At 71.4% G+C, this 57,029-nt stretch carries 47 protein-coding genes (1 of these 47 running past the window's edge); 26 read left to right on the forward strand and 21 right to left on the reverse strand.

What is annotated here, in order from left to right; all coding sequences use genetic code 11:
• The first annotated feature begins 88 nt into the window (after positions 1–88).
• A complete protein-coding gene (locus K8638_RS19570; RefSeq protein WP_225937434.1) occupies positions 89–409 on the forward strand; it encodes an alpha-glucosidase C-terminal domain-containing protein in 321 nt (106 codons plus the stop codon).
• 32 nt (positions 410–441) lie between these two features.
• Here K8638_RS19570 and K8638_RS19575 read toward each other — a convergent pair whose 3' ends face one another.
• Positions 442–1,137: a hypothetical protein gene (locus K8638_RS19575; RefSeq protein WP_223756077.1), complete on the reverse strand. Its 696-nt coding sequence runs from the start codon at positions 1,135–1,137 to the stop codon at positions 442–444.
• Positions 1,138–1,250: 113 nt separating this feature from the next.
• Positions 1,251–2,828 carry a PAS domain-containing sensor histidine kinase gene (locus K8638_RS19580; RefSeq protein ID WP_223756078.1) on the reverse strand — a complete coding sequence of 526 codons (1,578 nt, stop codon included), beginning with the start codon at positions 2,826–2,828 and terminating at the stop codon, positions 1,251–1,253.
• A 249-nt stretch (positions 2,829–3,077) separates the two neighbouring features.
• Here K8638_RS19580 and K8638_RS19585 point away from each other — a divergent pair, with 249 nt between their 5' ends.
• Complete coding sequence (locus K8638_RS19585) at positions 3,078–3,683, forward strand: hypothetical protein (RefSeq protein ID WP_223756079.1); 606 nt, start codon at positions 3,078–3,080, stop codon at positions 3,681–3,683.
• 71 nt (positions 3,684–3,754) lie between these two features.
• On the opposite strand, the gene K8638_RS19590 is transcribed toward K8638_RS19585, so the two are convergent.
• The 6 genes from K8638_RS19590 to K8638_RS19615 all read right to left on the reverse strand — a co-directional run bounded on the left by K8638_RS19590 (position 3,755) and on the right by K8638_RS19615 (position 9,289).
• Positions 3,755–4,651 (reverse strand): DUF2381 family protein, encoded by an 897-nt coding sequence (locus K8638_RS19590; protein WP_223756080.1) that lies wholly within the window; start codon positions 4,649–4,651, stop codon positions 3,755–3,757.
• Positions 4,652–4,662: 11 nt separating this feature from the next.
• Positions 4,663–6,444: a serine/threonine-protein kinase gene (locus K8638_RS19595; protein ID WP_223756081.1), complete on the reverse strand. Its 1,782-nt coding sequence runs from the start codon at positions 6,442–6,444 to the stop codon at positions 4,663–4,665.
• Between the two features lie 105 nt (positions 6,445–6,549).
• Complete coding sequence (locus K8638_RS19600) at positions 6,550–6,927, reverse strand: hypothetical protein (RefSeq protein WP_223756082.1); 378 nt, start codon at positions 6,925–6,927, stop codon at positions 6,550–6,552.
• A gap of 357 nt (positions 6,928–7,284) precedes the next feature.
• Entirely contained in the window at positions 7,285–8,043 is a 759-nt protein-coding gene (locus K8638_RS19605; RefSeq protein ID WP_223756083.1) for a DUF5953 family protein, read from the reverse strand.
• Between the two features lies 1 nt (position 8,044).
• Positions 8,045–8,671 carry a DUF6310 domain-containing protein gene (locus tag K8638_RS19610; protein WP_370644041.1) on the reverse strand — a complete coding sequence of 209 codons (627 nt, stop codon included), beginning with the start codon at positions 8,669–8,671 and terminating at the stop codon, positions 8,045–8,047.
• Positions 8,672–8,989: 318 nt separating this feature from the next.
• On the reverse strand, positions 8,990–9,289 hold the full coding sequence (locus tag K8638_RS19615) for a hypothetical protein (RefSeq protein WP_223756085.1): 300 nt from the start codon (positions 9,287–9,289) through the stop codon (positions 8,990–8,992).
• Positions 9,290–9,554: 265 nt separating this feature from the next.
• On the opposite strand from K8638_RS19615, the gene K8638_RS19620 reads away from it, so the two are divergent.
• Positions 9,555–9,920 (forward strand): two-component system response regulator, encoded by a 366-nt coding sequence (locus tag K8638_RS19620; RefSeq protein ID WP_223756271.1) that lies wholly within the window; start codon positions 9,555–9,557, stop codon positions 9,918–9,920.
• Between the two features lie 7 nt (positions 9,921–9,927).
• Complete coding sequence (locus K8638_RS19625) at positions 9,928–10,746, forward strand: hypothetical protein (protein WP_223756086.1); 819 nt, start codon at positions 9,928–9,930, stop codon at positions 10,744–10,746.
• 12 nt (positions 10,747–10,758) lie between these two features.
• Here the strand turns inward: K8638_RS19625 and K8638_RS19630 are convergent, their stop codons facing one another.
• Complete coding sequence (locus K8638_RS19630) at positions 10,759–11,706, reverse strand: endonuclease/exonuclease/phosphatase family protein (RefSeq protein WP_223756087.1); 948 nt, start codon at positions 11,704–11,706, stop codon at positions 10,759–10,761.
• Positions 11,707–11,864: 158 nt separating this feature from the next.
• Between K8638_RS19630 and K8638_RS19635 the strand changes: the two genes are divergently transcribed.
• The 13 genes from K8638_RS19635 (at position 11,865) to K8638_RS19690 (ending at position 29,036) form a co-directional block, all read left to right on the forward strand.
• The gene (locus tag K8638_RS19635) at positions 11,865–15,905 is read left to right on the forward strand and encodes a protein kinase (RefSeq protein ID WP_223756088.1); all 4,041 of its coding nucleotides are present in this window, start codon (positions 11,865–11,867) and stop codon (positions 15,903–15,905) included.
• Positions 15,889–18,273, forward strand: coding sequence for a hypothetical protein (locus tag K8638_RS19640; protein ID WP_223756089.1), 2,385 nt, complete (start codon positions 15,889–15,891; stop codon positions 18,271–18,273). The genes K8638_RS19635 and K8638_RS19640 overlap by 17 nt, the downstream gene beginning before the upstream one ends.
• Positions 18,270–19,151 (forward strand): hypothetical protein, encoded by an 882-nt coding sequence (locus tag K8638_RS19645; protein WP_223756090.1) that lies wholly within the window; start codon positions 18,270–18,272, stop codon positions 19,149–19,151. Before K8638_RS19640 ends, K8638_RS19645 begins: the two co-directional genes overlap by 4 nt.
• 14 nt (positions 19,152–19,165) lie before the next feature.
• Positions 19,166–21,046 carry a carboxymuconolactone decarboxylase family protein gene (locus K8638_RS19650; protein ID WP_223756091.1) on the forward strand — a complete coding sequence of 627 codons (1,881 nt, stop codon included), beginning with the start codon at positions 19,166–19,168 and terminating at the stop codon, positions 21,044–21,046.
• Positions 21,047–21,250: 204 nt separating this feature from the next.
• Positions 21,251–21,772, forward strand: a complete 522-nt coding sequence (locus K8638_RS19655; protein WP_223756092.1) for an immunity 52 family protein — start codon at positions 21,251–21,253, stop codon at positions 21,770–21,772.
• A gap of 68 nt (positions 21,773–21,840) precedes the next feature.
• Positions 21,841–21,975, forward strand: a complete 135-nt coding sequence (locus K8638_RS44580) for a hypothetical protein (protein WP_255662803.1) — start codon at positions 21,841–21,843, stop codon at positions 21,973–21,975.
• A 195-nt stretch (positions 21,976–22,170) separates the two neighbouring features.
• Positions 22,171–22,974, forward strand: a complete 804-nt coding sequence (locus tag K8638_RS19660; protein WP_223756093.1) for a CheR family methyltransferase — start codon at positions 22,171–22,173, stop codon at positions 22,972–22,974.
• Positions 22,975–23,049: 75 nt separating this feature from the next.
• Positions 23,050–23,454, forward strand: a complete 405-nt coding sequence (locus tag K8638_RS19665) for a hypothetical protein (protein ID WP_223756094.1) — start codon at positions 23,050–23,052, stop codon at positions 23,452–23,454.
• On the forward strand, positions 23,447–23,707 hold the full coding sequence (locus K8638_RS19670; protein ID WP_223756095.1) for a DUF5985 family protein: 261 nt from the start codon (positions 23,447–23,449) through the stop codon (positions 23,705–23,707). The genes K8638_RS19665 and K8638_RS19670 overlap by 8 nt, the downstream gene beginning before the upstream one ends.
• A 12-nt stretch (positions 23,708–23,719) precedes the next feature.
• Positions 23,720–23,989 (forward strand): DUF5985 family protein, encoded by a 270-nt coding sequence (locus tag K8638_RS19675; RefSeq protein ID WP_223756096.1) that lies wholly within the window; start codon positions 23,720–23,722, stop codon positions 23,987–23,989.
• A gap of 111 nt (positions 23,990–24,100) precedes the next feature.
• Positions 24,101–25,276 carry an alkaline phosphatase PhoX gene (locus K8638_RS19680; RefSeq protein ID WP_223756097.1) on the forward strand — a complete coding sequence of 392 codons (1,176 nt, stop codon included), beginning with the start codon at positions 24,101–24,103 and terminating at the stop codon, positions 25,274–25,276.
• A 136-nt stretch (positions 25,277–25,412) separates the two neighbouring features.
• Positions 25,413–26,369 (forward strand): aldo/keto reductase, encoded by a 957-nt coding sequence (locus K8638_RS19685; RefSeq protein WP_223756098.1) that lies wholly within the window; start codon positions 25,413–25,415, stop codon positions 26,367–26,369.
• Positions 26,370–26,543: 174 nt separating this feature from the next.
• A complete protein-coding gene (locus K8638_RS19690; RefSeq protein ID WP_223756099.1) occupies positions 26,544–29,036 on the forward strand; it encodes a GAF domain-containing protein in 2,493 nt (830 codons plus the stop codon).
• Between the two features lie 71 nt (positions 29,037–29,107).
• On the opposite strand, the gene K8638_RS19695 is transcribed toward K8638_RS19690, so the two are convergent.
• The gene (locus K8638_RS19695) at positions 29,108–29,506 is read right to left on the reverse strand and encodes a DUF779 domain-containing protein (RefSeq protein WP_223756100.1); all 399 of its coding nucleotides are present in this window, start codon (positions 29,504–29,506) and stop codon (positions 29,108–29,110) included.
• Positions 29,506–31,032 (reverse strand): aldehyde dehydrogenase family protein, encoded by a 1,527-nt coding sequence (locus tag K8638_RS19700; RefSeq protein WP_223756101.1) that lies wholly within the window; start codon positions 31,030–31,032, stop codon positions 29,506–29,508. Before K8638_RS19700 ends, K8638_RS19695 begins: the two co-directional genes overlap by 1 nt.
• A 260-nt stretch (positions 31,033–31,292) precedes the next feature.
• On the opposite strand from K8638_RS19700, the gene K8638_RS19705 reads away from it, so the two are divergent.
• The 5 genes from K8638_RS19705 (at position 31,293) to K8638_RS19725 (ending at position 37,730) form a co-directional block, all read left to right on the forward strand.
• Positions 31,293–32,081 (forward strand): ABC transporter ATP-binding protein, encoded by a 789-nt coding sequence (locus K8638_RS19705; protein ID WP_223756102.1) that lies wholly within the window; start codon positions 31,293–31,295, stop codon positions 32,079–32,081.
• Positions 32,082–32,084: 3 nt separating this feature from the next.
• Positions 32,085–32,888 carry an ABC transporter permease gene (locus K8638_RS19710; protein WP_223756103.1) on the forward strand — a complete coding sequence of 268 codons (804 nt, stop codon included), beginning with the start codon at positions 32,085–32,087 and terminating at the stop codon, positions 32,886–32,888.
• 247 nt (positions 32,889–33,135) lie between these two features.
• The gene (locus K8638_RS19715) at positions 33,136–33,681 is read left to right on the forward strand and encodes a hypothetical protein (protein ID WP_223756104.1); all 546 of its coding nucleotides are present in this window, start codon (positions 33,136–33,138) and stop codon (positions 33,679–33,681) included.
• A gap of 624 nt (positions 33,682–34,305) precedes the next feature.
• Positions 34,306–36,240, forward strand: coding sequence for a serine/threonine-protein kinase (locus K8638_RS19720; protein WP_223756105.1), 1,935 nt, complete (start codon positions 34,306–34,308; stop codon positions 36,238–36,240).
• A gap of 185 nt (positions 36,241–36,425) precedes the next feature.
• Positions 36,426–37,730, forward strand: a complete 1,305-nt coding sequence (locus K8638_RS19725) for an AarF/ABC1/UbiB kinase family protein (protein WP_223756106.1) — start codon at positions 36,426–36,428, stop codon at positions 37,728–37,730.
• 25 nt (positions 37,731–37,755) lie between these two features.
• Here K8638_RS19725 and K8638_RS19730 read toward each other — a convergent pair whose 3' ends face one another.
• From K8638_RS19730 to K8638_RS19775, 10 genes are all read right to left on the reverse strand, one after another.
• On the reverse strand, positions 37,756–38,163 hold the full coding sequence (locus tag K8638_RS19730; RefSeq protein WP_223756107.1) for a response regulator: 408 nt from the start codon (positions 38,161–38,163) through the stop codon (positions 37,756–37,758).
• Positions 38,164–38,618: 455 nt separating this feature from the next.
• The gene (locus K8638_RS19735; RefSeq protein ID WP_223756108.1) at positions 38,619–39,410 is read right to left on the reverse strand and encodes a dienelactone hydrolase family protein; all 792 of its coding nucleotides are present in this window, start codon (positions 39,408–39,410) and stop codon (positions 38,619–38,621) included.
• Positions 39,411–39,516: 106 nt separating this feature from the next.
• A complete protein-coding gene (locus tag K8638_RS19740) occupies positions 39,517–39,987 on the reverse strand; it encodes a ferritin-like domain-containing protein (protein ID WP_223756109.1) in 471 nt (156 codons plus the stop codon).
• Between the two features lie 115 nt (positions 39,988–40,102).
• Positions 40,103–41,140, reverse strand: coding sequence for a methyltransferase (locus K8638_RS19745; RefSeq protein WP_223756110.1), 1,038 nt, complete (start codon positions 41,138–41,140; stop codon positions 40,103–40,105).
• Positions 41,141–41,210: 70 nt separating this feature from the next.
• Positions 41,211–42,092: a tryptophan 2,3-dioxygenase family protein gene (locus tag K8638_RS19750; RefSeq protein ID WP_223756111.1), complete on the reverse strand. Its 882-nt coding sequence runs from the start codon at positions 42,090–42,092 to the stop codon at positions 41,211–41,213.
• 102 nt (positions 42,093–42,194) lie between these two features.
• Complete coding sequence (locus K8638_RS19755) at positions 42,195–42,605, reverse strand: response regulator (RefSeq protein WP_223756112.1); 411 nt, start codon at positions 42,603–42,605, stop codon at positions 42,195–42,197.
• A complete protein-coding gene (locus tag K8638_RS19760) occupies positions 42,598–45,552 on the reverse strand; it encodes a response regulator (RefSeq protein WP_223756113.1) in 2,955 nt (984 codons plus the stop codon). Before K8638_RS19760 ends, K8638_RS19755 begins: the two co-directional genes overlap by 8 nt.
• A gap of 3 nt (positions 45,553–45,555) precedes the next feature.
• Positions 45,556–46,716 (reverse strand): FIST signal transduction protein, encoded by a 1,161-nt coding sequence (locus tag K8638_RS19765; protein ID WP_223756114.1) that lies wholly within the window; start codon positions 46,714–46,716, stop codon positions 45,556–45,558.
• A gap of 33 nt (positions 46,717–46,749) precedes the next feature.
• On the reverse strand, positions 46,750–48,588 hold the full coding sequence (locus K8638_RS19770) for a cytochrome C (RefSeq protein WP_370644043.1): 1,839 nt from the start codon (positions 48,586–48,588) through the stop codon (positions 46,750–46,752).
• Positions 48,589–48,849: 261 nt separating this feature from the next.
• Positions 48,850–50,694 carry a PAS domain-containing sensor histidine kinase gene (locus K8638_RS19775; RefSeq protein WP_223756116.1) on the reverse strand — a complete coding sequence of 615 codons (1,845 nt, stop codon included), beginning with the start codon at positions 50,692–50,694 and terminating at the stop codon, positions 48,850–48,852.
• 240 nt (positions 50,695–50,934) lie between these two features.
• On the opposite strand from K8638_RS19775, the gene K8638_RS19780 reads away from it, so the two are divergent.
• The 4 genes from K8638_RS19780 to K8638_RS19795 all read left to right on the forward strand — a co-directional run.
• Positions 50,935–53,994, forward strand: a complete 3,060-nt coding sequence (locus K8638_RS19780; RefSeq protein WP_223756117.1) for a helicase-related protein — start codon at positions 50,935–50,937, stop codon at positions 53,992–53,994.
• A 165-nt stretch (positions 53,995–54,159) separates the two neighbouring features.
• Entirely contained in the window at positions 54,160–54,954 is a 795-nt protein-coding gene (locus K8638_RS19785; RefSeq protein WP_223756118.1) for a TadE/TadG family type IV pilus assembly protein, read from the forward strand.
• Entirely contained in the window at positions 54,936–56,483 is a 1,548-nt protein-coding gene (locus K8638_RS19790; RefSeq protein ID WP_223756119.1) for a pilus assembly protein, read from the forward strand. Before K8638_RS19785 ends, K8638_RS19790 begins: the two co-directional genes overlap by 19 nt.
• A gap of 1 nt (position 56,484) precedes the next feature.
• A protein-coding gene (locus K8638_RS19795) for a hypothetical protein (RefSeq protein ID WP_223756120.1) crosses the window boundary here: on the forward strand, positions 56,485–57,029 show its 5' portion. 409 nt of this gene lie beyond the right edge of the window; 545 of the gene's 954 nt are visible here — the first part of the coding sequence; it begins with the start codon at positions 56,485–56,487; its stop codon lies off the right edge, out of view.

A 57,029-nucleotide genomic window follows, 5' to 3' on the forward strand; every position in this document is an offset into this window, starting at 1 on the left:
CCCCCACTCCTGTCCAACCCACCCGGTAACTCCGCGTAACTCCTACCCCAAACTGCCAGGAAGATGCGATCGCCCTGACCCCCACCGCCTGCGGCCGTACTACGCGCGCCTCATCGCGTTGCGGAAGCGGCTCGCGGCGCTGCGCTCGCCGCGCTTCTCCCTGGTTGACACCGGTCCGGAGAGCGCGCTCGTGTACCTGCGCCCGCGTGAGAACGGCAGCGAGCCCGTGCTGGTGGTGATGAACTGGGCCGCGAGCCCCCAGGCCGTGCAGGTGAAACCTCCGCCGGGCTTCCGTGGGGCGCTCCAGGACGAACTCTCGGGCGAGCCCGTGCCCGTTCAGTCCGGCCCCGACGGGCTCACGCTCGACCTGCCCGCCTGGGGCGTGCGCGTGCTCACCCCCGCGAAGTAGCCAGGGGGAGCTGCCGTCGGCTGCCCCGCTTCCTACTGCCGCCCGCCGCCGCCGTAGGCCCGCAGCTGGGCATCGAGCTGACGCCAGCGCGCCTGCGACTGCCGCTGCTGCTGGAGGAGGGCGTCCACCTGCTGCTGGGTCTCCCAGGCCTCGCTGCGCGCCTTCTGGAGCGCATCCGAGAAGTCCGCCGCGGAGAGCTCCCTCGCCCGGACGTCTCCACTGCGCAGCAGGGCCAGGTACTCGGCCTGGGCCAGCTCCGCGTCGGCCACCGCCAGCTCGCGGTCCCTCATCTCCTGGAGCGCCTCCCGCGTCTTCACCGCCCGCTCGCGGAAGTCGACCTCCGCCTGGGCCGCGGTCAGCTCCAGGTCCGACTCCCGCACCGCCGCCTCGGCACGGGAGATGTCCGCTGCTCGCGCCGTCTCCCGGGCCGCCTTCAGCGCGGCCTCGTCCGTCTTCATGCGCGCCTCCGTGGCGTCCACCCGGGCACGGGCCACCTCCACCGCCTGCTTCCCATCCTTCACGGCCACCTCGGCGCGAGCCACCTCGTCCCGCGCCTTGTCCTGGACGAGCCGCGCCTTGCGCACCTCCTCCATCTGCGCCTCGGGGACGCGCGCCAGCCAGTCTTCCTCCACCTTCGTGCTGGCGCGGCCGGAGCTGCAGCCTCCCAGCACCAGCAGGCCCGCTCCCAGGAATCCCGCGAGGACCCGACGCCAGCTCGACTGGATCATGTCTCCCTCCATGCAGTGTTGCTCCGTACTCACGGTAGGCATGGACCGGAGGGATGAATGGCTGACGGGCGCCGGCCGCCCGCCGGCCTGCCTCCGGGCGGCACGGGGGCCGCTCAGACGTGCGCTTCGTGGAGCGGGCGCGTGGACAGGATGGGCAGCGACACATGGAACGCGGAGCCGCGCCCCAGCTCGCTCTCCACCCAGATGTGGCCGCCGTGCCGCTCGATGATGTCCCGGCAGATGTAGAGCCCCAGGCCCAGGCCGCCAAAACCAGACACGGGGGCGTTGCGCGCGCGGAAGAAGCGCGCGAAGAGGTGCGCCTGCTCCTCCTTCGGAATCCCGATGCCGGAGTCCACCACGGAGACGACGGCATCCCCTCCGGAGTGGGTGAGCGTGACGCGCACCGGGCCTCCCAGCGGGCTGTACTTGAGGGCGTTCTCCAGCAGGTTCGTCAGCACCTGCGCCAGCCGGCCGCGGTCGCCGCTGACGAGGACGTCCTCGTCGGGGCCCTCGTACGTGAGCGCGTGATTCCCGCTCGCGGCGCGGAAGTCGGAGAACACCTCGCGCGCCAGCTCCGGGAGCGACATGGGGGTGCGCTGCAGCTCCATCCGCCCCGCGCCCACGCACGAGGCGTCCAGCAAGTCATTCACCAGGGCCGACAGCCGGCGCACCTGTCCCAGCGCCTTGTCCACGCGCCCGGGCGTCACGGGCTGGTGTGACTCCAGCGCGTGCTTCAGCATCTGGAGGTGCAGCCGCAGCGGCGTCAGCGGGGTCTTCAGCTCGTGCGAGGCGATGGAGAGGAAGTCGTCGCGCACCTGGATGGCCTCGTGGGCCTCGCGCAGGAGCCGCTCCCGCTCCCGTTCCGCGTGCACGCGCGCGGAGACGTCCCGGAAGCTCCAGACGCGTCCGGTGATGAGGCCGCGCTGCCGCTGGGGCATCGAGTAGAGTTCCAGCACGCGCCCGTCCCGCAGCTCGAGGATGTCGAAGCTCTCCTCCTCCGGCGTGGCGTAGAGCGCCCTCACGCGGGCTACGAAGCCCTCCGGGTCCTTCACCTTCTCGCTCACGTGGCGGAGCACCGGCGCGTCCCGGCCCACCGGCTGCATGTCCTCGAGGCCCCATATCTGCTGGAACCGGCGGTTGCAGGCCAGGATGTTTCCGCTCAGGTTCACCACCAGCAGCCCGTCCGCCGTCGAGTCGAGCGTGGCTTCCAGCAGCGACACCGTGTGCTCCAGGTGCTCCTGCGCCCTGCGCTGCCCGGTGATGTCGACCATGATGCCGCGGAGCCGGTGGGGGCGCCCGTCCTCGGCCACCACGGTGACGATGTCTCGCAGCCAGACGATGCGCCCATCCGCCGCCAGCATCCGGTACTCGAACTCGTGGGGGAGGCATTGCTCCGCCGCCTCGCGGCAGTAGTTGGCGGCCCACACCCGGTCGTCCGGGTGCACGTGCGTCACCCAGAAGTCCGGCTCCTGGTACCACCGCTCCACGGGATATCCGAGCAGCCGCTCCGCCTGCTTGCTGACGCAGGTGAAGCGGAAGGAGGGGTCGGCCTCCCAGACGATGCCATCCACGCTGTCGATGAGCTCCGCGTGCTCCCGCTGGGCCCGGGACAGCTCGCGCGCGGTGTCGTCCGGACGGGAAGGGGGGCCTGGCGAAAGGGGGCCTGCCGGTCCTGGCTGGGGTGCTGCCATGGCGCTCCTCCTCCCTCACGCCCGGGGCCGGCACGCGGGCCCGTGTTCCATTCATCAACACTCCATCGGCCGGCGGCGCCCCGCATGGCGCGCCAGCGTGAGCGCCGCCCCGGGGCCCAGGCGGCCGGTGGGGCGCCGCCTTCTCCATGGTGGTCCGCGGCCGGGGCAGTAGGCTCAGTGCCCGCATCGTGCGCGGCGACCGCGCACTGGAGGTGTTGCGTGGGCAGGGCTGTGCGAAGCGGAGACGGCGTGAAGGGCTGGAAGGGAAGGTGGCTTTCCGGGTGTGCCGTGGTGCTCGCGGGAGGACTGGTGGGGTGCGCGGGAACGCCGCCGCCTCCGGCCCCCGTCCCCGAGCCCGAGAGCCGGTTGATTCGCTCCACGTGGGACAGGTGCGACCCGGGCGCTGTCGAGTTGATGGCCGACATGTTCAGCGTGAAGCCGGGGGAGGATGCCGTGGCGGTATGGCGCACCGCCGCGCACCCGACGGAGGGTGTCGTCGCCACCGAGGGAGACGTGGAGATGGTGCTCCAGGAGGCGATGGGCGGACTGCCGGAGGGCACCGAGCTGGCCGGGCGAGGTGTCTTCGGGAAGCTGCCGGCGGGCGCCGGGCCGGAGCGGATGGGCCTCTGGTTCAGGAAGGAACTTCCCGAGGACAAGCAGCGGCTCTTCGTGCGCATCATCGCGCTCCGCGTGCCCGAGTCGGGGATGAGCTGGCCGACCTGCATGATGGTGACGATGGACGGCATCTGGGGAGCGTCCGTCGAGAAGCACGAGAGCGGCGCGCTCGTGATGAAGGAGATGGCGCGCGTGAAGGCCGTCACTGTCTTCGACGAGAGCAAGCCGCCCCCGAAGTGACGTGGCTGTGAGGGGCGCGGGCGGCCGCTACCCTCGGGGGCTCGCCTCCAGACGTGGTGGAAGCGCGTGGCTCACGGGAAGAGGACGTGGCCCAGCGTGAGGGCCGGGCCGCCGCTTGCCTCCCGCACCGTCAGCGTGAAGGGCGCCCGTGCCTTCTTCCGCATGAGCACCGCTCCCACCACGATGCGTCCCCGCTCGCCTGGTCCCAGGGGCACCTCGGGCGCGGCGGTCAGTGGGATTGGCATGGCTCCCGTGGCCGCCAGGGACGCGCTTCCGGCCTGCCAGGGCCGCGTCGCATCCTGGTCCTCCACCTCCAGCACCAGTGCCACCTCCGCTCCGACGCGGTAGGCGCAGACAGCATGCACCCGGAGGGGACTTCCCGGGGCCGGCTGGAGTGCGGTGTCGATGCAGCGCACCGCGAGGTCGTCCCTCACCAACGGCCCATTCGCCAGCAACCTGATGAGCCCCCCGGGCCGGGACAGTGCGGCGCGGAGCCGCTCCACTTCCTGGCGCAGTCGCCGGTTCTCCTCGCGCAGTGCCTCCGCCTCCTCGTGAGGTGGCCCCGGGGAGCTCGGCCGTCTGTATACCTCCTGCCGCCCGGCGCTCGTGTCCACGACCAGCACCGCGTGCTCCGGCTCGGCTCCGTCCTGGAAGTAGAGGGTCAGTCCCACCCTCGTCCCTTCCACCAGTCTTCCCGCTGGCACCAGCAGGAGGGTGTCGCCGGCTTCGCGGATGCGGCGAAAGCGCTCGGGCTGCTCCACCTCCACATGAGCCAGCGGCGCGTCGAACAGCACCACGGTGCTGTCCGTGGGGCTGATGCGCACTTCCGGTTTCGGGCCGGGGGATTCCTCGTTCGACGGAGAGGACTGCTCCCTCATTTCTCTTCGGCTCGCTCCCGGCTGCGCGGCGGCGCTGGCCGTGGCGAGCAGCACGAGCACGAGGAGGGCGGCGGCGGGAGCGGTGGACATGAGCGGGAGCCTCACTCGAAGCGTTCGACGGCCATCAGCCTCACCTCGGAGTCGATGCGGGCGGTGCCGGGGGCGGTGTCGCCGGGCAGCCGGGTCAGGCCGAGGCCCACCCCGTCTTCCTTCAGAATCAGACACACCGGGAAGCTCTGCCCGTGCTTCGTCGTCGCCTGGTCGAAGTAGCCGAAGACGCGGTCCGACATGAAGAGGCGCCCGGTCGCCGTCCCATTGTCCAGCTTGCCCAGCCCGAGGCCCACGCGAATCTTCACCGGCCCCTCGTGCACGATGAGCTTCATGCGCCCCTCCCCGCGCGGGCTGAAGGTGGCCGAGCCGTGCTGCTCGTTGTCGACCTCGATGCCGAGCGCCTTCATCGCCTCCTGGGAACCCGGAGGGCAGGGCTCGGACGGAGGCCGGGGGCTCACCTGGGGGCCGCTGGCGCAGGCCAGTCCCGTGCAGGCGGCGGCCGTGGCGAGGATGCGGCTCACGGCTCCCCATCCTTCCGTGGGGGCGTTGGCGGTGGAGGGCGTCGTCTTCTCGGACATGTCGGGCTCCTGCTGTGACGCCGCCAGGGCGGCGGCCGCGGAGGTGGTCACCGCCTCGGGCGGTATCGCGGCCCCGACAGGTTCCGGTCCGGAGGCGGGATGCGCCATTTCCCGGCCGTCCGCCACGTCCGTTCGCGAGGCGGGACGTGCCTCGCGCTCCTCACCGCGCACCAGGAACAGGCCCACGCCCAGGCACATCGCCAGTCCGGCCACCCACGCCGCACGCCACGAGGGCCGGGCACGGGAGCGTGGACGTCCAGGCTTCGTCCCGGGGACGGCTACGGGAGCCTCGCGGACCGGGGGCTCTGGCCGAGGGAGGGGGGCTGGTGGGTCTTCCGCCTTCTCTCGCAGCGGCAGCTCCCATGCGGCGTCCGCGCGCGCCAGCAGCGCCTCCACCTCCGCGCCAAGGGCCTCGGCGCCGCCGCGTGCCTCGGGCGTCTTGGACAGCAGCCGGAGGCAGAGCGCGCTCAGCACCGGAGGCACCCGGGGGTTGAGCTCATGCGGGACGGGCGGCGGCTGTTGGATGACGGTGTCGGGTGTGTCCGTCCCGGAGAACGGGTGCCTGCCGGTGAGCACCCAGTGGAAGACGACGCCCAGCGCGTACAGGTCGTCCGCGGGCATGGCCGTGTAGCGGGCCCCGGGCTTGTTCCAGTGCGCCTCACGGAAGGCGAGCGCCTCCGGGCTGCGGTAGAGCGGGGTGCCCGGCGGCAGCACGCTCCAGGTCAGGCGCGGGGCGCCGGTGTAGTCGCCCACGCCGAAGTCCACCAGCACCGGCTCGCCCGTCGCGTCCCGCACGACGATGTTGAACTCCTTGACGTCACGGTGCAGCACGCCCGCCGCATGGGTGGCGGCGAGCCCGCGCGCCAGTCCCCGAAGGAGCAGGGCGGCCTGTCGCGCACACGGGTTGTTCTCGCGCACCCACTGGTGCAGGGGCCGGCCCTCAATCAGCTCCATGGCCAGGTAGAACACTCGCGGCGCGCGGTCCGGCCAGGTGCCGCAGGCGCGGAAGCCCGCGACGTTGGGGTGCTGGAGGCGCAGCAGGATGGTGACCTCGCGCTCGGCCCAGCCGGCCAGCTCCTCCAGGAGCTGGAGCTTGAGGGCGAAGCGCTCACCGCCACGGCGGGCCCGGTACACCGCGCCACGGGCGCCGGTGCCCAGCAGTGACTCCACGGTGAAGCCGGCGAGGTTCGTGCCCTCCGGCACGTCGAGGAGCTGCCACCGGTGCCTCCCCGCCTTCCAGGCGCCCTGTCCCATGTGACGCAGTCTCCCGAGCGGATGGCGGGTGGCGCGGCCATCCGTGTCAGGAGGGCACCCGCACGGAGAGGTTGACTAGCATGGAATGGACCTGGGAGGTAGATATCATGCGGCCTCGCCTCCGCCCGGGAGGGACAGCACGGCCTGTTGGAAGGAGCCGTTCGGCAGACCGATGGGCGAGCCCTGCTCGGCCCCCTCGTCATGGAGCTCGACGTTCAGCGCCCGCAGGGTGTCCTGCGCCTTCCGGAGGAGGAGGTCGAGGGCCTTCTGGGCCTTGCGGATCTCCTCGCTGATGCCGTCCGCGTTCTTGCGGATGGTGTCGCTGTGCTTCTCCATCTTCGCGAGGCGGGAGAGTTCGTGCTCGATGCGCGCCTCGACGTCCCGCATGGCGGCGAGGCCGCCCGCGTCGCCGGTCGTGCGGCTCCTCGTGACGAGCGCCATCCCGAGGGGGGCCGCATCCGCCGCCTCCGGGGCGATGAGCACGGCGAGTTCGTGGACCGCTGGCCGAAGGGCTTCTTCGCGGAGCGCATGAAGGAACTCCTGTGAGTTACGCCTATGCTCTGGAGCCGAGGCTCGTCGCCTCGTGGGGAAGACGGGGAGAGTTCCGCTTCATCCATGACAAGTTCGGGCTGGGCACGCCCCGGGCGATGCTGGAGTTGCCCGCGTTCAGCAAGTGGAAGCGCGCTGTCCACGCCGCCGCGACCGAGCTGGACCTTTCGAGCAGGTCGATGCGCCCGCTCCGGTTCGAGGCGCGCGGGAGCCGAGTGCGTCGCGACGGTCCCGCTGACACGCCCCGCTTGCACGGGCAGGTTCAGACGAGTGGATTGCGCAGAGCGGACCTTACGGGGACGCGCGCCCGCCAATGACCGGGAATCGCGCATACGCTCGAAGAAGCGTATCCAGGTGGGCGGGGTTGTCGAGGTCGAGCGGCGCGTCCGTGAGCCGGACGACCCACCCGCCCGTCGCGGTACGCCGTGAGCGCGAGAGCAGGTCCGCATCGCGAGCCGGGTCCGGGAAGCCGATGGCCTGTGCGGTGGCGGCGGACCAGTAGTTCAGCCACCCCAGGCGATGCGGAATCTCAGGCGAGTGGATGTCCTCTGATTTCTTGAGCACTGGCAACCCCCGAGGTGGGCGATGCGGCCCATGCAACGGACGGCTCGTCTGCTCCGCGATGTCCCCTGCCGCGCGCTTCGGCGTCGCGTGTCCCCAGAACGCGCGTGCGCCGTCTGCCACTTCCTCCAGCACATTCGATGCCGCCGTAATGCCGGCTGCGTCCATTGGCAGCTTTGCATGGACCTCAAACTGTGACTGCCCTCCCGGGGAGATGCCCGCAGGTCGTTCCCACCCGGTCAGCGTTACGCGATGGCCCTCGCCGCCGTTGCAAAGCATCGGGAGTTCCCCGCGCGCTGTCGCCTCAGAGATCCACGCATCGCGCTGCGGCAATGGGATGAGCCGTCCCTCGTCAGAAATCGTCCACTCCAGACGCAAGCCTGGAAACGCGCGTTCCATTCCACGGGCAACGGCGAGAGTGCGGCCGTCATCGCCCACGAGCGCAGGCGCGTAGACGATCAGGAGGAAGGAGTCTTGCGCGGCTGTCATCTCAGCACCAGTCCATGACGACGATGTCGAGGGAGGGGTCCGCGTCGCGCAGAGCAGCTCGATGTGCGGCGCTGCGAACGCCAACCCAGAAGTTGAATCCGCAGGCCCTTGCGAGATCGCGCTCGCGTTGCAACTCCCGCACCTGCTTTCGAATCACAATCTCTTGAAGCTCGGGCGGGTACGTGTCGAAGTTGTCGGTCTTGACCTCCCACAGCACGCGTGCGCGGAGTTGCAGCGCGTCGAAGCGCTTGCCATTGACGAGCACATCCGAGCCGAGGAACCCATTTTGTGGGACCCTGTCGGCGCACCGATTGTGAAGGGCGTCGCCGCCCAGGTGCGGCACGGGCCGGGGGGTGCAATCAAGGCGGCGCTCTCGCTCCAGTGGCTCGGTCGGCCCTGGAGGAAACCAGTCCTGCCCTGATGGCTCCGGCTTGGGCTTTTGTTCTGCTGAAGGTTCCTTGAGGGGCCGCGTTTGGGTAGCGGGCTCTACCTCCTCCGTACTACTCCCTCTCAGCTCATACGCATCCAGCGCCTCCTTGATGGCGACTCCCACCACCACCACACCCACGATGATCACCGCCCCCACAACGAGCTCGGGAGCAGCCAAGACACAGAGGCCGACCCCCATTGCCGCTACACCTGTAGAGGCAATGGCGCACCTTCCCGCCGGGTCCTTGAACCGGATCCGGTCATGGTCGAGGGCTTGAAAGCACCGCTCCGCCAGCACGGGCCAAGGCTGGGAAGCCTCACGGACGACGCACCGTCCTCCGTCCGTCCATGGCAGCTTGGCCGCTCGCTGGAGGTTGGCGACTCTCGGGTTCCGGGCGGCTGGCTCTTTCGGGTGAGGCGTCGGCGTGGCGCAAGCCGAGAGAAGGAGGAGAAGTGCGGTGCACGCGCTGAACCGCATGGCCACGTCCTTTCAATCAGGTGAGCGAGCGGTACGTCCTCATTGCGGCGGCGCGCCGAGGACGTCCGAGACGGTTGCGGCGGTGAGGGCCCGCACGAGCCACCGTTCGAGCACGTCCGGGTCCGTGCACGACAGGATGCGCTGCCGGGCCTCGTCATCCACACGCAAGCCCCGCACGGCGAGAGCCCGGAGCACGGACATGGTCAGCCCCTCCTTCAGCCCCTCCTCCAACCCCTTGGCCCGCCCCTCCTCCAGCCCCTTCGCGAGCCCCTTCGCGAGCCCCTCCTCCAGCCCCCTGGCCACGCCCTGTTCGATGAGCTCCTCGGCATAGGTCTTCATCAGTCCCTCCGCTCGCCGTGCATCCATCACGGAAGCTAGCACGCCCACCAGGGTGTCCCGGGTGGCCTGCTCGTCCGCCCATTCGACATCACGGCGGCAATACGGCGGCGAGGGAGGGCCGTTTTACGGTAAGAGCGCGTACCATGTCCTCTTCCGAGCAACCCGCGCGGCAGGACGCGCGGGTGCCCACCGGTGTGCCAGGGCTCGACGCCGTGCTGGGCGGTGGCCATTCCTGAACGAACCGCGAGGAGCAGCGCCGCCCGTGATGGAGACGGTCCTGGTGGTGGATGACGAGCAGGGCGTCCTGGAAGCCCTGGCGGACCTCCTCCGTGAGGAGGGCTACCGCGTGGTGACGGCCTCTCAGGGCCGCGAGGCGCTGGAGCGGATGGCGGAGCTGCGCCCGGACCTCGTCCTCACCGACTGGATGATGCCCGTGCTGGACGGCCCGGCGCTCATCGGGCGCATCCGCGCCGAGCCGGTCTGGGAGAACGTGGCCCTGCTGGGAATGAGCGCCGTGGACGTATCCAACCTGCGCCGGCAGCATCCGGACGTCTCCTTCCTCCAGAAGCCCTTCGACATCTCCACGCTGCTGCGACAGGTCCGCAAGGCCCTGGACGCGAAGCACCGCTAGAGGCCCCATGCTCTACCTGCTCCGGCTCGGCCCCGTGCCCCTCACCCAGGGCACCACCCAGGTGTACCTGCGCATCTCCGACACGGGCGAGCCGTCCGCCCCCGTCTTCGAGGCGGACGACGAGGCGGGAATGCGGGCGCTCCTGGAGGGCGTGGACGCCGGCGACGTGCGCTGCGAGCCGGCCCTGGCCGGCGCGGGCGCCGGGCTGGGGGTGGCGGTGGAGGAGCCTCCCCAGGCCGCGCTCTCCTCGCGCGCCGCCATCGCCACCTTCCTCGCGTGGGGACAGCGGGGCTTGTCCGGGCTCGGCTCGGACAAGGCCCTGCTCTTCGTGCAGGCGGCCACGGAGTACTGGGACGCCAGGCCCTGGGCGCACTGGGACGACAGCCAGCCCTTCGAGGTGGCGGTCTCCGGGCCGCTGACGCACACCTTCGAGGGCTGCGTCTTCCAGACGGGTGACGGCCGCGCGGGGCTGGCGCTGTACTACAAGCCCGGCGCGCTCCAGATGCTGATGGAGATGCAGGCGCGTGGCCAGGGCGACGCCGCCACCGGGCTGCCCGCCATCGCCGTGACGCTGGACACGTCTCCCGCGTACGCGGTGGAGGCGCTGTCCGCCGCCGGCCGCGTGCCCCGCCTGCCCATGCCGCTGAAGACGGGGCCGGACGGCATCAGCGTGCCCAACGCGACGGAGGCGGTGCTGCTGGTGGCCGCGCTGCGCGCCGTGGCGCGGCTGTCCCCCGCCCAGCAGGAGGTGGTCAGCACCGTGGTGGCGGGGGACGCGCAGATGGAGGTGCGCGTGCGCGCCCCCGCTCCCCGCGTCCGTCACTGAGCGCCGCGCGCGCTACCAGGCGTCGATGGCCATCACGATGGGGCAGTGGTCCGACGCCTTGGGCTGGTTCATCCCCACGCCCTCGAAGCGGGGGGCCGTCGCGCGGGAGGCACGCAGCGGCATGCCGCGCCGCTCGACGTAGGGTGGGGCGCCGGCGACGTCCGCCAGCTTCCGGGAGAGCAACACGTAGTCGAGCTGCCGGTACGCCTCCGGCAGTTCCTTTCTCGGGTCACCCCGCCAGTAGTGCGTCCACTGCTCCGCCCGCGGGAGCCGCTCGAGCACGTTCTCCACCTGCTCCCAGTGGACCAGCGTGTCGATGCCGGAGACGCCCTGACCGTCCTCCTCCAGGTAGTCGTTCAGGTCTCCGAGGATGGCGAAGGGGTGTTTCCCGGCCTTCTTGCCGAACCGGCTCTCGATGATGGCTTGCACGGCGCGCGCCTGCTCCCGCCGCCGCGCTCGTGTCTCCGCCCGGCCTCCCAGCATGGACTTGAAGTGGTTGATGTAGAGGGTCAGCTGCCCATGGCCCTCCACCTCGATGTCGGCCTCCAGGCAGTCCCGGGAGAAGAGCGGGCCTCCGGTCCCACTCCTCAGGTGCTGGTAGGAGCGGACGTGGATGATGGGGTGGCGGCTGAGCAGCGCCACGTCGATGAGGCGGCGGTCGTTGCCGTCGATGGACAGGGCATGCGGATAGGCCCTGCCCACCTCCTCCAGATAGCGCCGCTGGAAGTGCTTCAGCGTGTCCAGGCCCTCCACTTCCTGCAGGGCGATGACGTCGGCATCCACGCTGGCCAGCGTCAGCGCCGTGAGCCGCTTCGCCGGCTCGTCGTTGATGCCGAAGCGGGTCTTGTCCACGACCCAGCCCTCTTCCCAGAGCCTTTCGGTGTCCTCGGCCTTCGGTATCTCCTTGAACCTGAAGCGCGCGAAGAGATTCTCGACGTTGAATGTCGCGATTCTGAGCATGACGGTCCCCTCCTCGGTGGGATTCAGGAGAGCGATTCGCGCCGAGGCCCTTTGTGACGCGTGCGGGAAGCGCGTCACGTTCGCGACCTGAACACTCATTCTCCCTGGGCAGTCATTGGCAGTGTTCGGGCAACTCGGCGAATGCGGTGGGGGGGCGGATGGACCAGGACAGGCTTCGAGAGGGCAATCTCGACGACTCATGCACCATCGACTCGTTCCTGCGGGAGTTCTCCGGTGAATTCCCACCGGCGTCCTTCCTGCCGTTCCCGGGCGAGGGCGTGGGGGGCGCGGATGGGCGGAGGTACGAGGTCCTCGAGCTGGTGGGCGGCGGAGGCATGGGCCGGGTCTTCCGGGCGCTGGACACGGAGCTGCTGCGCACCGTGGCCCTGAAGTTCCTCCTGCCCAGGCCCCGGGAGGAGGAGCCCGCGTTGATGGACGCGCTGCGCGAGGAGGCGCAGGCCCTCGCCAGTCTCGACCACGAGAGCATCGTTCGCATCCATGACGTGTCCGAGTGGAGGCCGCGGACGGACGGCGGGCTCCCCGCGTGGCGAGTCCCGTTCCTGGTGATGGAGTTCCTGGAGGGGGAGTCGCTCCACGCGCTGCTCCGGCGGCGTACGCTGGGGCTGCAGCAGGCCCTCGACGTCATGGTGGACGTGGCGGCCGGGCTCGCGCACGCGCACGAGCGGAGGCTCATCCACCGCGACCTCAAGCCGGGCAACATCCTCATCGTTCCCGGTGGCCGGGCCCGGCTGCTCGACTTCGGTCTGGCCGAGCTCCTGATGGCACGTGGCAGCGGGCGCCACGCGCCCCAGGCGGGCACGCCCGCCTATATGGCGCCGGAGCAGTGGAGGGGGCTGCGTCCGGATGAGCGGACCGACGTCTGGGCGGCGGGGCTCGTCCTCTTCGAGATGCTCGCCGGAGAGCCGCCCTTCGCGAGGATGCCTCCGGCCGAGCTGCGCAAGCGGCTCACCTCGGACGCGCCGCTGGCCCGGGTGCGCGAGCGCCGTGCCGAGCTTCCCGAAGAGGTGGAGCGGCTCCTGGACTCGATGCTGGCCCGGGAGCCACGGGAGCGGTTCCCTTCCGGCGCCGCATTGCTGCGCGAGCTGGAGGCGCTGAGGGAGCGGCTGGCTCTCCGGCCCCGGGGGCCGCGCGAGGGACTGGCCGAGCGGCGCCAGGTGACGCTCGTCTCCTGCCGGCTCTCCCCGCGTCCCGGCGCCATGGAGCACCTCGAGCCCGAGGAGCTCGGCGAGCTGCAAGGTGCCTTCCATGGCGCCAGCTCCCGCATCATCCACCAGCATGGCGGCGTCGTCGCGACCTGCCTGGGCGCCGAGGTGCTCGCGTGCTTCGGCTACGCCCGCGCCAGCGAGGACGACTCCGAGCGCGCGGTCCGGGCCGCGCTGGAGCTGAAGGAGGCCCTGCCGCGCGAGCTGCCGCCGGGCCCGTGGCCCCAGGGCCTGGGCGTGCGCGTCGGACTCACCACGGACGAGGTGGCGCTGGACGAGACGACGCCCGCCCTTCATGGCGCGGCGCCCTCGCTGCAAGGGGAGGCCCCGAGGGTCGCCGCATGGCTGGCCAGTCAGGCCCTGGAGCCGGCGGTGCTGCTCAGCGAGGGCACGCGGGTGCTCGTGCGAGGCCGCTTCGAGACCGCGCCCCTGGGCTCGCGCACCTTCGAGGGGCTGTCGGGGCCGGCGTCCCTTCCCGTCCACGAGGTGCTCCGCGAGCGCGACGACGTGAGCCGCTTCGAGCGGACGCTCGTCCTCGGCGAGCTGACCCCGCTGGTGGGGAGGCGGCGGGAGCTCTGGCACCTCCTCCTGCTCCGGAAGGAGGCCCTGGAGGGGCAGGGCGCGTTCATCCTGCTCCGGGGAGAGGCGGGAATCGGCAAGTCGCGCCTGCTCCAGGAGCTGCATGACCGGGCGCCCGCGGAGCCCACCTTTGGGGCGCGGTGCCAGTGCGGCGGTGAGCACATGGGCACCGCCCATGCCCCGCTCATCGACTGGCTCCGGCGCTTCCTGGAGCTCTCCGACGAGGACACGCCCTCGGCGTGGGAGCGGACGCTGGCGGCCCGGCTCCAGGCGCTCGGGCTGGAGGAGCAGCTCGCCCCGCTGTCCGCGTTCCTCTCCCTGCCGCTTCCCGAGGGGACGCCCTTCGCCCGGCTCACCCCCGAGCGCCAGCGGGCGCTGAGCCTGGACGCCCTGGTCCTGCTGCTGCGGAGGCTGGCCTCGCGGCGGCCGGTCGTCTTCCTCATGGAGGACCTGCATTGGGCCGACCCCTCGACGCTGGAGTTCCTCGGGGTGCTGCTCGGGCACGTGCGGGACAGCCGGCTGTGCGTGCTGCTCACCGCCCGGCCCGAGTTCCGCCCGGGCTGGGAGGGGCGTCCGGGGTTCCACGCGCTGGAGCTCGGCCCGCTGTCCGTGGAGGAGAGCGCCGCGCTCGTGGGCGAGGTGGCCCGGGAGCGGAGCCTCCCGGCGGAGGTGGTCGAGCGCCTCACGGCGCGCGCGGACGGCATCCCGCTCTTCCTCGAGGAGGTGACGCGGATGCTCCTGGAGCGGACCGGCCCGGAGGTGGGAATCCCGGCGACGCTACGGGAGCTGCTCCTGGCCCGGCTGGACCGGCTCTCCTCGCGGGCGAAGGCCCTGGCGCGGCTCGCGGCCACGCTGGGACGGGAGTTCCCGCTGGAGCGGCTGCGGGCCGTCTCCTTCCTGGAAGAGCGCGCGCTGCCTCGGGAGCTGGACGCGCTCGAGCGGGCCGGGGTGCTCTTCCGGCAGGGTGCGCCTCCGCACGTCACGTATGCCTTCAGGCACGCGCTCTTCCAGGAAGCCGCCTATCAGTCGCTGCTCCGGAAGACCCGGCGGAGCTACCACGCGCGCATCGCGCGGGTGCTGGACGAGCGGTTCCCGGAGCTGCGGGAGACCGAGCCGGAGCTGCTCGCTCACCACGCGACGCAGGCGGGGGTGTGGGAGCGGGCCGTCGAAATGTGGCGTCGGGCCGGCCAGCGGGCCGCGGCGAAGTCGGCCTTCGCGGAGGCGACGGGCCACTTCACCCAGGCGCTCGCCCTGGTGTCGAACCTTCCGCCCTCCCGCGACCGAGACCACCTGGAGGTGGCCCTGCGCGTGGAGCTGGGCCAGGTGCTCGTCTCCACCCGGGGCTTCACCGCGCCGGAGGTGGAAGCCGTCTACGTGCGCGCGCGGGAGCTGTGCGAGCAGCTCGGGGAGACGTCCCTGTGCGTCCTCTGGGGCCTCTTCACCCTCATGCTCATCCGAGGAGACCGCGAGGGGACGGAGCGGCTGGCGGCCCTCCTCCAGCGCCTCGCGGAGACCCGCGACGAGCCGAAGACGCGGATGCTGGCCCACGCCAAGCTCTCCACCTGGGCCTTCTGGCGGGGCGAGTATGCCCTGAGCCGGTACCACGGCGGCCAGGTCAAGCGGCTCGCCGCGAGGCACGGGCTCGCCGAGTTCATGCCTCCCATCCGCGGTGGCGAGCAGGGCTTCATCACCGAGAGCATGCTCTACGCCACGCTCTTCACGGCCTACAGCGAGCTGCTGATGGGGCAGGTCGAGCAGGCTCGCCGCGACTACGCGAAGGCGCTCGACCTCGCGAACGCGATGTTGCATCCCTATGCCACCACCATCGCGCTGGTGTACGGCGCGGAGCTCGCCTACGAGCTGGGCGAGGTGGAGGAGGCCTTCGAGGCCTCGGGCCGCGCGCTCACCCTGTGCGCCGAGCGGGGGCTGCTGTTCCTCCATGCGAAGGCACAGTGCATCCGGGGCGGCGCGGCGGCGCTGCTGGGCCGCACGGAGGAGGGCCTCGCCAGCGCGAGGGAGGGCTTCCAGTCACTCTCGCTCGCCGGGGCCCGGATGGTGCTGCCCTATTACGCGGAGTACCGGGTCCAGGCCTGCCTCTCCCAGGGGGCGCTGGACGAGGGGCGGGCCGTGGTGCGCGAAGCATTGGACACGGCCGAAGTGACAGGTACCCGCTGCGCCGTTCCGGAGCTGTGGCGGCTCGCCGGGGAGCTGTCGCTGCGCGCGGGAGAGCCGGAGGCGGCGCGAGAGGCCCTGATGCGGGCCCGCACCACGGCTCACGCGCTGGGCGCGGTGCTGCACGAAGCGCGCGCCACGAGAACCCAATCACTGCTGCCGGAGCCGGACGCCCCGGCGGCGCCAAACCCCGAGGGAGGTCCACACCATGATGATGTCAACTGAAGCAGGAAGCCGTACCCGCGTTCGTCCGGAGCTCGTGTCCCTGGCGCTGGGAGAAGGCCCGTCGCTGCGCTTTCGTCCCGAGCCCCCCGGGGACAAGGGAAGGCTGAAGCTGCCCGAGGTCCGGGTGGCCGTCGACGTGACGGCCCGGGAATGGGAGTACGTCCTCCAGGGGCTGGAATGCGGAGCGCTCGACGCCGGGGAGGTGGAAGGCGTGCTCGACGAGCTCCGGAGCCGATACCGGTGCGGCCTCCCCGAGCGGCTCGCGTCGGAGCTGCTCGCGTACTGTGGGCCGGCGTCCGGGCAGGACGTCTTCGCCGAGCTGCGGGTGTCCCATCGCCTGGAGGAGCTGGCGCTCGTCACCTTCGCCCTCTTCGACCGGGCGTGGAAGACGGTGATGGAGCGGCAGGTGGAGCCCTTCTCGGAAATCGTCTTCGACTTCACGCCGCGAGCCCGGATTGCCCTGCTCCTGGGCTGTGAGGCCATGACGAAGCATGGGCGTTTTCCGCTGCGGCCCCAGGGGCCGAGGCTGGCGCGGAGGCTCGCGGAGGAGCCCGTGGGGACATTGCACTTCGTCTCCGCGAGCGACCTGGACGCCGGCTACTACTTCACGCTCGGCATCGCCCTGTCGCCGGAGGCCCAGGCCTTCCAGGAACTGGGCGTGGCGTACGGCCTCGACGGAGAGCTCATCGTTCCCGGGCAGGCCGTCTCCCCCATCCCTCCCTTCCTGGCCATGGCCACGCGCCTGTTCGCCTCGTCCGTCCCCACCAGCAGCAACATCTCCGAGGAGATTCAGGCCATTCCCTTCAGCAGCTTCGCCCAGCCCGCTGCCCTGGACGTGGCACCCCTGCGGGGAAACCTGTTCCCACCGGACTGGCAGCCCACGAAGCAGGTGGAGAAGGCGCGGGAGGAGCTGGAGAAGCAGCTCGCTCGCTACCGGGAGCGGGGGAGACAGGAGGCGCTGGAGTTCCTCCCCGATGTCGGCGGCGCCCTGGACGTGAGCCCCTTCGCCGGGGCCCCGGACGCGGAGCTGGAGGCCTTCGTGGGAGAGGTGCTGGCGCCGCTCCCGCCGGAGGACCGCGCGCGGGTGGCCCTCTACCTCCTGCTCACACCGGACCCGGAGAACGCGCGGGCGACGGAGACCGCATTCGCCGAGACGCCCCGTTACAAGGTGACATGCCGGATGATTGACGTGGCGAAGCGCGCCGGACTGCGCTTCGTGGCGGTGGCGGACCAGGACGAAGACGCCTGGCTGCCGAACCTGCTGGAGTACTTCACCTCGTCCGAGCTCAACCGGCTGGCGGACTACTCGGACGCGCGGGGCGTCATCCTCTGCGACGGGCGGCCCGTGGACCCCAGCTACACGGCAGCCACCTCCGCCCAGCGCATCCAGTCCGTGTACACCACGCTGTCGGTGGACATCCTGAAGATGGGGATGTGGCTGTGCATGGACGCGCTCACGGCCCGGGCGGTGTGGAAGGAGTTGATGCGCAACCCCCACATCCCCGAGCGGATGCTCCTGATGCCCATCGGCATCATCGAGCCCTTCAGCGGCTTCGTGGACAACCGCGACCGCGGCCGGACGCCGCGGGCCCTGGTCGACCCGTTCGAGAAGATTGAGTTCATGCTCGAGGAGGCCGAGGCGCTCGGCGTCCCCGCGCTGCTCACCGACACCCGCCACAAGAGCCGCTGGGTGCTGCTGGGCGCGGTGGACGGGGACTTGGAGCCCCACGCCCGGGAGGGGAAGGGGGGCGCCACGTCCCTGCTCGGCCGGGAGAAGCTCCTGCGGGCCGAGCGGCTGGCGCGGCGCAAGGGCATCCTCCTCGCGCAGGCGGGCTCCATCGAGTCCAGGCAGCTCTTCTGGGTCATCAGCGACACGACCTACGACGCCGCCAGGGAGGGCCTGAACCCCGCCACCGCCGTCTGGACGGCCGAGACGGAGCGCGTGCTGCGCACGTCCCGGGGCGACAGCCTGAGGGGAGACCTCCAGGAGCAGCGCCGCGCCGCCATCCTTCCCTACCTGGCCCTGGTCAACCGCACCTACGAGTCACATGCCCGGCTCGATGGCTGGCTGCGGTACCTGGAGGACGTCGGCCGCGGCGACGAGGCGCTCCGCGGAGCGCTCCTGCGCCAGCGGGAGCTCCTCCTGAAGCTCCAGGACGACTACGTGGAGCTCCAGGAGAACGATGCCCGGACCTCCAGCGCGACCGAGGCCTACCAGCGGGCCTGGGAGCGGTTCCGGATGGAGTTCCGCGACTACCACGCCACGCTCAAGGCGCACCTCAGGCCCGTCCGCGACCGCGTCGCCGAGTCCTGGCGCGTGGCCCGGGCCTCCTCCCGTCCACCCCAGACCTTCGAGGTTTCGCCATGATGCAGACAGCCTTCCGGGAGCGCAGTGACACACTCGAGCGGCTGCTGCACTCGAGGACACGGTACATGCGGGGCCGGCTGCTCGATGAAGCGCGGGTCTACCTCTCCGGGCCCATGGACTTCGTGGCGTCGCGCGAGCAGGAGAAGCGCCAGGGCTGGCGCAGCCGCGTCGGGCAGTTCATGCGGGAGCGGTTCGGGACGACCCTCTACGACCCGTGGAACAAGCCCGAGGTGCTGGGCATGCCTCACTACGGCAAGGAGGACGAGTTCTCCGCGCAGGTGCGCGAGCAGTGGACCTTCGAGGACTCCGAGGAGGGAGACCGCAAGCGCGCGGAAATCTCCGTGCACTTCTGGCCCACCTTCCACATCGACCTGCGGATGGTGGACACCAGCGACTTCCTCATCTCCTACGTGCCCACCAACATCTACAGCGTGGGGACGGTGCACGAAATCGCCACGGCGCGCCTCCAGCGCAAGCCGGTGTTGATGGTGTGCCCGCCAGTGGTCTTCTCCGAGGTGGCGCGGTTGGAGGAGCACCTGAAGGGGCGAGGGGACGAGGAAGGCCTGGCGTTGCTGAAGCAGGTGGTGGAGCGGGCGCCCCTGAAGGAGAACCTCCGGGGCACTCCGAGCCTCTGGTACATGGCCCTGGTGGATGGGCACTACTTCTTCGACGGCTTCGGCTTCGCGCCGTACCTGGAGGAGTTCGGCTGGGAGCGGGGGCACCTCGACGCGCTGGAGGAGCGCTTCCCGCCCAGGCGGCCCCTGCTGCCGTACCTGGAGCGGCTGAACGCGGAGATTCCCCCGCGCTGGGACAACGAGCAGAAGGCCTACGTGGAGAATGCCGAGTGGCTCATCCTCGACCAGCCGGATGAGAGCTGAGGAGGGCGCCCACCATGTCTCCCCCTCTGTATGGAACGGTCGAGCCTCTCTCCCAGGAACGGCGGGTGCCATGCTCCGTGCCCCTGGAGGATGCCGACCCGCGCACCGGCAACCGCAACTGGACGCTCGGGCTGCAGGCCATGAGCGACTGGATTTGGAGCGACCAGCCCAACCCCCAGCCCTTTCGCAACCACCTGGCCCGGTACTTCCTCCAGATTCCCGCCGTGCTGGAGCACCAGCTCCACTACTCGGGGGGCCTCATCTTCGACGAGCCGTCATTCCGCGATGGGGTGAGGAGCGCGGGGATGTTGCCGCGTCCCCTGCGCGAGCAGGTCCTCGGCCTCGTCGCGATGAAGCGCCGCTCCTGGTACACGATGACGCACCATGCGTTCATCGCGCGGCTCACCTTCAAGAAGTATGGATTGAGCGACGAGGACTTCGTGGAGCGGTGGTGCCACCTGGACGAGCACCGGGCGCATCCCGGCGTCTACTCGCGGCTGGAGCGGGCGGCCCTCGACTTCGCGGAGGCCTTCACGACGAATCCGAAGGAATACACGGACGCGCAATACGCGGAGCTGCGGGCGGCGCTCGGTGAGGACAACGAGCGGCGCCATGAGACGGAGGGCCTCTGGCTGGAGCAGCTCCACGCCGCTCGGCGGGCCCGGAGCCTGGGGCTGCTCCGAGGACTGGAAGGGGCCGCGCTGGACGAGGTGACGCGGGAGGCGGCGCGGGCGCACCGGGGGCTCTCCCCGGAGTGGAATGAGCAGCTCGTGAACGGCCAGGTCGTGGAGCTGGCCTTCATGTGCCTCCAGTTCGTCGCGCTGTCGGCGCCCTTCACGGCGCTGAGCATTCCCGATGAGGACTTCCTGGCGGAGGCCCTGAAGGCCGTCGTACCGGCGCCGGTGATAACGCGGACCAATGCTCTCAACGAGGCGGGCGGGAAGGGCATGGCCTCGCTGCTTCCTCCTCCCGTCGCCGCGCTGCCGCTCCAGGCCATCCTGGGGGGACGCGTCGTCGTGGAGTCCGCCCGGCTCCAGGGGGCTCGTGTGCCGCTGGAGGAGGGGGCGGATTCCGGGCGCTTCTTCCCCGCGAGCCTGACCTCCGCGCTGCGGCACCATCCGGACCTGGCCCGCTTCGTGCCGCGGTATGCCCTGCCGTTGCTCTTCAACGAGGACGCGTGGAGAAGCGGCACCCACACGGGCGGCTTCGTCACGAGTCGTCTGAAGGCGGTGGTGAGCCAGAAGGTGTACCGGCTGCTGCGGTGCCGCTCCGGGCTGGAGCACCACACGCGGCTCGTGCTGGAGGACTTCCTCCGTGAGCACGGCGCGGGGGCGTTCCGGTTGCAGGCCATGGACGATGCGGAGGAGGCGCGGGCCCGGGCGCGGGCGTTGGAGCGCGCCAGCGCGGTGCTCGTTCATGTGCATGACCACCGGGGTGCTCCCGAGAGTGTCTTCACTCCGCTGGAGCGGGCGGCCATGGACTGGACGGAGGAGGTCCTCACGCGGCCGCATGGGGCACACCGGTGGGAGCCGGCGCTCCGTGAGGCGCTGGACCGGGAGAACCGGCGCGAGGTGCGAGCAGGGCTGAGGCGGCTCGACATGTCGCTGGATGGGGACTCGTTGGAGGTCGCCTATACGCGACTGCTTCATCACCAGATTTCCGAGCTGGCGATGATGATTGGTCATCTCGATGGGCTGGGCCGGCTGTCGACCCTCTTGAAGCTGGGTTCAGAGCCGCCAGACGTAGAGGGGATGTCGCCATCGAGGGCCGCCGAGACGGTGGGCGAGCTGCTCCTGAACCCACGGGCCGCAGAGGAGGTCCTCGCGCGGCTGCGGTCCGGCGAGGAACGGGTGTTCATCTCCGCGGAGCAGGCCGCGCGCACTGGGGAGTTCTGACCCGGGCACATCCACCTTTGAATCGCAAGTCCGCGGAGCAGGTACGGGTAGACGCGGTGTTCGGGATGAGGCTGGTTGGACGCTCGAACGCGGTCGCCGCTCGCTCCATCAGCTGCTTCATCCATTGCCCGACCAGCCCAGGATGCATGCCGTAGCACTTGCCCAGTCGCGCCAGACTCACCTTCTCCCGCGCAGCCGAGCGAGATGGGAGACGTGTGTCCGTCTTCCCCGGCTGGGGCATTCCCATTCAGTAGCTGGAACGGGGTTCTCGACGACAGAGATGCCAGCAGTTTCGATGCTACGTGCGGCGGCTACTCTGCGCGAGTAAGCAACTTCTGGCTGTTCGATCTGCCCATTCAAGGCTCGAATGCTGGCCGAGTGCTCACCTGGCAGCCTCTCGCCGGTTTGCTGCGAGCCACCGCTATTGCCTGGGAGCCTGATTGGGGCGTTGTCATGTCGCACGCTCACCGCGACATGGCCGAATCTCGTCGCGTTCCGAAATCTCCCTACATCGGATGGGCCACCTACCTTGCGCGGCAGCGGGGAGTAGTGCCTCCGATGCCCGCCCCCGCTCGCATCGAGCCCGTGGAAGATAAGGGCACTCTCATCGTCCTCACTCCAGAGCGCTTCACGGTCAGCAACTCGGAGCACGTGTCGCTGGCCGAGCGGGTGCAAGAGCTGCTCGACCGGGCGGGGCTGCTGAAGCCGCTCCAACCCCAGCCGTAGAGACGTGAGAGGCCGATGGCTCGGCCCCTCTGCGTTTCTGCTGCGCACTCGCGGGCTGGCGCCGCCAGGTGCTTCCGCACAGCCTCCCGGAGGGCGCGGGCACCACGCCCTCCGCTCTCAAGGCCACGGTGGAGTCTTCGGACGAGCAGTTCCTCCGCGGGCTGCCGGAGCGCATCGAACGGCTGCGCTCGATGTGCTCGTGAAGCGCCGTACACGCACAGTCCGGGACGCTGTCATGTGGCGAACATCGCGGGAGGTGACTGTCGTCTGGTGACCAGGGGCACCCATCCCGGGGGCTGCCCCGGTCCGCGTGGATGAATGAGAGCACCGCGCTGCCGAGAGGCGCGTCTGGCTGCATGCACCGCGCGGGCCCGCGGCACGCGCTCGGAGGTCTCCAGTTGAGCACTGTCTCCCCTGACGCGGAGCTGGAGTCCATCGAGGTGGACCTGCTCCTGGAGGGCGTGGCCCGGCAGTGGGGCTTCGACCTGCGCAGCCATGCCCGGCCGCTGCTGCTCCGGCGGCTGCGGTGGCACCTGCGCGAGGAGCGGCTGGATACCTTCTCCGCCCTCCAGGCCCGCGTGCTGCACGACGGAGAGGCCCTGGAGGGCCTGCTGCGGACGCTGTCCTGCACGCCGGCGTCGCTCTTCTCGGACCCGGCCTTCTTCCGGGACTTCCGCGCGCGGGTGGTGCCGGTGCTGCGCACCTGGCCGTCCGTGCGCGTGTGGCATGCCGGCTGCGGCACCGGCGAGGACACCTACGCCCTGGCCATCCTCCTCCTGGAGGAGGGGTTGTGGGGGAAGCGCCGGTTGTACGCGTCCGACTCCAGCGAGGGGCTGCTGGCGGACGCGCGCACCGGCGTGCTGCCGCTGCCCTCCGAGGGCGATGCGCGCCGGTACGTGGAGGGCGGGCGGCAAGGGCGCGCTGCGCGGTGGCCGCGTGGCGGTGGTGGGCAACGACTGGGAGGGGGGCGAGGGGCAGGAGGGCGAGGTGGCGCGCCTGTCGCCGGGCACCGTGGGAGCCTGGCTGGCGCGCCTGTGCTGGGCGCCGCGCGCCCGGGGGCTGCCATGAGCGGGCCGCCCACGCGCGAGCGCCTGCCGGCGGGCTTGCTCCCCCGAATGCACGGCCGCCCGGAGACAGTGCTGCTGGGCAGGCGCACCGGGAAGGCTCTCCTCCCGAGGAGGTGCCCGGCCGGACGGCCCTGACCCGCCCCGCAGGACGCTGAACATCGCGCGGCGGCAAATGGTTGACGCACCAATGAATATGGGCAAGGTGGGCTCGTGAGTGACGCCGGACTTCCCTCGCGGGTCCAGCGCTTCATCACCTCGCATATCGACTCCCTCGAGAAGCTGGAGGTGCTCCTCCTGCTTCGGGCTCGCGCGGAGAGGGAGTGGACGGCGTCGGCGGTGAGCCTGGAGCTGCGAATCACAGAATCCTCCGCGGCCGCGAGGCTGGCGGACCTCACTGCCCGCCGGCTGCTGGTGGACGACGGGGCCACGCCTCCGGCCTATCGCTACAGTCCCGCGAGCTCGGAGGACGTGCAGGCGGTGACGGAGCTGGCGGCGGTGTACGCAGCGAAGCGGGTGAGCGTCATTTCCTTCATCTTCTCGCGGCCCCTGGACAAGGTCCGGGGCTTCGCTGATGCCTTCGTGTTGAAGAAGGACAAGGACGGCGGCCATGGCTGAGGCGGTCTACATCCTCTGTGCGCTGACGGCGGTGGCGTGCGCGGTGCTGCTGCTCCGCGCCTACGGGCGCAGCCAGTCCCGGCTGCTGCTGTGGAGCGGCCTGTGCTTCGTGGGGCTGGGCGTCAGCAACATCATGCTCTTCATCGACCTGGTCGTGCTCTCCACCACGGTGGACCTGTACCTGCCCCGCGTGCTCACCACGCTGGCCAGCGTGTCCATCCTGCTCTACGGCCTCATCTGGGACGCCTCGTGAGGTAGCTCGCACATGCTCAGGTCCATGCTCAACGGTGCGTTGGCGATGGCGTGCCTGGCGAGCGCGCTGTTCTTCCTGCGCTTCTGGAAGCAGTCGCGCGACAGGCTCTTCTCCTTCTTCTCCCTGGCCTTCCTGCTGATGGCCGTCAACGCCGTGGCCGCCGCGCTGCTCGACGTGGGAGACGAGCGGCGCCACTACATCTACGTGGTCCGCCTCCTCGCCTTCCTCCTCATCCTCTACGCCATCTGGGACAAGAACCGCGCCGGCCGCGGCAGCGAGTAGCCCCTGTCCGGCACAGGACTGTCAGCGGTTCCTCGCGGAAACGTCACCTCCGGATTCCTCGAATTCGTGGAATACGCGCCTCCAGACCTTTCTGTTCCTGGAGGAGCACGGATGCGCCTGGACCGTCGTAATTTCCTTCGTCTCTCCGCGCTGGGTGGCGGCGCGCTGGCGTTGGGCCCGGGGTTCTGGAAGGAGGCCTATGCCGCGCCGGCCCAGCCGGGGCCGAGCCCGTACGGCGCCATGTCCGGCTCGCCGGACGTCAACGGGGTGCGGCTGCCCGCGGGCTTCACGTCTCGCATCATCGCCCGCTCGGGGCAGAACGTGGGCGGCACGACGTACAAGTGGCACTCGGCGCCGGACGGCGGGGCGTGCTTCGCGATGGCGGACGGGGGCTGGGTGTACACGTCCAACAGCGAGATGTCCTCGGGTGGCGGCGGCGTGAGCGCGGTGCGCTTCGACGGTGGCGGCGCGATTGCCGGCGCCTACCGCATCCTCTCCAACACCTCGCGCAACTGCGCGGGCGGGCCCACGCCGTGGGGCACGTGGCTGTCGTGCGAGGAGACCAGCAGCGGCCGGGTGTGGGAGTGCGACCCGACGAAGGCCTCGCAGGGCGTGGTGCGCGGGGCGATGGGGACCTTCAACCACGAGGCGGTGGCGGTGGACCCCGTGGGTCAGCGGCTGTACCTCACGGAGGACACCACCAGCGGGCGCTTCTACCGCTTCACGCCGTCCGCGTGGCCCTCGCTGGCGGCGGGCACGCTGGAGGCGGCGAAGGTGAATGGAGACCCGCTGGCCGGCACGGCCACGCTGACCTGGGTGGTGTGCTCGGCCTCCAGCCCCGCGTCCTCGCAGTCCTCGGTGGCGTCGAAGACGACGGTGTTCAACGGCGGCGAGGGCTGCTGGTACGACAGCGGCGTCATCTACTTCACCACCAAGGGTGACAACCGCGTGTGGGCCCACACGCCGGCCACCGGCGCGCTGGAGGTCATCTACGACGACAATCTCTATGCCGGCTCGCCGCTCACCGGCGTGGACAACGTCACGGTGTCGCGCTCGGGGGACCTCTTCGTCGCCGAGGACGGCGGCAACATGGAAATCTGCATCATCACCCCGGGCCCCAACCGGGTGGTGGCGCCCTTCATCAAGCTGGAGGGGCACTCCAGCTCCGAAATCTGCGGGCCGGCCTTCAGCCCGGACGGGCGGCGGCTGTACTTCAGCTCGCAGCGCGGCACCACCGGCTCGTCGAGCGGGGGCATCACCTTCGAGGTGAGCGGCCCGTTCCGCTGAGCCCCGGCCGGGCGCGCGCGGACGTCGTCCGGGGAACGCCGCGCGGGGGGCGCCGTGGCTCGCATTGCACGGTGCCTCGCGGCGGGGCGCATGGCCGCTTGACGGTGGCCGGGCGCTCCCGCAGAACCGGCGGCATATGGCCGCTTCCGCGCTTCCCCGCTTCACGCCGCGCCGCGCCCTGGGGCGCACCGGCTTCACCGCCACGGCGGTGGGCATCGGCGACATCGCCGACCGCTCCACGCCCCGAGAGACGCTCGTCGCCACGCTGCGCCGCGCGCTGGACGCCGGGCTCAACGTCATCGACACCGCGCCCAACTACGAGGAGGGCCTCAGCGAGGAGGCGGTGGGCGAGGCGCTGCGAGGCCGGCGCGAAGGCGTCTTCCTCATCGACAAGGTGGACGAGCACGACGCGCCGGTGGCGCCGCAGGTGGAGGGCAGCCTGCGGCGGCTCGGCCAGGACGCGGTGGACCTGTTCGTCTTCCACGCGGTGTCGGAGCTGGCGGCATGGGAGCGGCTGGCCGCGCCCGGCGGGGGCATGGAGCAGCTCGGCCGGTGCGTGCGCGAGGGCAAGGCGCGCTTCCGCGGCATCTCCAGCCACCACCCGGACGTGCTGCGCGCGGCGCTGCGCTCCGGGCTGTGTGACGTGGTGATGTTCCCCCTGGGGCCCTTCGTGGACGCGCGCTACGTGCTGGACGTGCTCCCGCTGGCGCGCTCGCTGGGCGTGGGCGTGGTGTCCTTCAAGACGTTCGGCGCGGGCAAGCTGCTGGGAGACACGGAGGGCTACGGCCGGCCGCTGGAGGCCCGGCCGCGGGGCAAGGTGGGCTCCGGTGGACGGGAGGACCGGGGCGCTCCGTCGCTGCCGCACCTGAGCGTGGAGGCGTGCGTGCGCTACACGCTCACCCTGGACCCGGACGTCATGCTGATGGGCATGAGCCACCCCAACGAGCAGGACGCGGCGCTGCGCGCGGCCGCCGCCTTCCAGCTCCTGTCCACGGAGGAGATGGCGCGGGTGCGCGAGCGGGCACGGGAGGCCATCCAGGGCAAGGGCGCCGTCTGGTGGGACCCGCCCGCCGCCGCCACCGGCGCGGGCTGAGCCGCCGGGGTGGGCCGGGATGCGGGGCGCATGCTCCGTACCGGCCCGGGAGGGCACCGCGCCGCCTTTCACGGACGGAAGGAGGAGGCGCCGGTTCGCCAGCGGACAGTCGGCTCGTACCCGGGGGCACGCGCCGTTGTCCGAGTCGCGAAGGCGTCATTATCTGGGGGGCCCATGTCGAGCCGCCCTCCGTCCTCCTCGCGGCCCGTGCTCGAGGCCGCTCCCCCGTCTTCCGCCTCCGGCGACGGTGGGGGTGTGTCCGCTCCGGAAGGGCCGGGAGGCTCCGGCGCCGGGCCCGTGAAGGTCCTCCGCGCCCGCGGCAATGGCGACGCGGAGGAGCGCATCGCGTTCCTCGCCAGCGCGGGGGAGTTGCTATCCGCGTCACTGGACTGGCGGACGGTGCTCCAGCAGCTGGCGGAGCTGACGGTGCCGGTGCTGGCGGACTGGTGCGCGGTGGACTTCCTCACCGACGACGGGCAGGTGGAGCGCGTGGCCGCGGCGCACCGCGAGTCCGGGAAGGTGGCGCTCATCCACGAGCTGGCGCACCTCCAGCCGCCGGACCTGGAGCCGCCGGAGCGCTGCTCCGAGGTATTGCGCACCGGTGAGCCGGTGCTCCTTCCGGAGGTGGCGGACTCGGTGCTGCCGGGCCTCGTGCGTACCGGCGAGCAGCTCGAGGTGGCCCGGCGGCTGGGCGTCAGCTCGGGCATCATCGTGCCCCTGCGGGGGCTCGGCCGGGCGCTGGGGGCCGTCTCGCTGGTGCGGAGCGACGCGGGCGCGCGCTTCAGCGAGGCGGACCTGGAGATGGCGCTGGAGCTGGCCCGCCGCGCCAGCCTGTCGGTGGACAACGCGCTGCTGTACGCGGAGGCCCGCGAGGCGCAGGTACGCACCGAGCGGCTGCAGGCCGTCACCGCGGCGCTGTCCCGCGCCGTCACCGCGGAGGAGGTGGCGGAGGTGGTGATGCGCGAGGGGCTGCGCCTCACCGGCGCGGTGCGCGGCGCCGTCCTCGAGCTGGGCCGGGAGGACGGCATCGAGGTGCGGGGCTCCTTCGGCTACTCGCCGGCCCTGCTCGACTCCCTACGGAGCGTGAAGGTGGGCGAGGCCCCCCTGCTGCGCCAGGCGCTGGAGCGGCGCGAATCGCTCTGGTTCTCCCACCAGGTGCCGGAGGCGTACGCGTCCGGCCTGTCGCGGGACGTCGCGGAGGCCCTGGGCGAGGGCGCGCGGGCCGTGCTCCCCCTGCTGGTGGAGAAGGGCAGCCGGGGGTTCCTGCTGCTCACCTGGGACACACCGCGCGCCTTCCCCTCGGTGGAGCGCGACTTCCTGAAGGCGCTGGCGTACCAGTGCGCGCAGGCGTTGGAGCGCGCGGCGCTGTACGAGGCGCTGCGCGAGCGGGGGGAGCGGCTCCACCATGCGCTGGAGATGGGGAAGGAGGCCGAGGAGCGGCTGTTCTTCCTGCTGGACGCGAGCCGCGCGCTGGCCGAGCACCTGGACGACGTGGAGTGGACGCTGGAGCACGTGGCGCGCGTGGCGGCGCACAGCGTGGCCACCTGCTGCCTGGTGGAGTTGGTGGGCCCGGACGGTGCCCTGCGCTGCGTGGCCGCCTCCCACCGGGACGCGGCGCGCGACGCGTTCGTGCTCTCCACGCTGTCGCCCTCGATGAGCGAGGGGACGCTGCACCCGGCGCGCGAGTGCTTCCAGACGGGCGAGACTCGCTACCTGCCGGAGGTGGGCGCGGACCTGCGCGAGCGCATGTGGCAGGGGCCGGAGCACCGGGCGCTGCTGGAGGCGCTGGACCCGCACTCGCTGCTCGCGGTGCCGGTGCGCACGCGCGGGCGCACGCTGGGCGTCATCACCCTGGGCACCGCACCGCCGCAGCGGCGGCTGGGCACCTCCGACGTCACCATGGCGGAGGAGTTGGCGAGGCGGGTGGCGGTGGCGCTGGAGAACGCGTCGCTGTACCGGGACGCGCAGGCGGCGGTGCGGCTGCGCGACGAGTTCCTCTCCGTGGCCAGCCACGAGTTGAAGACGCCGCTCACCAGCTTGAAGCTGCAGCACGGCCTCATCGACCGCGCGCTCGGCGAGGCGCGGGACAAGGTGGGGCCGCGGTTGTCCACCGCCATGCGGCAGGTGCACCGGCTCACCGCGCTGGTGGACAGCCTGCTGGACGTCAGCCGCATCTCCCTGGGACGGCTGGCGCTGGAGCCCACCGAGGTGGACCTGGGACAGGCGGTGCGCGACGCGGTGGACCGGATGGAGGAGGTGTTCATCCAGGCCGGGTGCTCGGTGCGGGTGGACGTGCCGGGGCCACTACCAGGCCGGTGGGATTTGCTGCGGCTGGACCAGGTGCTGGTGAATCTGCTGACCAACGCGGCGAAGTACGGCGCGGGCCGGCCCGTGCGGGTGGAGGCCACGCCCGAGGGAGAGGACGCGGTGCGGCTGTCGGTGAGCGACGAGGGCATCGGCATCGCCGCCGCGGACCTGCCGCGCCTGTTCGGCCGGTTCGAGCGCGCCGTGTCGGACCGGCACTACGGCGGGCTGGGCCTGGGGCTCTACATCAGCCGGCAGATTGTCGACGCCATGGGCGGACGCATCGAGGTGGAGAGCCGCGAGGGCGTGGGCTCCGTCTTCACCGTGCGGCTGCCGCGCGGGACTCCTCGTGGAGGAGGGTGAGCCCTTGGACCTCGAAGTCTACCCCACCCGCGCCCGCCAGACCCACGGAGTGAGCCTGGCGGGCTGGAGCGTCAGCGAGGCTCGGGCTGGGGCCCGCGAGGGGGCGGGCCCTGCTGCTGGAGCGCGTGGTACTCCGCGTCGTCGAAGACGCGGGAGCGGATGAGGAAGCGCACGCCCTCGGGGGCTTCCACGGAGAAGCCGCTGCCGCGTCCCGGCACCACGTCCACCGTCAGGTGCGTGTGCTGCCAGTACTCGAACTGCGGCCCGGAGATGTAGAAGGGCGTGTCGACGATGGTGCCGAGGTACACGTCCTGCTGCCCCACGCGGAACTCACCGCGTGGGAAGCACATGGGCGCGCTGCCGTCGCAGCAGCCTCCCGACTGGTGGAACAGCAGCGGGCCGTGCACCTCCCGCAGCCTGCGCAGGAGGGCCTCCGCCGCCGCTGTCACCGCGACGCGCTCCACGGTCATCAGAACAGGCCCGTGGGCTTCGGGTCGTAGCTCACCAGCATGTTCTTCGTGTGCTGGTAGTGCGACAGCATCATCCCGTGGTTCTCCCGGCCGATGCCGGACTGCTTGTACCCGCCGAACGCCGCGTGCGCCGGATACAGGTGGTAGCAGTTCACCCAGACGCGGCCCGCCTGGATGCCCCGGCCCATACGGTACGCGGTGTTCTGGTCGCGCGTCCACACGCCCGCGCCCAGCCCGTACAGCGTGTCGTTCGCCGTGGCCAGCGCCTCCTCCATGTCCTTGAAGCGCGTCACCGACACCACCGGGCCGAAGATTTCCTCCTGGAAGATGCGCATCCGGTTGTGGCCCTCGAACACCGTGGGCTCCACGTAGTAGCCCTCGGCCAGCGCGCCCGGCAGCACCTTGCGGCCGCCGCCCGTGAGCACCTTCGCGCCCTCCTTCTTGCCGATGTCGATGTACGAGAGAATCTTCTCGAGCTGGTCATTGGACGCCTGCGCGCCCACCTGTGTCGCGGTGTCCAGCGGGTTGCCCTGCACCAGCTTGCGCGTGCGCTCCAGCGCGTGGTGCATGAACTCCTCGTAGATGCGCTCGGCCACCAGCGCGCGGGACGGGCAGGTGCACACCTCGCCCTGGTTGAGGGCGAACATGGTGAAGCCCTCCACCGCCTTGCGCGCGAAGTCGTCGTCCTTGTCGAACACGTCCTCGAAGAAGACGTTGGGGGACTTGCCGCCCAGCTCCAGCGTCACGGGGATGAGGTTCTCGGACGCGTACTGCATGATGAGCCGGCCCGTCGTCGTCTCGCCGGTGAAGGCCACCTTCGCCACGCGCTTGCTGCTGGCCAGCGGCTTGCCGGCTTCGATGCCGTAGCCGTTCACCACGTTCACCACGCCGGGAGGCAGCAGGTCTCCCACCAGCTCCATCAGCAGGAGGATGGAGGAGGGCGTCTGCTCGGCGGGCTTGAGCACCACGCAGTTGCCCGCGGCCAGCGCCGGGGCCAGCTTCCACGTGGCCATCAGCAGCGGGAAGTTCCAGGGGATGATCTGCCCCACCACGCCCAGCGGCTCGTGGAAGTGGTACGCCACCGTGTGGTCATCGAGCTGGCTGATGTTGCCTTCCTGCGCGCGGATGGCGCCGGCGAAGTAGCGGAAGTGGTCGATGGCCAGCGGCAGGTCCGCGGCGAGCGTCTCGCGCACCGGCTTGCCGTTCTCCCAGCACTCGGCCACCGCCAGCATCTCCAGGTTCTGTTCGATGCGGTCGGCCACCTTGTTGAGGATGTTGGCGCGCTCGGCCACCGAGGTGCGGCTCCACGCCTCCTTCGCCCGGTGCGCGGCATCCAGCGCCTTCTCCACGTCCTCGTGGGTGGAGCGCGCCACCTCGCAGAACGGCTTGCCATTCACCGGGCTGAGGTTCTCGAAGTACTGGCCCTTCACCGGTGGGACGAAGTCACCACCGATGTAGTTGCCGTACCGGTTCTTGAACTGCACCAGGCTGCCCTTCTGTCCCGGAGCCTCATAGACCTTCGACATGCGCGACCTCCCGCATCGGTGGCGTGGGTGAGGGCTGGGAGGATAGGTGGGTGCGCCAGTGGAACGTCACCGGCCCTGGAGGGCCGGTTCTCGTTCGGAAGTCACCAGTCGCGGCGCGTCACGGCGGAGAGGCACGTCCACGCTCAGTGAGGTGAGCCCGCCACCCTCCGTCCGCGCCTGTTGCTCCACCCCAAAGTCACCGCTCCAGGCTCACGATTGCGGAGCACCTCGCCGTGAGCTGGGGAACAATGCCGCCCCCCATGGTGACTCCAGTGACGACGCCCGGGCCCTCGCGGGTGCCGCCCACGTCGAAGGTGCTCTCGGTCTCCGCGCTGCGAAAGGCATACGGCAACACGGTCGCCGTCGACGGCGTCTCTTTCGACGTGGGCCGGGGCGAGATTGTCGGGCTGCTCGGGCCCAACGGCGCGGGGAAGACCACGACCATCAACATGCTGCTCGGCGTGCTGGAGCCGACCTCCGGCGCCATCCGCATCGAGGACGTGGACCTCGCCCGGCAGCGCTCGGCGGCGCTCGAACGCACCAACTTCGCCGCCGTCTACTCGCCCCTGCCGGGAAACCTCACCGTGTACCAGAACCTGCGCGTCTTCGGCCTCATCTACGGCGTGAAGTCCCTGTCCGCGCGCATCGCCGAGCTGCTGGAGGAGTTCGACCTGGTGCGCTTCCGCGACACGCGCTGCGGCGTGCTCTCCTCGGGCGAGCAGACGCGCGTGGCCCTGGCCAAGGCCATGCTCAACCGCCCGCACCTGCTGCTCCTCGACGAGCCCACCGCTTCGCTGGACCCCGCCACCGCGCGCGACATCCGCGCCCGCATCCGCGGCTTCGCCGCGCACGGCACCGGCGGTGTCCTGTGGACGTCCCACAACATGTACGAGGTGGAGGAGGTCTGCCACCGCGTGCTCTTCCTGTCGCACGGCAAGGTCCTCCTGGAGGGAGACCCGCGCACGCTGCCGGGCGAGCACGGCAAGGCGTCCCTCGAGGAGCTCTTCATCGCCGTGGCGCGCGAGCCGCTTTCGCTGGAGAGGGTCTGAGCCATGCGCCCACGCCGCGCCGCCGCCGTCGCGCTCCGCCACTTCTACCTGTTGAAGGGGAGCGTCGCGCGCTTCCTGCCGCTCTTCGCGTGGGTGGCCATCGACATGGTGCTGTGGGGCTTCATGAGCCGCTACCTCAACACCGTCGCCACGCCCGGACTCGACTTCGTCCACAGGCTGCTGGGGGCCGTGCTCCTCTGGGACTTCTTCACGCGCGTCATGCAGGGCGTGACGATGGTGTTCTTCGAGGACGTGTGGTCCCGCAACTTCCTCAACGTCTTCGCCACGCCGCTGTCCATCTCCGAGTACGTCTGCGGGCTCGTGCTCTCCACCATCGCCACCAGCGCGGTGGGGCTCGCGGTGATGCTGGTGCTGGCGACCGCCGTCTTCGGCCTGTCCTTCGCCGCCTATGGGGCGATGTTCGTGCCCTTCCTGGCGGTGCTCTTCCTGTTCGGTGTGGCCATCGGCATCTTCGGCTGCGCGCTGGTGCTGCGGCTCGGGCCGGCCTCGGAGTGGTTCGTCTGGCCCATCCCCGCGCTCATCTCCCCCTTCGCCGGCGTCTTCTACCCGCTGTCCACGCTGCCCGAGTGGATGCGGCACGTGGCCCGGCTCCTGCCGCCTTCGTACGTGTTCGAGGGGATGCGCGCGCTCGTCTCCGGCGGCGCCTTCTCCGGGAGTGCGCTGCTGTGGGGTGGAGGGCTCGCCGTGGTGCAGGTACTGCTCGCGAGTGCGTTCTTCTCGCGCGTCCACCGACATGCCGTACGCACGGGCCTCATTGCCCGCTACAGCGCCGAAAGTGTGAGCTAAGGGTTCATTTTTCCAGCGAATCCTTGCGAGCCGGGCGCGTGGCCGCTGGTGGGTCAAGAAGGTCTATACTGGGTCACGATTCACCGGCGGGGGGCAGGCACCTGGATTGGCCGCGATGCGGCTCCGGACGCGACGCTCACACCGCTGCCCCGCGGGGCATCCGGGAGTGAAGTCTCGGATGGCGCGGATGGCGGCAGGGGGCCCCGGGCGCCGGGTAACACCCTGACACCTGTAACAGGAGAACAGTATGCGACCTCTCAAGCTCATTTCCTCTTCCGCCGCGATGGTGGCCCTCTGCACGCTGCTCGCGGGGGGATGCGGTGGCTCGCCCCAGACTGGCGACGAGCAGGCCCCGACCGACCCGCAGAGCGGCGGGCTGAACAGCGCGCCCGGCTCCGCCGAAGGCGAGGAGGGCAACGGCAACGGCGGTGGAATCGCGAGGGACCCGAGCAAGGTCACCATCTGCCACATCCCCCCCGGTAACCCGGCCAACGCGCACAGCATCACCGTGGGCCTGCCCGCGGTGAAGGCGCACCTGAAGCACGGTGACACCCTGGGCGCCTGTGGCAGCGACGGCGGCACCGGCGAGGTGGACGCGGGCACCGGCGAGGTGGACGCGGGCACCGGCGAGACGGACGCGGGTACCGGTGGGACGGACGCGGGCACCGGCGAGGTGGATGCGGGCACGGGCTCCGAGTGCGCGCCGGTGGGCAGCACCTGCGGCGGCGGCGTGGTCTGCTGCGACGGGCTGACCTGCTCGTCCGAGGGCTACTGCGAGCCCATCATCGGCTGATGCCCCACCGGGCACCTCCCTGTCAGGTAGTGGACAGGGAGGTCCCAGCGCCCGCGTTCCCGGTGAACGCGGGCGCGTTGGTCACGGACGCCTGTTCCGGGCGCCCGCTCGGGTCCATCCCGTGGCGCGCTGTAGCGCCGCGCGTGGGTGGGCCTTTTTTCCGTGAAAGCCGCGTGAAGCCAGAGGCTTCCGCATCGCCAGGCCGGGGCTCCGCGTGATGCCAGGCCCGCGCCGCGCACCCCTTGCGCCCGCGTGGAGGCAGCGCGCGACAGGACCCGGCTTCCAGCTCTTTCCCAGGTGCCGGGGCTCCACGGGGCCAATCGCACCGTGTTCCGCCCAACAAACCGCTTCCAGCGCGTTATCTGGGAGGTGGGAAGGAAGTCGTGCTGGAGGGAGGCTGGCGGTAATGTTTTCAACCGGCTGGCTGAAGTTTCTGCCGTCGGAAAGGGGGGCGTCATGGGACCTACAGGGAGGAGTTGCTCCCGTCACTGTCCGAAATCCGAAGCAGATCAACGCCTTGCCGTGAAGCCCCGGCGCGAGCGGATTTGAATCCCTCGTGGCACGTGCCTCGCATTGGTACCCAATCGCCCCGCTGTTCCCCGCTCCTTCCAACATCCCCGGTCCGTGTTCTCCCACCCCGCCATCGCCGCCTGTTCCTGTGTGCCCGCCCACACCGACCTGAGCGAGTGCCCCACGTGGGTACGCGCGCATCGGGACACGCCGGTGGACGGGGGCACGATGCTGTTCGCGGGGACGCCTCCCGCGGGTGTCGTCGCGGTGCCGGCCACGCCCGTGCCCACGCCCTCCCAGCTCGTGGGCAAGCAGCTCGGCCACTTCCGGCTGCTGAAGGAGCTGGGCCGCGGCGGGATGGGCACGGTGTTGCTGGCCGAGCACGCCCTCATCCAGAAGCGCGTGGCCATCAAGGTGCTGCACGCGCACCTGGCGCAGGACCCGGACCTCGTCGCGCGCTTCCTGTCCGAGGCGCGCACGATGACGCTCGTCCAGCACGAGAATGTCGTCACGCTCTACGATTTGGACACGCGCGACGGGCGCCCCTACCTCGTCATGGAGTACCTGGAGGGGCAGAGCCTGGCGGCCTTCGCGCAGGGGGCGCTGGAGCCGGCGCTGGCGGTGGACCTGCTGACGCAGGTGTGTGACGCGCTGGGCGCCGCGCACGCGCACGGCATCGTCCACCGCGACCTCAAGCCCGCCAACGTCTTCCTGGTGCCGGGCCCGCAGGGGCGCCAGCGGGTGAAGCTGCTGGACTTCGGCATCGCCAAGCTGCTGTCTCGGCCCGCGGGCCAGATGACCACGGAAGCGGGCATCCTGCTGGGCACGCCGGAGTTCATGGCGCCGGAGCAGTGCAGTGACGCGCCGGTGGACGCGCGCACGGACATCTACGCGGCGGGCGTGCTGGGCTACTACCTCGTCACCGGGAAGGTGCCCTTCGCGGGGCGCACGGCGGCGGAGGTGTTGGTGGGGCACCTGCAGCGCACGCCCGTGCCGCCGCACCAGGTGAAGCCCGGCGTGCCTCCGGCCCTGTCGCGCGTGCTCCTGCGCGCACTGGCCAAGCGCCCCGAGGACCGCTACGCCAGCGCCGCGGAGCTGCGCGAGGCCCTCGTCGCGTCGCTCACCGCCGCGCCGGAGGAGCCCGCGGCGCCCGTCACCTTCACCGCGCGGGTACGCGTGGCGGGCACGACGCACTCGCAGGAGCTGCGCTGCGAGTGGATGGGCCGCGCCGGCCTCTTCCTGCACTCGGAGGCGGCGCCCCCGCCGCTGCTGTCCGACGTGGGGCTGCTGCTGCGGCTGCCCGGCGGCGAGCTGGCCTGCACGGGCCAGGTGGTGCGCCACGTCACCGCGGAGCAGGCCCGCGCGTGGCGCATGGCCTCCGGCTTCGGCGTGCAGCTTCGCGACAGCTCGCCCGCGTTCCAGGAGGCCCTGACGCGGATGAAGTCCGGCGCGCGGCTGGAGCCGCCCACGCCGGTGCCGGTCTCCGTCTCCGGGCAGGAGGACGCCGTGGCGGAGAGCACCCTCAAGGGGTTCCGCTCCCGGCTGACGGGGGACCACTACTCCGCGCTGGAAGTGCCCCGCGACGCCACGCACGAGACGGTACGGGCCGCCGCCCAGAAGGCGCGCGCGGCGCTGGAGCCGCTGAAGACGCGCACCCTGTCCATGGGGCAGCGCGCCCAGCTCGAGAAGGCAGAGGAGCGGGTGTCGGCGGCCTTCCACGTGCTGGGCCACGTGGAGCGGCGCGCGGAGTACGACGCGACGCTGGGCAACGTGGAGGGCGTGGAGCGCTGCCTCGCCGCCGGCCTCACCGTCACCGCCCTGGAGGGTTGCCGCCGCCGCTTCCTCGCCGCCCACCCGGGACGGGACGGCCGCGCCGCCGTCCACCGGCTGTCCGGGGACGCGCTCGCGTCCGTGGGGCGGATGGAGGAGGCGCTCGCCGCCTACGAGTCCGCGGTGCGCACGGACCCGCTGGACCTGGAGGGGCTCAAGCGCTGGCGCTCCCTCCGCGCCCGGCTGCGTGGCAACACGCCCGCTCCCCGTCCCCGGTAGGCGCGGGGGACGCGCCTGTTCCGGCCGATGCGGGTGACGCGCCTGCTCCGGCCGATGCGGGTGACGCGCCTGCTCCGGCCGATGGGGGCGATGAGCCTGGCTCCTGGTGGCCCAGCCGGGCACACGGGGTGGGGCGTCGCGCCTTGCGTCCGGAGAGCGGCTCCCCGTTAATCCACCTCTTCTCCATGGCCACGGACTCCGACGACACGCTGCCTCCCCAGGGCCGTTTCACCCGAATGCGCAAGCTGGCGGGCCTCTCCATGCAGGTGGGCTCGGAGGTGCTCAAGAGCGGCGCGAAGCGCCTGGCCGGGGGCACGCCGGAGCTGCTCGGCAAGGGGGCCGCGGAGGCGCTGGTCTCCACCCTGGGAGAGCTGAAGGGCGCGGCCATGAAGCTGGGCCAGGCCCTCTCCATGGACCCGGACCTGCTCACCCCCGAGGTGCGGCAGGTGCTGGCGCGCCTGCAGAACCAGGCCCCCGCCATGTCCCACGAGCAGGTGTCCCGCGTGGTGCGCGAGGAGCTGGGCGCCCCGCCCCAGGAGGCCTTCCGCGAGTTCAGCCGAGAGCCCCTGGCCGCCGCGTCCCTGGGACAGGTGCACCGCGCCGTGCTGCACGACGGCCGCGCGGTGGCGGTGAAGGTGCAGTACCCCGGCATCGCCGACTCCATGGCCCATGACCTCCAGAACCTGGGCATGGTGGTGAAGACGGTGTCCCTGGCGTCGAAGCTGATGGATGGCTCCGCCTACTTCCAGGAGTTCCGCGACGAGCTGCTGCTGGAGCTGGACTACCGCCGCGAGGCCTCGCTGGCCCGCGGCTTCGCGAAGAGCGTGGCGCCGCTGAAGGACCTGTACGTGCCGGAGGTCGTCTCCAGCCACAGCACCGGGCGCGTGCTGACGCTGGAGCTGCTGGAGGGGCTGACGCTCAAGGACTGGGTCGTCACCAGTCCCTCCAACGAGGAGCGCTTCCGCGTGGCGCGCCAGCTCATCCTCGCCACCTACGGGCCCTTCTTCCTCGCGGGGGAAATCCACGCCGACCCGCACCCGGGCAACTTCATGGTGATGCCGGACGGGCGGCTGGGGCTGCTGGACTTCGGCAGCATCAAGCGCTTCAGCCCGCGCTTCGTGAGCGCCAACCAGCGCATGTTCCAACACGCCATGCGGATGGAGTCCATGGACGTGCTGGGCCTCAGCAGGGAGGTGGGCTTCACCGTCGAGCTGCCGGACGCGGAGGCCGAGGAGCTCATCCGCGAGGTGCTGCACATCGCCGGGCGCCCCATGCGCACCACGCCGTACGACTACGCGACGTGTGAAATCACCCGCGACATGCGCAACCACTTCGCGCGCAACGCGCCGCGCTTCCTGAAAATCAAACCGCCCGCGGAGGCGGTGATGTTCTTCCGCTCCACCGGCGGGCTGGCGCAGAACCTCCGGCTCATCGGCGCGCGGGGGGACTTCCGCGGCGTGTACCTGGAAGTGGCGGAGCTGCTGGGCTGAAGTGGCCCGCTCCGCCCCGGGGACGCTACCGGACGGCCGGAGTGGCCTCGGGAGTGCGGCCCTTCTGGTGGATGGCCTCCAGCTTCTGGGCCAGCTCCTCGCCCTGCACGCTCTTGGAGATGTAGCCGTCCGCGCCGGACGCCCTCGCCAGGGCGCGCAGCTTGGACTCGTCCGAGGCGGAGAAGAGGATGAACTTGGTGCCCGCCGGGGCCTGCGCCCGCGCCAGTGCCAGCACCTTGTCGCCGCTGAGCGCGGGGATGTTCACGTCCAGCAGCACCAGGTCTGGCGCCGACGTCCGCACCAGGTTGGACACGCCCAGCGAGGAGCGGTGGGTGCGCACGTCGAAGCCAAAGGCGGACAACGTTCGCTCCGCCAGGACGAGCTGGTCCTGATCGTCGTCCACCACCAGGACGCGGATCTTCATCTCCGACATGACTCCTCCCCCATGAGAAGTGCGGAATGGGTTCACGACCGCGCTCCCGGCTCCACCGCCGGGCTCGGGCCCCTCAGCAGAGTATCCCGCACCCGCGTCCCCGTGTCGCTACCCCACGGGTCCGCCGCTCGCCTGCCTCCACGATGCGTCTCTGTAAAAGCCGCGCAGCTTGGAACGCGGGGCGGGTAGAGCGGCACCCGGTGCGTCATGAGGGGCTCGACGGCGCTCTGTCCGTGGGCTTCGCGGGCCGGCCACCGTTTGAGCGTGAGGCCCCGCACTCGGGGCCGTCCTCCAGGGCATTCGACCGGCGGCCGATATCCGTGCGCCTGTAGCGGTGTCACTCTGGGTGGAACCACGGCGTCAGGCGCGCTCGCGCGCCGTCCCCCACGCCGGGGTTGTCCCCCCAGGAGGGCCAGGGCAGTGTTCCCCAACTGCCCTGGCCCGCCGCTTTTTCGCTACCCGCCCAGGGCCTGGGACGCGGCGGGCTCCGTCTCCCAGCGCGACGCACCCAGGTGCTGGAGGAACCAGAGGCCGGCCAGCTCCACCATGCGGGCCTGGGCGCCGGGCTCCTCGAAGTGGTGGGTGGCGCCGGGGATGACCTCCAGCCGCTTCTCCGCGGACAGCAGGCCGAGGGCGCGGCGGTGGGGCTCCAGCGTGGACGTGTCCTCGCCGCCGGCGATGAGCAGCGTGGGTGCGCGCACGCGCGACAGCACCGTTGCCGCCAGCGCCAGCCTTCCGCCGCGGCACACCACCGCGTCCACGGATTCAGGCCGCAGCGCGGCGGCCGCCAGGGCCGCGCCCGCGCCCGTGTACGAGCCCAGGTAGCCCACCTTCAGGCCGCTCGTCCGCGGCGCGCGCCGCAGCCAGCGCGCCACGCCCGCCAGCCGCCCCGCGAACAGGCCCAGGTTGAAGCGCAAATCCCTCTCGCGCTTCGCCTCCTCCTCCGCCGCCGTCAGCAGGTCCACCGCCAGCGTGCCGAGCCCCTCCGCCTGGAGCAGGCGCGCCACCTTCAGGTCCCGCGCTCCGCGCCGGCTGCTGCCATGGCCACGCACCAGCACCACGACACCCGTGGCGGCGGTGGGCACCTGGAGGAGGCCTTGCAGCTCCACGCCCTCGTCCACCGGCACCCGCACCTCGCCGTTGCTCGCCGGAGGCATCCAGGCCGCGGAGCCCTGTCCCGAGTCCACCAACCCCCGGACGGCCTTCCCCGCGCTCTCATCCGACCTGCGTGAACCCTGCTTCTTCATGCGGAGTCCCTCTCCTTTGTCGGACTGCGTCAGCCAAGAAGTCGTTCACTGCCTGCACCTGGATGATTGCACGGTACAGGCCAGTCCTGGGAGCAGGCGGGCGCCCTCAGGTCAGGGCGGCCAGGGCGGGCTCCCAGAGGCGTTTGCCCAGGGCCTCGTGGAGCCAGAGGGCGTGCTCACGCTCCTGGGCGAGGTGGTGGCGCAGCAGGGCCTCCAGCTCCGGAGGCCACGTGTCCCGGAGCAGCAGCGCATAACTGCGCTCCACCAGGTGCTCGCAGCCCGTGACGGCCGTGAGGGCCGCTTCGATGCGCAGGGGGCCTTTCGTTCCTACCGGGGGACGGCCCACCAGCGGGCCGTGCCGCACCTCCAGGCTCGGAGTGACTGGCGCCTCGCCATGACGCTCGAGGCAGGCGTTGAGGACCTGGAGGTGGTGGAGGTGCTCGTTCCGGAAGGCGTCCAGGCGCACCCTCAGCGAGGGCACCTCCACGCGCTGGAGGGCGGCGGCGTGGGAGGCGGCCGCGTCGGCGTCCAGGAAGATGATTTCCCGCAACAGGTCCAGCTGGTCCTTCGAGAGCATGGGCGCCTCGGGCGTGAAGTCAGCGTGTGCCCTCCAGGGAGGGGCCGGAATCGCCCCTTCGTACGATGCGGCCCTGACATTCAGGACAGGGTGTGGGACTCCGGGATGTAACGCGTCAGGACTTGAAAGCGACGACGAGCTCGAAGGGGCCGGGCAGCACCTCGGCGCGTGTGAAGCCCGTCTCGTCCAGCACGCGCAGGTAGTGCTCCACCTCGCGCAGCCGGCTGACGCAGGAGTCCACGCCGATGAGGAAGTAGGACCAGAAGAACTGCGCGGCCAGCCGCTCCGGCGTGCGGAACTCCTCGCAGATGAGGACGCGGCCTCCGGAGGGCAGCGCCTCCCACGCGGCCTTCAGCAGCGCGCGCGCCGTGTCCGCCGGCCAGTCATGCAGCACGCGGACGAAGGAAATCGCGTCGTAGCCCCGCGGCAGCGGCTCCTTCAGGAAGTCCCCGCCCACGAAGCCCAGGCGCTCCGGGGGCAGGCCGTGGCGCTCACGCGTGCGCGCCACCAGCGGCGCGGTGGCCGGCAGGTTGTAGACGTCCACCCTGAGGCCGGGGTGCTCACGCACGAGGTGCGCCGCCAGCGTGCCGTCACCGCCGCCCACGTCCAGGAGGCGCGCGCCGCCGTGCCACAGCCGGGGGCCGTGCGCGCGGAACGTCTCGAGGATGGGGGGCAGGCCCGCCGCCATGCTGGCCTCGAAGCCCGCCACCTGCTCCGGCGTGCGCGGGGGCCAGTCGAAGGCGTCGGCGGGCATGGCGTGCTCGCCGCGCAGCACCTCGGGAAGCCGCCCGTGCAGCTGTCGCCAGGCGTACTTCTCCCTGTCCCTCTCCAGCGAGCGCGGGCCCAGCACGGCCTCCGCCGCCGCGCGCAGGCCCGGCACCGCCTGGTAGCGCGCGGACTCCAGCGCGTCGGACGGCTGCTCGCGCCGCACCAGCCCCAGGCTCTCCAGGCAGTCCATCAGCTTGTAGAGGCGCCCGGGGATGAGGCCGTGCCGCGCGGCCAGCTCGCCCAGGGTGACGGGGCCCGGCTCCAGCGCGTCCAGCAGCCCGAGCTGGAGGGAGGCCTCCACCACGTCCACCGCACGCGCGCCGTTGAACAGCAGGTGCAACAGGGCACGCGGCGAGGCCGCGGGGGACGAGAGCTCCATCGTCATGGCTCACCTTTCATGGCTGGGGCTTCGCGGTGCCCCTTCCGGAGCACCGCCGCCGTCGCGCGCTTCTCGCTCACAGCTCCGCGGGAGGGAAGGCGCCATGCGCCGGGCAGCCGCCTCCAGGGCGGGGCGCCGTGTACGCGCCCGGGCCCGCGTGCATGCAGCCCTCGCGGCTGGCGCCCGGGGCCAGGCCGCCCTCGCGCCGCCACGCGGACGTCAGCTCCACGCGCACGTCCCAGAGCTGGCGGAACAGTGGCATCGTCATCCGCCCCGCGAGCACCTGCGTGGGCAGCCCGTCCAGCGCCTTCACCGAGCGGTCCACGCCGATGGTGCGCCGCACCAGCTGGAAGTGCGCGTGCAGCCAGCCCTGGAAGGCCTCGTCCACGTCCACGAGCTGCTCGCAGATGCGCTTGAGGTCGTCCGGCCCGCCGGCGCTGTAGACGGACTTCAGCGTCTGCTCGTGCCGCGCGAGCAGCCGCTCCAGCGCCCCTTCCAGCCCGGCCGCAGCGTGCCGCAGCATGTTGTAGCCGGGGGACTCCTGGCCGCTGCCGTTGCCCAGGCTGCGACGGATGACCTGGTACGTGTCCGGCGTCATCGTCTCCAGCACCGCCAGCTCCGACACCATGGTGCGCAGTACGCGGCTGACGCGCTCCAGCCGCGCCGAGGCCGCCCACAGCGCGCCCCCGTCCAGCTCCGCCACCACCTCCACCGCCTCACGAGACGCCAGCTTCAGCCACAGCTCCTGCGCCTGGTGCACCACCTGGAACATCAGCTCGTCGTGCGCGACGCGCTGCTCCTCCTCCACCTGCAAGGACAGCAGCTCCGGTGTCTTCAGGTAGACCTCGTAGTCCAGCTCCCCCCGGCCCACCCACTTCTTCAGCAGGGGGTTGAAGAGGGGGGCTGAGAGTTCTTGTCGTAACTTTTGCGCGTAGCTGTAATCAGTAGTCGTGTGCATGGGGCCCTCCGGAGGGGGGGGTGAGGCTTCGGAAGGAGGTGAGGGTGAGGCCCCCGAGCTATCACGGCTCGGGGGGGTGGGGGGAACTGCGGTGTTACTACGTCAAGTGGCCGGGGCCGGGGTCGGGGTGGGCGGCCGGGGCTTGAGGCGGAAGGAGCGCAGCCGCTGGGCCAGCTCCTCGCCCTGGACGCTCTTGGAGATGTAGCCGTCGGCGCCCGAGGCGAGCGCGAGCGAGCGCAGCTTGGACTCGTCGGACGCGGAGTAGAGGATGAACTTCGTCTTCGACGACGCGTACTGGCGCGCCAGGTTGACGACCTTGTCGCCCTTGAGGGCGGGGAAGTTCACGTCGATGAGGACGAAGTCCGGCTCCGACTGCCGCACGAGGTTGGAGACACCCAGCGCGGAGGTGTGCGTCAGCACCTCGAACCCATAGGCGCTCAGCGAGCGCTGCACGAGGTCGAGCAGGTCCGGGTCGTCGTCCACCACCAGGACGCGTGCTTTTTCTTCAGGCATGGGTTCTCCCTAGATGCTTGCGGATCATCTCGAGCAACTGGTCACGATCAAGGGGCTTGGTGAGATACGCGGTGCAGCCGGCCGCGTGCGCCTTGTCCTGGTACTCGCGCCCCGCGTGCGCCGTGACGGCGATGACGGGGACGTTGGCCGCCGACGGTACGGCGCGCAGGCGGCGCGTCACCTCCCAGCCGTCCAGGCGCGGCAGGGAGAGGTCCATCAGGATGAGGTCCGGGTTGTCGCGGGTGGCGCGCTCCAGGCCGTGCTCGCCGTCCTCCGCCTCGATGACCTCGAAGAGGCCGCCGAGGTAGCGGCGGACGATGTCGCGGTTCTGCGCGCTGTCCTCCACGTAGAGGATGCGCGGCAGCTTGCCCGCGCTGGCGGCGCGCTGGGATAGCAGCAGGCCCTTGGCCTGGGCGATGACGTCCTCCAGCGCGTGGCCGCCCTTCTTCACGAAGCCGGCGAAGCCGTCGCGCAGGAGCGCCTCCTCCTCGGAGGAGAGCGTCTTGCCGGTGAGCACCACCACGGGCACCTGGAGCTTCTCCGCGCGCAGCCGGCGCAGCACCTCGAAGCCGTCCAGGTTGGGCATCATCAAATCCAGCACCACCAGCGCCGGCGGGGAGACGCGGGCCTTGAGGATGGCGTCCTCGCCGCTGCGGGCCTCGGCGGTGGAGAATCCGGCGCGGCGCAGGTTGCGGCTGACGAGCTCGCGGGTGGCGGCGTCGTCGTCCACCACCAGCACCTCGCCCACCTGGGCGGAGCTGGTGGCGGCCAGGCCGAGGCTGCGCTGCACCACCTCCACCAGCCGCTCCGGCTCCACCGGCTTGACGAGGTACTCACACGCGCCCAGCGAGAAGCCGCGCGCCCGCTGCTCCTCCACGGAGATGAGGATGACGGGGATGCCGGACAGCGAGGGCTCGCTCTTGAGCTGGCTGAGCACGGACCAGCCGTCCAGCTTGGGCAGGTGGATGTCCAGGAGGATGGCCTGCGGCTTCACCTCGCGGGCCCGCTTGAGGGCGGCGATGCCGTCCTCGGCCGTCACCACCTTGAAGCCCGCGGGCTCCAGCTGCCCGGCCACGAGCTGCTGGATGAGCGGGTCGTCGTCCACCACCAGCACGGTGCTGCCCGGCTGCGCCATGGAGCCCAGGTGCTGGGCCACCTCGGACATGGGCACGCCGCGCGTCTCCGGCAGCGGGAGCGACGTCATGCCGTCCACCGGCGTCTCCAGCGCGTTGGGCAGGCGCACGGTGAAGGTGGAGCCGCGGCCCAGCGTGGACGTCACGGACACGGTGCCGCCCAGCACGCGCGACAGCTCGCGGACGATGGCCAGCCCCAGGCCGGTGCCGCCCACCTTGCGCGTGGTGGAGCCGTCCACCTGGCGGAACTTCTCGAAGATGAAGGGGAGCTGGTCCGAGGGGATGCCGACGCCGGTGTCCTCCACCGTCATCACCACCTCGTTGCCGGACGGCACCAGGCCGAGCGCCACCTCGCCCGCCTCGGTGAACTTGGCGGCGTTGCTGAGGAGGTTCAGCATGATTTGCCGCAGCTTCAGCGCGTCCGAGCGCAGCACGCGCGTCGCCGGGTCGATGTTCGTGGTGAGGGCCACGTCCTTGCCCTTGAGGTACTCCTTCACCGTGGCCATGCACTCGTCGGCCAGCTCCTGCACGTCCACGTCCTCGGTGACGACCTCCACGCGGCCCGCTTCAATCTTGGACAGGTCCAGGATGTCGTTGATGAGGGCCAGCAGCGTCTTGGCGTTCGTCTTGACGACGTTGAGGTCCCTGCGGCCGTGGGCGGTGAGGCGGTTGCCCTCCTCGCGCATCAGCAGGTCGCAGTAGCCGATGATGCCGTTGAGCGGGGTGCGGATTTCGTGGCTGAAGTTGGCCAGGAACTCGCTCTTGAGGCGGGCGGCGGCCTCGGCCTCGCGGGCGCGCTCCTCCTCGTTGCGCTTGGCCACCGCCAGCTCCTGGGCCAGCCGGTCCAGGTCCTCGTTCTGCTGGCGGATGATTTCCATCTGCAGCGCGCGCTGCTGGTAGGACGCCAGCGAGCGCGCGGACACGGCGCGGGTGCGCTTGATTTCCTCCAGGCTGGCGGCGAGCTGCTTGTTGGCGGCCAGCAGCTCCGCCTGGGACGCGCGCAGGAGCTCCTCGCTCTGCTTGCGCTCGCTGATGTCCTCGGTGACGCCCAGCACGTAGCGGGCCACGCCGTGCTCGTCCAGGATGGGCATCTTGCGGGTGGAGAAGACGCGGTCCACGCCGTCCGCCCGGGCCACCTCCTCGAAGGACTTCATCTGCTTCGTCTCGAGGACCTCGGTGTCGATGGCGTTGAAGGAGTCCGCCTGCTCCTTGGGGAAGTAGTCGTGGTCCAGCTTCCCGAGCAGCCACTGCTTGGTGACCTTGAAGGTCTCCGCGAAGGTCTTGTTGGCCACCACCAGACGGCGCGTCTCCGCATCCTTCACGAAGAGGATGAAGGGGAGCGCGTCGATGATGTTCTCCATGATGTAGTTGGTGCGCACCAGCTCCTCGGCGGTGGCGCTGTGGCGGCGGCGGTCGGCCGTCATCCGCAGCTCGCGGCTCACCACCGGCGCCAGCCGGCTGAAGCGGTCCTCGGTGACGTAGTCGAGCGCGCCGGCCCGTACGCTGGCCTCGAGCGTCTCGTCGCTCCAGTCCCTCGACATGACGACGAAGGGCAGCTCCTTGCCGTGCCGGCGCCAGAGCGCCTGCAGCTCGGCGAAGCCCATGCCGGGCACCTCGGAGCCGCACAGGGCGAGCGACCACGTCTGGGACAGCGCGGCCTCGGCGGCCGCCGGCGTGGTGGCCCGCTCGGTCTTCACCTGCACGCCCGCGGCGGCGAGCGCTTCCTCCACGCGCTGGCACTCACGCTCGCTCGCGACGAGCAGCAGGGTGGCGGTGTCCGCCGGAGTCTCGGAAGGCGACTGGGAGGAGGCCATGGCTCAGTTTGCCCCAAACACCAGCGTGGTCAGCGTGGTGTTGATGTGGAAGCCCGAGTAGATCTCGAAATGGACGTTCAGCCCAGCGGCGGTGGGTGCGGCCTTCAGCGTCTCCGCCAGCTCGGACACGGTGTTGGTGGCGTTGGCATACCACATGCGCCCACCGCAGTGGAACAGGAGGGCGGCCTGGGGGTTCTGCACCCGGCGGGGCACCTCGTCGGTGAAGAAGGCGCGCGTCATGCCGGCCATGTCGCCCAGCTTCATGAGCTCCAGCTCGGTGCCCTCCTCCAGGAGGTTGGCGAAGAGGATGGAGCCGTCGTCCAGGGGCTTCCAGGCGCTGCGGATGAAGTACTCGCGGCCCACGCGCAGGGCGGTGGGGCGGACGGCGAAGCCCTGGGGCGTGCCGAACTCGAGGTCCTTCACCTCCACGCCGAGGATGTCCGCGTAGCGCTGCGCGGCCGGCTTGCCGTCGATTTCCAGCGCGCGGGTGTGGCTCTCGTCCACCTTCGTGATGGTGAGCTTCTCACCGGTGGGCACGTACCAGTGCGAGCGCAGGGCGGCCCAGGGGGCGTTGGTCTTGAAGAGGGCCACCAGCACCGCGTCGCCGGCCACCTCGCCGTCCACGTGGATGAGGGCGGACTGGCGGGCCGGGTCGCGGTTGTCGTCGCTGGCGCCGCCGCCGACGAGCACCAGCGTCTGGCTCTTCTCCAGGATGCCGAGCAGCAGCTCTTCCTTCTTGTAGCGGAAGCCGTCGTCGATGACGAGGCCGACGTACCGGCGCGGGTCCAGGTCCTGCTGGCGCACGCCCAGGTCGTCACAGGCGCGTTTGATGGCGGCGGCGCCCGCGCCGATGGCGTCCACGGACAGGCCGGTTCCCAGGCCCAGGCCCACCTCGAGGTCACCGTAGAGGGCGCCCAGCACCACGCTGCCCTCGTGGATGCCGGTGTTGTCCAGCTCGCCCGCGGTGGTGGCGCCGACGAGGCGCGTGGTGGGCGGCAGCCTCGCGCGCACCGCGCGGTTGAGGGCGAGCTGGTCCCTCTCCCGCGAGGCGAACATCGTCACCAGCTTGGGGGCGGCGCTTCCCAGCTGGCTGACGAGGTCCTCCGCGGCGGCATCCGGCTCCTTCAACGTGGTGCGAGCCGTCTGCATCTTCACTTGTGCCATGGAGGACCTCCGGGGGTAGGGCGGGCCGCGCGGCTAGAGGCCGCTGCCCGGGTGCTGATTATGGCAGGCGCCGGTACATTGCTGGAACGACTCTGGCCCGCCGCCAACGTACATGCTCTCGATGGGTCCAAAGTGCTCCACGTGACTGTCCGGGTAGCTCTTGTGGCAGGACAGGCAGGCGGCCTTGCTGGTGCGCTGGGTGCTCTCCTTCGTCAGGTGGCACGAGGAGCACTTCTCCAGGGGGGCATCGAAGCGGTTGGAGCGCGAGTGGATGAAGTGGGTGCGCACGAAGATGGGCCCCTCCAGCTCGAAGGCGAGCGGGGCGTGGCACCCGGCGCAGGCGGCGCGGTTGTCGTTGGCGTGCAGCACCTGGGACAGCTCTCCGCCCTGGCTGTGGCAGCTGTTGCAGGGGCCGGTGGTGAGCGTGGCCCGGGTGCGCTCGGGCGTGCCCACCTGGATTTCGATGGTGCGCGAGCCGGGGATGTCCTCACCGAGGTAGGTGCGGCGGCCCTTCACCGTCACCAGGTAGGTACCGGGGGCGGCGTTGGCCGGAATCGTGTACTGCCACATGTCGGTGTTCGGCCTGTCCCAGAGGCCCTCGTTGGGGAAGAAGGCGCCGCGGAAGAGGACGTTGGCGAAGGGCAGGGTGGCGAACTGGGAGAAGACGCCGTCGCGCTCCGGCGTGGCGATGACCTGCTCGTCCACGGCCGGGTCGAGGAAGGCGTCGAGGCCGACGATGGAGCGGATGGGCTGGATGTGCTGCGCCGGCCCGATGATCTGCGTCATCAGCATCCGCTCCCGGTGCTTGCGGCGGTAGTACGTCGTCGACGCATCGAAGAAGGCCCGATAGTAGTTGATGCCGGCCTCATTCCCGTCCGGCGCCACCTCATTGTAGGCCGGCAGGCTGCCGGCCGGGTGGAGGCGCTGCCCCGCCCCGTCCCGCAGGGTGAGCTGGAAGGTGATTTCCGAGCCTGGGGCATAGGTGCCATCCGGCCGGGGCGGGGTGAGGGGGACGACGTCCATGGCGAAGCCATAGGCGTATTGGGGGTTCGCCACCTGTTCCACCGGAATTTCGTAGGGGGCGGCCGGGCGGAGGCTCCAGCGCAGGCGCAGGGCGCGGGTGCCGGGCCGGAAGGTGAGCGTCTTCGCCCTGGCGTGGTCATACGCGTTGCGCAGCTCCACCAGGGCCTCCTCCTCGAAGGAGGTGGAGCCGGAGCAGTCGTCGTGGGTGGCGCAGCCCGAGGCCGTCTGGATGGCGCGGAAGCGGCGGATGAAGAAGTCATCCCGCTCCGTGCGGCGCCTGTACTCGCTGCCCGCGTTCAGCATCACCGGCCGGCCGGTGAGGCGGCCGTGGGCGTCCACCGGCTCCACGATGAAGAAGCTGGGCACGTCCATCCACGCGGCGTCGCGGTAGAAGCGGCGGCGGGTGTAGGGGCCCGGCGCGCCGACGGCCTCCTGGTCCGCCTGCCGCACGCCGCCCCAGCCCAGGCCGGCGAAGTCGCTGCCGGTGCGCAGCGTGCCCAGGCCCTCGTCGGTGGAGGACTGCACGGCGGCGCGGATGTCGATCTGATTGACGTAGAAGGTGCCACCCGCGCGCACGCGCAGCGGACGGCCCACGCCGTTCTCCACCTCGAGCGCCAGGCCCACCGCGCCGGAGGGAGCCGGAGACGGACGGCGCTCGTCGGACGACACCGCCTGGGACTGCGCGTCCAGCGTGTCCTCGGGCGTGTCCGCGAGCTCCTCGCCGCCGCAGCCGAGCAGCAGCCCGCCGGCCAGGGACGACAGCAGGGCTGCCCGGCCGATGGCCAGGAGGGGGGGCAGGCGCGAAACAGACCCGTCGCGACCCGTGGGGGAGGCTCCAAGACCGCCCATCGTGACTCTCCTCGTACGTTCAGAAGCGGACGCCGCCATGGCGCCCCTGGCCAGTGGTCCCTGTAGCCCTTCGCCGGGGGGCGAGTCGGGCCGGGGCTCTCCCGTGACCGGGTTTCCCCGGTTCGAGCCTTTTTGGCCATACGAAGATTATCTGCAATGGACAGAGTCGTTCAACTACGGGGCGAAAAGTACACCAGGGTCCAAACCCGCAGTGTTATCAAGTGGATAGAAGCTCACTGCGGGTGCGGTGTCCCTTCATCGTTACGCCCGGGCTTCAGCAGGCAGGCAGGACGTGACACGTGGGATTCTCGGCAGCTCAACCGTGAATTCCGCGCCTTCCCCGGCGCGGCTCTGGACGTGGATGGAGCCGCCATGGGCCTCGACGAGCTGGCGGACGATGTAGAGGCCCAGGCCGGTGCCTGGGACCTGGGCGCCGGAGTGGACGCGCTGGAAGCGGCGGAACAGGCGCTGCTGTGCTTCCGGAGCGATTCCGGCGCCCGCGTCCTTCACGGTGAGGCGGGCGTGGTGGGCATCCGCGTGCACGCGCACCTCCACGGGCCGGCCGCGGCCGAACTTGAGGGCGTTGCTGACGAGGTTGGTGACGACGCGGTCCAGCCGCTGGCGGTCCCACTGGCCGGTGGCGCCGTCCTCCATGCGCAGGGTGACGGCGCAGCCGGAGGCGGCGGCCTGCTCGCAGTGGCGGTCCATCACCTCGCGCGCCAGCGCGGCCAGGTCCACCTCTTCCGTGTCCAGCACCATGCGGCCGGCGGACAGGCGGGACAAATCCAGCAGGTTGTGCACCAGCCGGCCCAGGCGCCGCGTCTCGGCCTCCGCGCCGGCCAGCCCGTCGCGCATGCGCGGCTCGCCGGCGCACGCCAGCGAGCGCAGCCGCCAGAGCCTGAGCTGGAGCGAGCTGAGCGGGTTGCCGAGGTCGTGCGCGGCCACGCCGATGAGCTCGAGCGCGTCCTGGGCCTGCGTCAGGAGCCGCGCGTTGTCCAGCGCGAGCGCGGCGCGCGCGGCCAGCTCCTCCATGAAGGCGCGGTCCACCTCGCCGAAGCGGCGGTGGGGGCCGGTGGACAGCAGGCACAGCGCGCCCAGCACGCGGTTGCCCACGGCCAGCGGCACGGTGAGGGCGGACGTCACGCCCAGCGCGCGCAGCAGCTCGCCGTGCGCGGTGCCGTCCAGCGCCCGCGGCGTCCTCTCCACGTCCAGCTCGGGCAGCAGCTCGCTCCGGCCGGTGCGCACCACGCGGGAGGGGCCCTCCTCGCCGTCCTCGGGGCAGCGCAGCAGCGGCTCCCACAGGCGGCAGGCGGCCTCGGGCTGCGCGCACGCCACGGCCTGCGGCCGCACGGTGCCGTCCTCGGAGGGCATGAAGAGGATGCAGGCGTCCGCCACCTCCGGCACGCACAGGCGCGTGAGGGCCTCGCCCACCTCGCGCGCGCCGGACAGCGGCTGGAGGACGCGGCCGGCCTCCGCGAAGAGGGCCTGGGCGCGTTCAATCCGGCGGCGCTCGGTGATGTCGCGCGTCACCTCGGCGAAGCCGCGCAGCCGGCCGCGCCCGTCGTGCAGCGCGGTGAGCAGCGTCTCCGCCCAGAAGCGCGAGCCGTCACGGCGCCGGCGCCAGCCCTCGGACAGCAGGCGTCCCTCGCGCGCGGCGCGCTCCCGGTGCGCGCGGGGCACGCCCGCGGCCACCTCGTCCTCCGGGTAGAGCCTGTCCGCGTCCCGGCCGAGCACCTCCGCCTCCGCCCAGCCGCTGAGGCGCGCGGCCCCGGCGCTCCAGGCGGTGACGCGGCCATGCCGGTCCAGGAAGCACAGCGCGTAGTCCGTGACTCCATCCATGAGGAGCTGCAGGCGCTGCTCGCTGTGCTCGTGCCGGGCGTGCAGGGGCGCCAGGGTGCGGTGCAACACGAAGCCCAGGGTGCCCACGCCGGCCAGCCCCAGCAGGCCCGCCAGCAGGGCCTGCGGCAGCGCACCGTGCCCTGTGTCTCCCGTGAGCGGCGGACCGTACACGGCGGAAAGCAGCGTCCCCAGGAGCAGCAGACCGGCCAGCAGGCAAGCGGACAGACCCGCTCCCACTCGCTGAGCGAACGTCCAACGGCGCATCATCGTGGCACTCCCCCCCAGCCGCACCGGCAAGCGCGTGCGACAGGCGAATGCAGCATCCCAGATGTGAAGAAACGAAAAAATCACCCCGCTGGACGAGGCCGAGTGACCCCAGGCACTTCGTGACTTCCCGTGGGGTGCGGGCAACCCACCCGGGCGCCTCCAGGCCTCCCCGGCGCGCTCCGGGAGGGGCGTTGACGGAATGGCCTTCGTGGTGGCGGGGGGTTATGAGGCGAACCCCCCATGAAGCCTCTCGTTGAAGGTTCGAAGGTCCGCTACCTCCCGCAGCCCGAATGGGGTGTGGGACACCTGATCTCCTTTCAGGAGGAGGGCGCCAAGGCGCTCGTCTCCTTCCCCGCCCGGGAAGACGCGCCGGTGCTGGTGTCCACCAAGGGTGGCGCGCTGGTGCAGTACCCGCTGCCGCCGGGCGAGCCGGTGGTGACGTACAAGGGGAAGCTGGCCCTCGTCGTCCGCGAGGAGCCCGGCGCGCGCGGCCTGCGCCGCTACGTGCTGCGCTACGCGGACACCGGAGAAGAGGACGAGCTGCCCGAGTCCGAGGTGCGCGCGCTGCCGCCGCGCTCGGATCTGCTGTCCACGCTGCGCGAGGGGCGTGTGGGTGACGCGAAGGCCTTCACGCTGCGCAAGCAGGCGCTGGTGCTGGACGACGAGCGCCGCTGCGACGCGCTGGGCGCGCTGCTGGCCAGCCGCATCATGGTGAAGCCGCACCAGGTGGGCGTGGTGCAGCGCGTGCTGTCCGCGCGCCGGCCCCGCTTCGTGCTGGCGGACGAGGTGGGCCTGGGCAAGACGATTGAGGCGGGCATGGTGTTCAGCGCGCTGCGCCTGTCGGGCCTCGCGCGCCGGTGCCTCGTGGTGGCGCCCAGCCACCTCACCGTGCAGTGGCTGGTGGAGCTGTTCCACAAGTTCAACCAGCTCTTCACGCTGATGGACTCGGACCGGTACGAGCAGTCCCTGAAGGAGGCGCCGGGCGTCTCCCCGTGGGCGCGCTTCCCGCTGGTGGTGACGAGCCTGGAGCTCTTGTCGCGTAGCGCGGAGCACCGGCGCGAGCTGGGAGCCGAGGACGCCTTCTGGGACCTGGTCATCGTGGACGAGGCGCACCACCTCAAGGGCGAGAAGGCCTTCGAGGCGGCGAAGGTGCTGGCGGGCAACTCGTGGGGCCTGCTGCTGCTCACCGCTACTCCCATGCAGCTGGACCCGGCGGAGTACCACGGGCTGCTCACGCTCATCGACGCGGCCACCGCGCCCACGGTCGAGGGCTTCGAGGAGCGGCTGAAGCGTCAGGAGGAGCTGTCCTCCGCGGTGCGCGCGCTGATGGAGGGAGGCAAGCCCTCCGCCGCGGTGCAGGCGCTGGCGAAGCGCTTCCCCGGGGACACGAAGCTGGCGGCGCTGAAGGACAGGGACGCGCTGCTCCAGCACCTCGCGGAGACGTACAGCCTCAGTGACAGGCTGGTGCGCAACCGCCGCGCGGTGGTGGGCGGCTTCTCCACGCGCCGGCTGCACCGTCACCCGGTGGAGCTGCCCGCCGAGGAGCTGAAGGTGCGCGACGCGGCGCTGGCGGCGCTGGCGGGCGGCAACCTGCGCGGCGCGCCGCTGGGCAACGTGCTGCGCCGGCTGGAGTCCAGCCCCGCCGCCTTCGCGGGCGCGGTGAAGGCCAACCCCGCGCTCAAGGGCAAGGCGGACACGCTGAAGCTGCCCGCGCGCGACGCGAAGTTCGGCGCCTTCCTCGGCGTGCTGCGCGGCATCTGGAAGGGAGAGCCCGCGGCGAAGGTGCTCGTCTTCACGGAGAGCCGCGACACGCTGGACATGCTCCAGGCGGAGCTGGGCCGCGAGGGCGTGGAGGCGCTGGGCTACCACGGCGACCTGCCGCTGGTGGAGCGCGACAGGCAGGTGGCGCGCTTCCGCGACCCGGAGGGGCCCAAGGTGCTCTTGTGCACGGAGGTGGGCGGCGAGGGCCGCAACTTCCAGTTCGCGCACCACCTGGTGCACTACGATTTGCCCTGGAGCCCGGCCACGGTGGAGCAGCGCATCGGCCGCCTGGACCGCATCGGCCAGACGCACCCGGTGGAAATCCACGTCTTCGACCCGGCGGGCACGCTGGCGTCGGACGTGCTGATGCTGCTGTCGGAGGCCGTGGGCGTCTTCGGCGAGACGGTGGGCGGCCTGGACGCGGTGCTGGAGGAGGTGGAGGACCGGCTGGCGGAGCTGGCGCTGCTGCCGCGCGAGGCCCGGGTGGCGTACGCCCAGGAGCTGAAGGCGAAGGTGGAGGCGGCGCGCGCGCAGGTGAAGCGCGCGTATGACCCGCTGCTGGACGTGCGCAGCTTCGACAAGCCCGCGGTGGAGCGGCTGGTGAAGCGCGCCCAGGAGCGCATGGGCATCGAGGCCGACGAGGACGAGGAGGGGGAGGAGGGCGAGGAGGCCCCCAGCCTGGAGGACGGCCTGTGGGGCGTGGCGCGTGATTTGGACGAGCGCCTGGAGGAGAGCGTCACCGAGCTGGCGCGCCGGGTGGGCATCGGCGTGGACACGGACGAGCAGGTGGAGGCCTTCCAGGTGGCCTTCCAGTTCGGCCACGCGCTGAAGGTGGACGGGCTGCCGGGCATCGACGTCATGGAGGACCGGACGGTGCTGGGCACCTTCTGGCGCGACACGGCGGTGGAGGCGGAGGAGCTGGAGTACTTCGCCACCGGCCACCCGCTGGTGGAGGCCCTCTTCGGCTTCCTGCGTGACGGGCCCTACGGGCGCAGCGCGTTCCGCTTCATCGAGAAGCGCGGGCCGCTGAAGGCGCGAGGGCTGGAGCTGCTCTACCACGTGCAGCTCCCGGAGCCGGAGGACACCTCCCCGGGCGCGCGTGTGCCCAGCCGCCAGCTGGCGCGCTTCCTGGAGCGCACGCTGCTGCACGTGGCGGTGGTGGAGGGCGCCGGAGGCCCCAAGGCGGACACCACCGTGCTGCCCGCGCTGGAGGCGGAGGGCAAGGCGCTCAAGGGTGACGAGGTGACGCGCGCCTTCCCGGGCTTCGGCCCCTTCGTGGACGCGGCCGTGCCCGTGGGGCAGAAGGCCGCCGAGGCGGAGCTGGCGAAGCTGGCCACCCGGGCGCGCAAGGCCATTGAAGCCGAGCGCGACGCGGCGGCGGAGCGCCTGCGCCTGTCGCTGGCCCACCAGGGCCTGTCCGCCGAGGCGGTGCAGGCGCAGCTCGACGCCGAGCGCACCCACTACGAGCGGCTGCTGAAGGCCCTGGCGGGAGCCAAGGTGGTGCTCGACTCCGCCTGCGGCTTCGTCATCAACCGCTGACGCCCCGGCGGGCACGAAGTGTCCGCCAGTGGACACCCGGGGGCCCCACTTGCGCCACCCACAGTCCAGCTGTGTCTGGGACAGTGGGGCTGTGCGCACGTGTGTGGCCCCCGTCCACTTGACCGATTCCTCAATCAACCAGAAACAGGGAATCCGGGAGGTGTCATGGGACACCGAGGCGGTCCGCGGAGGCAGGGGCAGTCGGGACAGGCCGCGGTGGAGGCGGCGCTGACGTTGCCGCTCGTGGTGTTCCTGGTGCTGGGGACGCTTCAGCTCTTCCTGATGTTGCAGGCGCGCATCCTCGCGCAGGTGGCGGTGTACCGGGCGGTGCGCGCGGGCAGCCTCAACCATGGCCAGTGCCTGCCGATGATGCACTCGGCGCTGGTGACGATGCTGCCCACGGTGGCGCGCACGGACAGCGCCGAGGCGCTGGCGGACGCCTTCTCCCCCCGGCGCCACAACCACTTCCACGTGCGCAGCTCCTCCACCGGGGCGGAGTTCAACGAGCCGCTGGTGGAAATCGTGCGCGAGTCGCCGGACGCGGAGTGGGCGGCGAACCTGGAGGGCGGCGAGGACCTGCTCTTCGACCAGCCCACGAACGACGCGGCGGCGCTGCGGGCGCGCACGTTGGAGATCCGCATGGTGGCCTGGTACTACATGCGCATCCCCTTCGCGAATTGGGTGATGAGCCGCATGTTCCTCGCCCACTTCGCGCTCCAGCGCTACACGTCCACCAACCCGCTGATGCCGGCGCAGCGGCGCGCGGCGTGGTGGGGCGAGACGGACGAGACGCTCGGCCGGGACGGGTGGCCGGGAGGCGACCTGAGCCGGCGCATGGTGGAGTGGAGCGAGCGGGGCCACTACCTCTTTCCCATCCAGGTCAGCGCGGCCATGCGGATGATGACGCCGGTGCGCTCCGAGCACTTCCAGGGAGGTCCCGCGTGCAACCCCCACGGCTGAGGACGCGCGCGCGAGCGGGCCAGGCGCTGGTGCTCTTCGCGCTGACGCTGCTCCTGCTCACGCTGCTGGTGCTGATGACGCTGGGCTTCGGCATGCGCGCGAAGGAGCGCGTGGAAATCCAGATGGCGGCGGACGCGGCCGCCTACAGCCAGGCCGTGGCCACGGCGCGCACCTTCAATGCGATTGCCGTGATGAACCGCGCGCAGGTGGCGCACATGGTGGCCATGGCCGGCACCCAGGCGCTCATCAGCCACAGCAGCCAGGAGTACGCGGCGCACAACGTGGTGTGCCCCGGCGACATCCAGCCCAACGAGTGGCACGAGGCGGACATGGCCGCGGGCCAGCAGGTGAAGAACCTGCAAGGGCAGGCGGGCACCCTCTACCGCGCCGGCCTCGACATCTACGCGAAGCTGCTCACCGAGCACGTGGCGGAACAGAACCTCGCCGCGCGCATCGCCCGGGCCGCCAACCCCGAGCTGCAGGCCACGCCCGAGGGCGCCGCCAAGGCCTTCTCCGAGCTGAACGGGAGCAACGAGGTGCCGGAGCATGGCGCGCTGATGGACGCGATGCGCGGGAGCGGGGTGCCCTGCGGCGTGGGCGGCGGCGCGGTGTGTCCCGCCGGTGGCGCCGGGCGCGCCAGCCTCAACGCCACCATGGGCAGCCTGGGCTGGACGTGGGTGCACAACCGGCCCGGGGGCAGCGCGGGCTTCGGCACGGGCGGCGCCGCCGTGTCCACGGCCTTCCGCCACTACGACAGCGCGGCGGGCATGGACCCGTCGACGTACGGCACCGTCTCCGGCCGCAACTCGTGGGGGCATGACCATTCGCGCGGCGTGGTGCCCACGCGGTGCCGCTCGCGGCCTCCGGTGCCGGCGGTGGCGACGGACGCGTGGGTGATGTCCGACGAGGAGCAGACGCACGAGGACCAGCACGTGTACGGCGCGCGCGTGCCGCCGGGGCAGACGCCGGAGAATGGCGAGCCCACGTACGAGGCGCACACGCTGGGCGCGTGCGTGACGTGCCCCGGCATCTGGCCCTTCTCCATCGCCTACAACGTGGCCGAGGTGCAGCGCGGGGCGGAGAACCACTACGGCCAGCCCAAGCTGTACACGATGCTGCACCGGGACTACGCCAGCGAGCAGCGGCGCAACCACCCGGACCCGTGGAACCTGTTCTTCCGCTTCCGCCTCTTCGAGGAGGCGCGGCACACCGACTTCGACAACGCCAGCCCGCTGGGCCGCATCCTCCCCACGGGGCGCGAGGACGTGCGGCGCAACCAGGTGGCCCTCTCCGCGGGCATCGCCTACTACCACCGGCCGCGTCCCGCGGTGCAGGGCGGCGGCTGGCGCGAGCCTCCCAACTTCCTCAACCCCTTCTGGCGCGCGACGCTGGTGAATGTGGAGGGCTCCATCGACGACCGGCCGCTGGAGAGCCTGGCTCGCGCGGGCTTCACCGGGCATGCGGACGCGCTGCGCCGGCTGCGGGAAGAGGGCTACCGGGGCGGTGGGCCCACGCGGGGGAGGGACTGACATGCGCTCACGCTCGCGCGCGGCCCGGGGACAGTCGCTGGTGGAGACGGCGCTGGGCCTCATGGTGTTCGTCACCATCCTCGTGTTCGGCATCTACTTCGCGGAGGTGGGGGCGCTGACGCTGAAGGTGCAGGAGGCCGCCAACTTCGCCCTGTGGGACGCCACCGGGCGCGTGCTGCACGACCCGGAGGCGGGCCAGTGGGGACGGCGTGGCGCGGTGGCGGGCGCGGAGGCGGAGGCCGCCGCGCGCTACGTGGACTTCGACGGGCGCGAGCGGATGGGCGGCACGGGCATGCCAATCCAGCAGGCCATCGCGCGGGCGCTGCCCATCCAGGTGCGGTGCGACGCGGAACTGCCCGCGGGCGTGCCGGGCCTCGCGCCGGGAGCGGCGGGCCCGGCGCTGGCCGCCGCGATGGACGTGGGCACGCAGGGCATGGCGTGCACGGCGTCCTCGCGGCTGAGGGCGATGCGCGTGGGCCGGTTCATGGAAGGGGCGGACGGCTTCTTCCAGGTGTCGCACCGTCGCGCGGCGGCGGCCTTCACCGT

The organism is Myxococcus sp. RHSTA-1-4, from assembly GCF_020037125.1.
In the GTDB taxonomy this organism is placed as follows: Bacteria; Myxococcota; Myxococcia; order Myxococcales; family Myxococcaceae; genus Myxococcus.

What these genes read in the sequence shown, in the direction of transcription:
- K8638_RS19575 (WP_223756077.1), bottom strand. Translation starts at nt 1,137, where the DNA reads ATGATCCAGTCGAGCTGGCGTCGGGTCCTCGCGGGATTCCTGGGAGCG.
- K8638_RS19580 (WP_223756078.1), bottom strand. Translation starts at nt 2,828, where the DNA reads ATGGCAGCACCCCAGCCAGGACCGGCAGGCCCCCTTTCGCCAGGCCCC.
- K8638_RS19590 (WP_223756080.1), bottom strand. Translation starts at nt 4,651, where the DNA reads ATGTCCACCGCTCCCGCCGCCGCCCTCCTCGTGCTCGTGCTGCTCGCC.
- K8638_RS19595 (WP_223756081.1), bottom strand. Translation starts at nt 6,444, where the DNA reads ATGGGACAGGGCGCCTGGAAGGCGGGGAGGCACCGGTGGCAGCTCCTC.
- K8638_RS19605 (WP_223756083.1), bottom strand. Translation starts at nt 8,043, where the DNA reads ATGACAGCCGCGCAAGACTCCTTCCTCCTGATCGTCTACGCGCCTGCG.
- K8638_RS19610 (WP_370644041.1), bottom strand. Translation starts at nt 8,671, where the DNA reads ATGGGGGTCGGCCTCTGTGTCTTGGCTGCTCCCGAGCTCGTTGTGGGG.
- K8638_RS19615 (WP_223756085.1), bottom strand. Translation starts at nt 9,289, where the DNA reads ATGAAGACCTATGCCGAGGAGCTCATCGAACAGGGCGTGGCCAGGGGG.
- K8638_RS19620 (WP_223756271.1), top strand. Translation starts at nt 9,555, where the DNA reads ATGGAGACGGTCCTGGTGGTGGATGACGAGCAGGGCGTCCTGGAAGCC.
- K8638_RS19625 (WP_223756086.1), top strand. Translation starts at nt 9,928, where the DNA reads ATGCTCTACCTGCTCCGGCTCGGCCCCGTGCCCCTCACCCAGGGCACC.
- K8638_RS19630 (WP_223756087.1), bottom strand. Translation starts at nt 11,706, where the DNA reads ATGCTCAGAATCGCGACATTCAACGTCGAGAATCTCTTCGCGCGCTTC.
- K8638_RS19635 (WP_223756088.1), top strand. Translation starts at nt 11,865, where the DNA reads ATGGACCAGGACAGGCTTCGAGAGGGCAATCTCGACGACTCATGCACC.
- K8638_RS19640 (WP_223756089.1), top strand. Translation starts at nt 15,889, where the DNA reads ATGATGATGTCAACTGAAGCAGGAAGCCGTACCCGCGTTCGTCCGGAG.
- K8638_RS19645 (WP_223756090.1), top strand. Translation starts at nt 18,270, where the DNA reads ATGATGCAGACAGCCTTCCGGGAGCGCAGTGACACACTCGAGCGGCTG.
- K8638_RS19650 (WP_223756091.1), top strand. Translation starts at nt 19,166, where the DNA reads ATGTCTCCCCCTCTGTATGGAACGGTCGAGCCTCTCTCCCAGGAACGG.
- K8638_RS19655 (WP_223756092.1), top strand. Translation starts at nt 21,251, where the DNA reads ATGGGAGACGTGTGTCCGTCTTCCCCGGCTGGGGCATTCCCATTCAGT.
- K8638_RS19670 (WP_223756095.1), top strand. Translation starts at nt 23,447, where the DNA reads ATGGCTGAGGCGGTCTACATCCTCTGTGCGCTGACGGCGGTGGCGTGC.
- K8638_RS19675 (WP_223756096.1), top strand. Translation starts at nt 23,720, where the DNA reads ATGCTCAGGTCCATGCTCAACGGTGCGTTGGCGATGGCGTGCCTGGCG.
- K8638_RS19680 (WP_223756097.1), top strand. Translation starts at nt 24,101, where the DNA reads ATGCGCCTGGACCGTCGTAATTTCCTTCGTCTCTCCGCGCTGGGTGGC.
- K8638_RS19685 (WP_223756098.1), top strand. Translation starts at nt 25,413, where the DNA reads ATGGCCGCTTCCGCGCTTCCCCGCTTCACGCCGCGCCGCGCCCTGGGG.
- K8638_RS19690 (WP_223756099.1), top strand. Translation starts at nt 26,544, where the DNA reads ATGTCGAGCCGCCCTCCGTCCTCCTCGCGGCCCGTGCTCGAGGCCGCT.
- K8638_RS19695 (WP_223756100.1), bottom strand. Translation starts at nt 29,506, where the DNA reads ATGACCGTGGAGCGCGTCGCGGTGACAGCGGCGGCGGAGGCCCTCCTG.
- K8638_RS19700 (WP_223756101.1), bottom strand. Translation starts at nt 31,032, where the DNA reads ATGTCGAAGGTCTATGAGGCTCCGGGACAGAAGGGCAGCCTGGTGCAG.
- K8638_RS19705 (WP_223756102.1), top strand. Translation starts at nt 31,293, where the DNA reads ATGGTGACTCCAGTGACGACGCCCGGGCCCTCGCGGGTGCCGCCCACG.
- K8638_RS19710 (WP_223756103.1), top strand. Translation starts at nt 32,085, where the DNA reads ATGCGCCCACGCCGCGCCGCCGCCGTCGCGCTCCGCCACTTCTACCTG.
- K8638_RS19715 (WP_223756104.1), top strand. Translation starts at nt 33,136, where the DNA reads ATGCGACCTCTCAAGCTCATTTCCTCTTCCGCCGCGATGGTGGCCCTC.
- K8638_RS19725 (WP_223756106.1), top strand. Translation starts at nt 36,426, where the DNA reads ATGGCCACGGACTCCGACGACACGCTGCCTCCCCAGGGCCGTTTCACC.
- K8638_RS19730 (WP_223756107.1), bottom strand. Translation starts at nt 38,163, where the DNA reads ATGTCGGAGATGAAGATCCGCGTCCTGGTGGTGGACGACGATCAGGAC.
- K8638_RS19735 (WP_223756108.1), bottom strand. Translation starts at nt 39,410, where the DNA reads ATGAAGAAGCAGGGTTCACGCAGGTCGGATGAGAGCGCGGGGAAGGCC.
- K8638_RS19740 (WP_223756109.1), bottom strand. Translation starts at nt 39,987, where the DNA reads ATGCTCTCGAAGGACCAGCTGGACCTGTTGCGGGAAATCATCTTCCTG.
- K8638_RS19745 (WP_223756110.1), bottom strand. Translation starts at nt 41,140, where the DNA reads ATGACGATGGAGCTCTCGTCCCCCGCGGCCTCGCCGCGTGCCCTGTTG.
- K8638_RS19750 (WP_223756111.1), bottom strand. Translation starts at nt 42,092, where the DNA reads ATGCACACGACTACTGATTACAGCTACGCGCAAAAGTTACGACAAGAA.
- K8638_RS19755 (WP_223756112.1), bottom strand. Translation starts at nt 42,605, where the DNA reads ATGCCTGAAGAAAAAGCACGCGTCCTGGTGGTGGACGACGACCCGGAC.
- K8638_RS19760 (WP_223756113.1), bottom strand. Translation starts at nt 45,552, where the DNA reads ATGGCCTCCTCCCAGTCGCCTTCCGAGACTCCGGCGGACACCGCCACC.
- K8638_RS19765 (WP_223756114.1), bottom strand. Translation starts at nt 46,716, where the DNA reads ATGGCACAAGTGAAGATGCAGACGGCTCGCACCACGTTGAAGGAGCCG.
- K8638_RS19770 (WP_370644043.1), bottom strand. Translation starts at nt 48,588, where the DNA reads ATGGGCGGTCTTGGAGCCTCCCCCACGGGTCGCGACGGGTCTGTTTCG.
- K8638_RS19775 (WP_223756116.1), bottom strand. Translation starts at nt 50,694, where the DNA reads ATGATGCGCCGTTGGACGTTCGCTCAGCGAGTGGGAGCGGGTCTGTCC.
- K8638_RS19780 (WP_223756117.1), top strand. Translation starts at nt 50,935, where the DNA reads ATGAAGCCTCTCGTTGAAGGTTCGAAGGTCCGCTACCTCCCGCAGCCC.
- K8638_RS19785 (WP_223756118.1), top strand. Translation starts at nt 54,160, where the DNA reads ATGGGACACCGAGGCGGTCCGCGGAGGCAGGGGCAGTCGGGACAGGCC.